Genomic DNA, 57,355 nt, shown 5'->3' on the forward strand with positions numbered 1-57,355 from the left:
ACGCGGTGGCGAAGGCGGCCGGCCTGCCCGCCGCAGCCGTGCGCCGGGCAGCCATGCTCGGTGGCGATTTGCCTGCGGTGGCGGCCTCAGCGCTGACCGGCGGGGCGGACGCGCTCGGCGACTTCACGCTCACGGTGGGCAGGCCGGTCGGTCCGATGCTGGCCCAGACCGCGACCGGTGTGGCGGACGCGCTCGAACGCCTCAGCGGCGACGCGATTTTCGAGGCCAAGCTCGACGGCGCTCGTGTGCAGATCCACCGCTCGGGCGACGACGTGACCGTCTACACCCGCAGCCTCGACGATGTGACGGCCCGGCTTCCCGAGGTGGTGGACGCCGCGCTGGCGCTGCCGGTGAGTTCCCTGATCGCCGACGGTGAGGCGATCGCTTTGCGTCCCGACAACCGCCCGCACCGGTTTCAGGTCACCGCATCCCGGTTCGGGAAGAGCACTGATGTGGCCGCAGCCCGGGCGGCACAGCCACTGTCGGTGTTCTTCTTCGACATACTGCACCTCGACGGCGTCGACCTGCTCGACGAACCGACCCATGCCCGGCTCGTCGCGCTGGATGCGATCGTGCCCGCCGATCAGCGCGTTGACCGGTTGGCGACCGCGGATGCCGCTGCGGCACAGCAGTTTTTGGATGTGACGCTGGCCGCCGGACACGAAGGCGTGATGGCCAAATCGCCTGCCTCCCCCTACGAGGCGGGCCGCCGTGGTGCGGGCTGGCTGAAGGTCAAGCCGGTGCACACCCTTGATCTGGTGGTGCTGGCGGTGGAATGGGGGTCGGGCCGACGGACCGGCAAGCTGTCCAATATTCACTTGGGCGCTCGCGATCCGGACAGCGGTGACTTCGTGATGTTGGGCAAGACATTCAAGGGCATGACCGACGCGATGTTGGAGTGGCAGACCGCGCGGTTCAGCGAGCTGGCGACCGGTCCACTCGACAAGTACGTGGTGCCGGTGCGGCCCGAGCAGGTCGTCGAGATCGCCTTCGACGGAGTACAGGGCTCCAGCCGATATCCCGCCGGAATGGCGCTGCGCTTCGCGCGGGTGCTGCGGTACCGCGACGACAAGAGCCCGGCCGAGGCCGACACCGTCGACACCGTGCGCGCCTTCTACGAGCGCGACTGATTCAGTGAGCCGCGTTCTGCGAGAAGGCCAGTAGCCAGCCGTCGCCGGTACGCACCGCGACACTGGTGTTGCGACGGGTCCGCCGCCGGATTGGTCCGGTGATCGCGGTGCGGGCTTGGATCAACGCCACGTCGGGCGTGAGATAACGCAGTCGGGTGATCTGGGTTGGCGCCCGGCAGCGATGTGCCTGACGGTCGACAAGCGCACGGATGGCCTGTTCATCGGTTCCGGTCAGCGACGAGTGCGACGCGGCCGGCGGGTCATACAGCGTCGCGCGTGGGTGGCGGAGGTTGGCGAGCAGGACTCGCGCGAGAAACTTTCGGTCCCGCAGCCTCGCGGGCGGATCGATGAGACCGCGGACCCGCAGAATCTGTTCGGCTACAGCGACGTCCGTGCCGGCAGCGCGCAGCACCGCACGCTGCATCCACCTCTGCGTGCGGTGCACCGAAGCGGGCCCGGGCTGGTCGATGGCCCGATTGACCGCCCACACCGGTCCGATGTGTTCGCCCGCGGCCCGATAGAACCGCCGGGGCAAGTCGGCGGCGCCTGTACGCAGGCAGTCGCGCAACGAAAGGGCCTGCAGGGCAGCCATTGTCATTCCTTGCCCATGGAGCGGGTTGAGGCTGCACAGCGCATCGCCGACGACGACCAGCCCCGGTGGTAGTTCCGGCATTTGCTCATAGCGTCGCCACACCGCGCCGGTGTTGCGTGAGATCGAGATCTCCCCACACAAGTCGCGTCGCGCAGTCCGGCTACCATCTCGGCGGGCAGCATCCGCTCGGCCGTTCGCATCATCTCCGCGAAACTGCCTGGCGGCGGGCCACATTCATCCGAACACGAAACCGCCAACATCCAGGTGTCGTGCTCGTACGCGACGAGCATTGCTCCCGGCGCCTGTCGGCCCTGATTGACGAATACCAGCCGCTGCCGGATGCGCCCCGGTGGAATATGCAACAGCTGACTGGAATATCCCCCCGTTGACGGGACCCTATTCTCGGGCACCACACCGAAGCCCTGGTTCACCAGCTGGCGCGCTGAGCATGCAGCGCGTCCCGTGGCGTCGACTACGAGGTCGCTCTTCAGGATCGACGCGCTGCCCGTCTCACGGTCGATAACCCGGACACCGACGACCGAACCACCCGCGAGCACCGGTCCGACAATGTTCTGCTGCCCGATGACCGTGACATTCGGCAGCTCGTTGACGCGTCGGCGCAGGTGGAACTCGAGGAGCGGCCGACTGGCTTGACAGGCCGCGACCGCTTGCGGATCTGCAAGGTGGCCAACGGGATTGAGCTCATGATTGCCGATCCGGACGTAAATCCGCGACAGGTCGTCACCGTCGTCGACGACGGCCCCATCCGCACCCATCTCGGTCAGGATTGCGGGGAACAGCTCACCGATCGCCTGCGTACCGCGGCTCAGGAGGCTGTGCAGATGACGCCCCTGCGGCACCCCGGTCCGCTGCGCCGCGCAATCGGGCAGAGCGTCACGTTCCACGACCGTTACGGACGCATAGAACTCCGACAGAACCCGCGCCGCGAGAAGTCCCGCCATGCCGGCACCCAGAACCACCGCGTGCGAACCCAATTCGGCCATGTGGTCGCCTCCATCCCGCTGCGCCGCACGGTGGCATCCGCAGCTCCGAGCAGTGACCCTACACCAACATTAAGAAAAATAAGGGACACTTATGGAAATTCTAAGGATGTCATAGGCAAGCGCGACTGACGCCGCTCCCACTCACCGCACTACGACTACACGCGAGGCCTAGACGCGAGCGAAATCGGTTTTGCCGCGCTCGAATTCGGCCAGCATGTCGGCGGTCAGCGTCGGCCTGACCTCACCGATCGCGGAAAGGTAGTCCTCGGTGGTGGCCGGCTGGCCCAGCCCGTGGCGCATCTCGCGTTCGAAGGCGGCCTGCGAACCCTTGCGCGCCGCGAACTCGATGTCGGCCGGGGTGAAGAACTCCGAGGCGCCGACCAGACGATCGACGTCGACATGGACCAGCGCCTTGCCGAGGTAGCGCTGCCACACCGCCCGGCGGGCCGGTTGATCCGGCGGCCCCACCGGAATCACGTAGTCGAAACGGCCCGGCCGCAGAAACGCCGAGTCCAGGGAGTGCACAGCGTTGGTGGCGCACACCAGCAGCCGGTTGTCCTTCTGCCGGAAAGCCGGAATCAGCTTCAGCAGTTCGTTGGTGACACCCAGCTCAGCGGTGGTCGCGCCGGACCGTGCGGTCGCGATCTCCTCCACCTCGTCGATGAACAACACCAGCTCGTCGAGCTCGGCCAGCTCGGCGAACGCCTCCCGCAGCGAGGCCGCCAGGCCACCGTTTCCGGTGGCCGCCAGCCGCGACGGGAAAAGCTCCACGAACGGCCAGCCGAGCCGCGACGAGATCGCCTTCGCGAAGCTCGTCTTCCCCGTTCCGGGCGGGCCGAACAGGATCACCGCTTTCGGCGGCTGCACCCCGTAGCGCTCGGCGACGTCGGGGTGCGCGAGCGGATCGACGATGCGGCGCTCGATGATCTGCTTCTCCTGCTCCATACCGGCCATCTCGTCGAACAGACCGGGCGGCAGGAACTGACCGCCGAGTTCGTCGAGCAAGTTCGCCTGGTCCAGCCCGAGATGCTCGACCATCTCGAAATAGACCAGACCCTCCCGGCGTGCGTAGCCGGAGTTCTCCATCGCCGCCGCCCCGGTGGCCCCGTCGGGCAGTACCGCGCAGATCCGCCGCACCCCCTGTGCGCGCAGCCGCCGCTCCAGGTCGCCGAGCAGCGCGCTCCCGATGCCGCGATAGCGCCACCGCGAGCCCAGCGCCACCAGCAGAATCCAGGCCCGTTCGCCCTGGGTCTGGGCCACGGCCATGGCGACCACCTCGTCGCCCACTTCGGCCACCACGGCAGGCTGCCCGGAACGGGCGGCGGCCATCACTTCGGCAACGGTGAACACCGGCTCACCCGACCCGGGCGCACGGCTCTGATCCCAGACCTGGATCGCCTGGTCGATGTCGTCATCGCGGTAGTCGCGCAAACGCCATGGCGGCATGGCCCACCTCCTCGGTTGCGATAGAGGGTGACGGCAGAAGCCGCCAGCGGCATCCCCCAAGCGGGTGGTCTTCGGGATGGGACGAACTGGTCAGGAGACCCGCCGAAATCCGCCCCAATTGGGGACCCGCCGAACCTGTGAATGAAAGGATCACCGCACGGCCCGACACTGCACATCTGGCGCAAGGGAGAAACACTGTGGCTGCACCGACCGGCGCGCCGTCGGAACACATGGAAGAGACCAGGGGCGACGTCACCTACATCCGCACCGATCCTGACCTGCCGCCGGTCGCCATCGTCGACCGGTCGCCGATCACGCTCCGGCACAAACTGATCTTCGGTGCCGTCGCGGTCCTGGGTGCGGTCGCGTGGGCGATCATCGCGTTCTTCCGCGGCGAGACCGTCAACGCGGTGTGGTTCGTCATCGCGGCGATCTGCACCTACGTCATCGGATACCGGTTCTACGCCCGGCTCATCGAGATGAAGATCGTGCGGCCGCGCGACGACCATGCCACTCCGGCCGAGATCTTCGAGAACGGCACCGATTACATGCCCACCGACCGGCGGGTGCTGTTCGGTCACCACTTCGCCGCGATCGCCGGGGCGGGCCCGCTCGTCGGACCGGTGCTGGCCATGCAGATGGGCTATCTGCCCGGCACGATCTGGATCATCATCGGCGCGGTGTTCGCCGGATGCGTCCAGGACTTCCTGGTCCTGTCGATCTCCACCCGGCGGCGCGGTCGCTCGCTGGGGCAGATGGCCCGCGACGAACTCGGCGCGGTCGGCGGCGTCGCGGCGATCGTCGCTGTGCTGGTCATCATGGTCATCCTGCTGGCGGTACTGGCCCTGGTCGTGGTCGGCGCCCTGGCCGAAAGCCCGTGGGGCGTCTTCTCCATCGCGATGACGATTCCGATCGCCATCTTCATGGGCCTGTATCTGCGTTTCCTGCGCCCGGGACGGGTCTCCGAAGTCTCGTTGATCGGTGTCGCCCTCCTGCTGCTTGCCGTGGTCAGTGGCGGTTGGGTGGCCGGAACCGATTGGGGCACGGACTGGTTCACGCTGTCCAAGGTCACCCTGTCGTGGTGCATCATCGTCTACGGCCTCGCCGCCTCGGTGCTGCCGGTGTGGTTCCTGTTGGCGCCCCGCGATTACCTGTCGACGTTCATGAAGGTCGGCACCATCGCGCTGTTGGCGGTCGGCATCCTGCTGGCCCGGCCGATCATGGAGGCACCGGCGGTCTCGAAGTTCGCCGAGAGCGGCTCCGGTCCGGTGTTCGCCGGCTCGCTGTTCCCGTTCTTGTTCATCACCATCGCCTGCGGCGCGCTGTCGGGCTTCCACTCACTTATCTCGTCGGGCACCACGCCCAAGCTGCTGGAGAAGGAAAGCCAGATGCGGCTGATCGGCTACGGCGGCATGCTCACCGAGTCGTTCGTCGCGATCATGGCTCTGGTCACCGCGGCAATCCTGAACCAGCACTTGTACTTCGCGATCAACGCGCCGTCGGCCCAGACCGGCGCCACCGCCGAGACGGCAGCCAAGTACGTCAACGGCCTTGGCCTGTCCGGTGCCCCGATCACCGGGGGCGAGATCACCGAGGCGGCAAAGAGTGTGGGTGAGGAGTCGATCGTCTCCCGCACCGGCGGGGCACCGACGTTGGCGTTCGGCATGTCCGAAGTACTGCATCAGGTCTTCGGTGGCGCCGCGCTGAAGGCGTTCTGGTACCACTTCGCGATCATGTTCGAGGCGCTGTTCATCCTCACCACCGTGGACGCCGGCACCCGGGTGGCCCGGTTCATGCTCTCCGACGCCCTGGCCAACCTCGGTGGCCCGCTCAAGAGGCTGCGCAACCCGAGCTGGCGCGTAGGGGCATGGATCTGCAGCCTGGTCGTGGTCGCCGGGTGGGGTTCGATCCTGCTGATGGGGGTCACCGACCCACTCGGCGGCATCAACACGCTTTTCCCGCTGTTCGGCATCGCCAACCAGCTGCTGGCCGCGATCGCGCTGACCGTCGTCACCGTCGTGGTGATCAAGAAGGGTCTGCTGAAGTGGGCGTGGATTCCCGGAATCCCGCTGCTGTGGGATCTAGTGGTCACCCTCACCGCATCGTGGCAGAAGATCTTCTCCGGCGATCCCAAGCTGGGCTACTGGACGCAGCACTTCCAGTACCGCGCCGCCGCGGAGGCCGGAAAGACCACGTTCGGCTCGGCCAAGAACGCCGATCAGCTGCACGCGGTCATCCGCAACACCTTCATCCAGGGCACGTTGTCGATCGTGTTCGCGGTCCTGGTGGTCATCGTGGTCCTCGCCGGGGTGATCATGGCGCTGCGGGCCATCCGCGGTGGCGGCCGTGAGCTGACCGAGGACACCCCGGTGGCATCGAAGATCTTCGGACCGTCCAGCCTGATCACCACCTCCGCCGAGAAGGAGGTGCAGAAACAATGGGACGCGCTACCCGCGCAGCACGCCAAATCCGTTGGTACGTCGGCGCATTGATGGGCGACAGTCACTACCGCCGTTACGTCGAGCACCACGCCCGCACCCACCCGGGTGAGCCTGTGCTCAGCGAGGCACAGTACTGGCGCAAGCGGCACAGCGACGCTGACGCCAACCCGAGCGCCCGCTGCTGCTAGCCGGTCACGTGGTTGCCGAGTGTGACGCCAGGGCGGCGTTCGGCACCGAAGGTCGCCCTGGCGTTACGTTCGGCGCGTCAGCAGCTGTCGACGACGAGATCGCAACGTGGAATGGCGGTCGCGATCAGCCGGGCGTTCGGTTCGTCGACGGAGTCGACCCAGGCCGCCGCGGCCCGCGGTGTGCGACCGCCCTCGACGTGCCGCCGGATCAGCCGCACCCGCCGCTCGGGCGCCGGGCAGTCGACGTAGTACAGCCGGGTCAGCAGCGGCCGCACCTGCGCCCACTCCCCATCAGGCAAACCCAGATAGTTGCCTTCGGTGAGCACCAGCCGACTGGCTGCGAGCACCACATGACCCGCGGCCACCGGTTCGTCAAGGCGGCGCTCGAAGGCAGGCACATAAACGTCTCCGCGGTCGTACTCCTCGGCGATGCGGCGCAGGATGGCCAGGTAGCCGGCGGCGTCGAAGGTGTCGAGCGCGCCTTTGCGGTCACGGCGGCCCAACGCGTCGAGGACGGCATTGGACAGATGGAAGCCGTCCATCGGGACGTAGGACGCCCCGTCGAAACGCTCCAAGAGGGCTTGCGCCACCGTCGACTTCCCCGCACCCGGCGGCCCGGTGATGCCCACCAGAACTCGGCCTGGCGCCGTGTCGAGCAGACCGGCGACTTCGGCGGCGAGTATTTCCACGGCGGACACGATGGACTGAAACCTACCTTGAGCAGACGAAAGGCCCGGTCCCTTGTACAGGGACCGAGCCTCTCAGTGTCACGTGTGTGGGGCCCGCCCGGCGGCGGCCTCCAGCACTGTTCCCCGGCTGTTGGATCCTCAAACCCGGCCGCGCAGAATGAGTGACACCCAGCGCACGCCCGCCACAGACGACGGGCTACGGTTACTTCTGAGAACGGCCGTGCGCAGATGGAGGGACAGCTGATGGACTTGTCGTGGTCGGCGAAAGATCTTGAGTTCCAAGCTGAGGTGCGGGCGTTCCTCGACCAGAAGCTCACCCCCGATCTGCGGCAGGCCGGCCGGCTGATGACCAGCGTCTACGCCGACCACGAGGCCAGCATGGCCTGGCAGGCGATCCTCCATGAGCGGGGCTGGGCCGCGCCGGCGTGGCCGGTCGAGTACGGCGGCTGCGACTGGACTCTGACCCAGCACTACATCTTCAGCCGCGAGTCGACTCTCGCCGGGGCTCCCGCGCTGTCGCCGATGGGGATCTCGATGGTCGCGCACGCCATCATCGCCTACGGCACGCCCGAGCAGAAGGACTACTTTCTGCCCCGCATCCTCACCGGCGAGGTGTTCTTCTGCCAGGGCTATTCCGAGCCCGAGGCCGGTTCGGACCTGGCCTCACTGTCGATGTCGGCCGTGCGGGACGGCGACGATCTCGTCTGCACCGGCAGCAAGATCTGGACCACCCATGCCGGCGAGGCCAATTGGATCTTCGCCCTGGTCCGTACCTCGCGTACGGGCCGCAAGCAGCAGGGCATCACCTTCGTGCTGATCGACATGAGCACGCCGGGCATCGAGATCCGGCCGCTGGTGATGACCTCCGGCGAGCAGGTGCAGAATCAGCTCTTCTTCGACGGGGTGCGAGTGCCCACGTCGAACGTGATCGGACAGATCGACGACGGCTGGACGGTGGCCAAGTATCTGCTGGAGTTCGAACGCGGCGGCGGCGCGACGGCACCCGGGCTGCAGGCGATGGCCCGGGCCATCGCCACGGCGGCCATCGAGCAGCCCGGACCCGATGGGGGCCGGCTGATCGACAACCCGGCGTTCGCCGCCAAACTCGCCGATGTCGGGATCCGCGCCGAGGTACTCGAGATTCTCGAATTCCGGGTGCTGACAACGGTTGCCGAGGGCGGCCACCCGGGTGCGGCGTCATCGATGCTGAAGATTCTGTCCACCGAGCTCTCGCAGGCGATCACCGAGTTGGCGATGGAGGCGTCCGGCCCACACGGCCGGGCATACCAGCCGCATGCCACCAAGCCGGGCGGTCCGGTCGCCGACTTCGAGCCGCCCGCAGACGGTTACGTCAGCGGCCAGCCGTGGCAGGCGGTGGCCCCGCTGCGGTACTTCAACGATCGGGCCGGCTCAATCTACGCGGGCAGCAACGAAATTCAACGCAATATTCTGGCCAAAGCGACATTGGGGCTGTAATGGACTTCAACCTGAACAAAGAACAAGAGCTCCTGCGCGACGGCCTGGGAAAGTTCCTGGCCACCCGCTATGACCTCGAGAAGAGCCGCACCGCGGCGAAGATCGGGCCGGGCTGGCAGCCCGAGATCTGGCGCGGCCTGGCCGACGACCTCGGCATCCTCGGCGCCGCCTTTCCGGAGTCGGTCGGTGGAATCGGCGGCGGCCCGGTCGAAATCATGGTGATCGCCGAGGAACTCGGCCGCGCACTGGTGATCGAGCCCTTCATCGACACCGTCGTGGTAGCCGGTGGCCTGCTGCAGCGCGCCGACAACCCATCCGCCGCAGCACTTTTGGAGCGCATCGCCGACGGCAGCGCGATCGTCGCCCTGGCCGGCACCGAGCCGGACAACGGTGACCACGCGGTATCCACCACCGCGGTCCGCGCCGGGGACGAGTGGGTCATCACCGGCGACAAGATCGTCGTCACCGCCGCCCCACTGGCCACCCATCTGCTTATCACCGCGCGGACCTCCGGTGAATCTGCTGACCCGCACGGGATTTCGCTGTTTCTCACCGAATTCGACCCCGCCAGCCCGCCGCCCGGTGTCGAAGTGCACGGGTACCGCACCATCGACGACCGGCGCGGAGCTGACCTCACGTTCGACGGCCTGCGCCTGCCCGCCGACGCACTTCTGGTCGAGGATGCGTCCCCGACGCTGGCCCGTGCTCGCGACGAGGGCGCGGCAGCGGTCTGCGCGGAGGCGGTCGGCAGCATGCGAAAGGTGTTGTCCGACACGGTCGAATACTGCAAGCAACGCCAGCAGTTCGGTCAGCCGATCGGCACCTTTCAGGTTCTGCAACATCGCATGGTCGACATGTACATGGAGCTCGAGCAGTCCGTCGCCGCGGTCTACCTTGCGGTGCTGAACCTGGAGGCCGAGCCGCAGGTTCGGGCCCGGGCGGTCTCGGCGGCCAAGGCCACCATCGGGCGAGCAGCGCGGTTCATCGGCCAGAACGCTGTCCAACTCCACGGCGGCATGGGGATGACCGAGGAGCTGGCGATCGGCCACTACTTCAAGCGGCTCACCGCGCTGCAGTACGAGTTCGGTTCCACCGATGAGCACCGAGCGCGGTACGCGAAACTAACCCGCCCTTAAGCGGTTTGGGCGGCCACCCGCGCCCGCTCCCGCATCGAGGCGATCACGCCGCCGTCGTTGAGGATGTCGGTTCCGGTCAGATAGGTGGCGCGGTCGCTGGCGCAGAAGGCGAACAGCTCGGCCATCTCCTCGGCCTTCCCCCAGCGGGGCACCGCGGCGTTGGCGACCATCGCCCCGGCGCCGGCCTCGGCTTCCAGCAGACCCATCTCGGTGTCCACGGATCCCGGCGACACCGAGACGATGCGCAGGCCCCGGCCGTTGAACCGCTCGGCCTGCGCGGCGCTATACCACCTGACGAAGGTCTTGCTGATGCTGTAGGCCAGCCCGGAACGCATCTCCTCCCCCGCGATGTCGCACGCCGCCAGCATCTCGGTCAGGAACCGCGGTTCATCGGTGAAGGCCAGATCGAAATGCTGGGCGGGGACGATTTCGTCGGGCAGCATGTGCGACGCCATCGACGCCACGTTGACGATCGCAGATCCCTCACCGGCCGAGGCGAAGAACGCCTCGTTGACCCTGAGGGTGCCGATGGCGTTGGTGGTCATCACGTAGTCGGCGTCGCCCATACTCGGACTGACACCCGCGGTGTGGATCACCGACGCGATCGGCCCGATGCCGGCCGCGGTCTCAAACAGTCGCGCGACGGCATCCCGGTCGGTGACATCGCAGTGAACCGGCGTCGCCGAGATCCCCAGGCTCTCCAGCTCCGCCACCGCGCCGTCGAGACGGTCCTGCCGGATGTCGCATAGCACCACCGTGTGGTCCTGGCCGACGATCTGGGCGGTGGCCCGACCCATGCCGCCCGCACCCCCGGTGATTACCGAAACCCGTGTCATGCCCGGACGATATCCGGCCGGCTCGCGCGGGCGGGCAGCAGGGCGGAAAGTGCGTCAGAAACCCGTAATCGACTTTCACCTGCCGGGAGGGTATGCCTGCAAGAGAACAAGGAGGCACTCGTGTTGAAGACTGTTGCGACAGCGGTGGTACAGGTCGCCGGGGGCGTGGGCAACATCGTGGGAATCCGGGTAGGCACCGAGGAGCCGGCCTTCACCGTCGAGCGCGTGGTCGACGGTGTCGAGATCCGCCGGTATGGACCCCGCGTCGCCGCCGAGACGGCGATCGATGCCGACGAGGAGTCGGCCCGCAATCAGGGTTTCCGGCTGCTCGCGCGCTACATCTTCGGCGGCAATTCCGGCAGTGCCAAAATCGCGATGACCGCGCCGGTGGCCCAACAGCCCAGCGAGAAGATCGCGATGACCGCGCCGGTCGCGACCCAACGCAACGCCTCGGGCGAATGGGTCATCCGCTTCTTCATGCCCTCGAAGTACACCCTCGAGACCTTGCCCACCCCGACTGACGACCGGGTGCGGCTCGTGGTGGTTCCCCCCGAGACCGTCGCGGTGCTGCGGTTCAACGGCAGCATCGGCCCGGGCGCGGTCGCCGAGCGCACCAACCAACTCATGAAAGCCTTGCACCGCAACGACATCGAAACCACTGGTGAGCCCCTGGCGTGGTTCTACGACCCGCCGTGGACGCTGCCGTGCCGACGCCGCAACGAGGTGGTGGTCGGCGTCGCCGAGTCCGCGTGATCGGCTGACCCGTTCCATAGCGCACACGAGACGCGCCCAGGTGCCACAATTCCGGGCGTGCCCACCACCGCGTCGCCGACCTGGCTGGCCCCGGCCATCCGGCCGTATCGTGCGCACTGGCTGAAGGCCGACCTGCTGGCCGGGCTGAGCACCGGCGCGGTGGTCATCCCGCTGGCGATGGCGTACGCGACGGTCGCCAACATGCCCGTCCAGATCGGGTTGTACACCTGCATGGTCCCGGTGGTGGTGTACGCCTTCATCGGTGGATCCCGAGTCACCAGCGTCACCACATCGTCCACGGTGTCGACACTGACCGCCTCGACCATGCTGGCCGGCGGGGTTCTCATCGGCAGCGACGACCAGCGGGGCGATCTGGTGACCCTGACGCTGCTGGTGGGGCTTTTCCTGTTGCTGGCCAGGGCGTTTCGACTGGGCATGCTGGTCGACAACATCAGCGACATGACGTTGGTGGGCATCAAGGTCGCCGTCGGACTCACTGTCATGGCCGCGCAGCTCCCCAAGCTGCTGGGGGTGCCTCCCCACCCACACACCACCGGGTTCTTCAGGGTGGCGTGGGCGGCGCTGTCCGATATCCCGCGGGCCAGTCCGCTGACGGTGGCGATCTCGGTCGTCTGTCTCGCCACGCTGCTCGTGCTGGCGAAGGTGGCGCCACGTGTTCCCGGCCCGCTCGTGCTGATCGCCGTCGGCATCGCGCTGAGCGCCGCGGTGGCGCTGCCCGCGTACGGCGTTGCTCTCGTTCCGACGGTGCCGTCCGGTTTCCCCATGCCGGACGTCCCCCACCTCGATCGCCACATCGTGCCGTTGGTCCCGGGCGCGTTGGCGATCGCCGTGATGGCGTTCCTCGAGACGATCGCGGTGGCGCGCACCTCGAGACGCGCCGAGGAGAACTCGACCGAACCGGACCGCGAACTGCTCGCACTGGGCACGGCCGCGGTCGCGGGCGCGTTCTTCCATTCGCTGCCCCCGGCCGGCGGTTTCGCCCAGACCTCGGTGAACCTGCGCGCCGGCGCCCGCAGCCAGATCAGCGGCCTGGTGCTGGCTGCGCTGGCCGTCCTCGTCGCGCTGTTCATCGCGCCGGTCCTCAGCCTGCTGCCTCAGGCGGTGCTCGGCGCGGTGGTGGTGGTCGCAGTCACCCGCCTGGTCGACGTGGGCGCCCTACGCCGGCTCTACGGCCTCAACCCGCGCGAATGCTTCGGCGCCATCGGGGTCGCGCTGATCGGCCTGGCGTTCGGACTCATTCCTGCGGTGGCCGTCGCGGTCGCGGTTACCCTGCTGTTGGTGCTGCACGTGGTCAACGCACCGCACGTCGTCCAGGTAATCCGTCATGACAAGGGCGCGTGGGTAGAGCAGCCCGAGAACGCGGTGCTGATACCGGCCGACCCGCTGGTCCTGCGCTGCCTGGTGCCGCTGTATGCCGCCAACGTGCGTCCCAACATCGCCGCGATCCGGGATGCCGCGCTGGACCTGCAGCCGCCTGCGCGGACGGTGGTACTCGACTTGGTTCGGCAGACGGTGCTGGAATCGACGGTGCTGCACATCCTCGTCGACCTTGACCTCGAGCTGTCCGGGGCGGGCATCCGGTTGATGATCACCGCGCTTCCCGCCCGGACACTGCAGATGCTGCAGCGCACCGAATGGTGGCACGAAGTCGAGGCCGACGGACGCTACCAACCCGACCTCGACGCGGCCGTCGAGGCAGTCGGTCGCTAGCTCGTCGGCGCACCCGCGTCAGCCGCGGGCGGCGCGGCCGACGTTCCGACGGGTCCGGTTGGAGTCGACGACATGCCAGCCGGCGGCGCCGCGTTGGCGTCGAGCGGTCGTTGGGTGAGCAACAGCAATGCGTCGCTGCCCGACACCTCCTGGGTGCGCATCGCATGCAGCAGGTCCCGCAGGTAGCTCAACCGGCCTTGCGGCGCCGTGTCGGTGCCGGTGGTGGTCGTGCCCGGCGGCGGGTTGTCCGGGCTGGACAGATGCTGGACCGGCACCGGCGCCGGCGCGGGGGCCGGTACATCGGCCGACGGGGTGCTCGTGTCGCCGGCCACGATCGTCGGTACGACGGGATCAGCGGGATCGGCCGGGTCGGCGGCCGCCGCGGGGGCCGACAGGATGGCCGCGGACACGCCCAGGGCGCCGATTCCCAGGCAGGCGCTACGGACCCAGACATGTGCGTTCGTCGTGAGCTTCACCGTCATATCCTCCGCGGCTCGCAGGGCGGCGTCCCCGTGCCGTGAACGCCCTGTACCGGTGTTGTCGGACCAGATCGCAATTTGTTACATCCGTCACTTGTGTCACCAGAGCCTCAGAACCCTCAGGTGTCCATGCAGAAAGTGGGTCCGCTTGAAAACGGACTGGCGGACGGTGTAGAAAAAAATGCCCGCAGAACCTGGGATGGCGATGGGTTCTGCCTACACGGCACTCGTCGGCGTCCGGGCCCCTGCGGAAAATCGTGGCGGGCGACAACCGAAGAGGTTGTCAGGCGAGGGGTGTCAATGGTTGCGGATCAGGATCCGGCAACAGAACGCGACGGCGACGACGGTCTGGCCGGTGTGCGTCCTCAGCAGGTGGGGCAGTTCCGGTTCTATTTCGCCGATGAGCGCTGGGAATGGTCGGACGAGGTGCAGATCATGCACGGCTACGAGCCGGGCACGGTCTCGCCCACCACCGAGCTGGTTCTGTCACACAAGCATCCGGACGACTACCAGCAGGTGGCGACCACCCTGGACGATGTCCGACAGCACCACCAGGCGTTCAGCACCCGACATCGGATCGTCGACACCGCCGGCAAAATCCATCACGTGATCGTGGTGGCCGACAAGCTGGTGGACGACAGCGGTGAGGTCATCGGCACCGAGGGCTTCTACGTCGACATCACGCCCACCGAAGACCGCAACCAGAAGCAGTTCAGCGAGGCCATCGCGGAGATCGCCGAGAACCGGGCGACCATCGAGCAGGCCAAAGGCATGCTGATGGTTGTGTACGGCATCGAGTCCAACGCGGCGTTCGACCTGCTGCGGTGGCGATCCCAGGAGGCCAACATCAAACTGCGGGTTCTGGCCGAGCAGGTGGTCGCCGATTTTGTCGCCCTCTCCCAGTCCGACACGTCACCGTCGCGGGCGGCCTACGACAACCTGTTGCTCACCGCCGACCGGCGGCTGGAGAGTCCGCCGCAGACTCAGTCGTCCTGATATGAGCGTGATTCGGACGCTGCCGGGCCTCGCAGCAGCCGTTGTGGTCGGCATCGGTGCGGCGGCGGCGGCCGGTGCCGCACCCGGCTCCGACGTTCCGCCGGTGAGCCCGCAGGCCGCGGCGGCCGGCTTCGTCGACGTGCGGACGGTGGTGCCTGACGCGGTCATCGATCTGCGCTACGCGACCCCGAACAACTTTGTCGGTGTGCCGCTCTACCCCGCTGACGCGCGGTGCCTGGTGCACAACTCGATGGCGCCGGGGCTGGCGACGGCGGCCGATGATCTTCGGGCCCAGGGGGATGTGCTGGTGTTCTGGGATTGCTACCGCCCGCACGACGTCCAGGTCCGGATGTTCGACGCAGTGCCCAACCCGGCGTGGGTGGCCAAACCCGGTCCGTATGCGCGCAGTCATGAGGCAGGACGTTCCGTCGACGTGACAATCGCCGAGCGCGACCGGCTCGTCGACATGGGCACGGACTTCGACGACTTCTCCGCCCGCGCACAGGCATACGCCACCGACGGGGTCAGCGCGGTGGCTCAGGCAAACCGCGCCCGGCTGCGTGCCGCGATGGCTGCCGGCGGCTTGGCGGTCTATTCCGGCGAGTGGTGGCATTTCGACGGGCCCGGCGCCGGCGTTCAGCGCCCGATTCTCGACGTGCCGGTCAACTAGCGCGCCGCGGTTCAGGCTGCCACGAGTCGCAACGGGAGCCGCTCGTAGCAGCGGATGATGTTGTTCACCGCCCACGTGGGCGGGCCGGCGAGTTCGATCCGGCTGACGCCGTCACACAACGCACGAAGCATCGCCTGCATCTCGAGCCGCGCCAGCGCCTGCCCCGCGCAGGCGTGAGCTCCGTGACCGAACCCGAGATGGCGGCCCGAATTGCGGCGGATGTCGAAAGTGTCGGGCTGCTCCCATTCGCGCTCGTCACGATTGGCCGAGGCGTACAGCACCAATACCCTTGCCCCTGAGGACAATTTGATGCCAGACACCTCAATGTCGTGGCGAACCTTGCGGCTGAACGCCCGCAGCGGCGATTCGTAACGCAGCACCTCGTTGACCGCGCTGGGCACCAGCGCCGGATCGGCACGGAGCAGATCCCACTGGTCGGGGTGCAGCGCGAACAACGCCAGCGCGTTGGCGATTCCGCTGATGGTGGTGTCCAACGACGGCACCAGGTAGTCCACCATCAGAGCGGAGCATTCCCGCGCGCTCATCGCCCCACCCTCTGCGGCTTCGAGGATTTCATGGCCCATGCTGCCCGGCAGCACAGAGCGGTCGCGAACCACGGCGCGGGCGAACCGCAACATCTGAAGGCTGGCCGGCACCGATCTGGCGGCATGCCGGTTCAACGGACCCAGCACATCGAAAGTCGCACCGCCCCAGCGCAACAGGTGCTGTCGCCGGTCCCGGGGCCACCCGACGAGGTCGGGCACCACCGAAACCGGAAGCGCCGTCGCGAGGTCAGCGACGCCGTCGACGCTGCGCCGGCGAACCGCACTCGCGACGAGATCTTTCGCCTGGCTGTCGACGACCTCGTCGAGCTCACGCAGGGCTCTGGGGAGCATCCGGTGGGCCAGCAGCTTGCGCCGCCGGTCGTGCTCCTCACCGTCGCTGTTGAGCGTTGTGCCCCGGGACAGCTTGTTGAACACCGCGGACAGGCCGACGCCGTCACCGGAGATGAACCCGTCGTCGTCGCGCAACACAGTTTTGCATTCGGCATAGCGCGCCAGGGCGTAGACCCGTTGTTTGGGCAACCAGACCACCGGGCCCAGCTGTCGCAGCCGCGCGTAGTGCGGGTATGGGTCGAGGATGGCCTGCGTCGAATACAGGTCCCGATCGTAGGTCGCAACGGCGACGGCCGGCCTAGACACGGGCGGCCTGGGCGTGCGGCGCGAAAGCGGGCACTGCATCAAGCACATTCGCCCCGCTCCGGCCGGCTGTCAGCACGGTTCGGTCCGGGCGGACCACCGCCACCTCAGCGCGCCCGGCGCGGAGCCATGACGCCAATTCCGTACCGGGGTGCGCCGCTATCACGATGGCACCACGCCGATCCATCTCGTCGCGTTGCGCCGTGGTGAGCGGCATCGCGGTCACCACGGCGAATCCGCGGCCCACGATCTCATCGAATCGCTTGCCGTCAGCCACAATCGGGTTCGGGCAGAGGCTGCCGGCAAGCTGTCGCCGCCCGCGTGACTTCATCACCAGGTCACTGGCGCGCAGTGCCGGAGTCGCACTGTCCACGGCCTTGTCTCGTGCACCGGGGAACAGATGCAACCGGGGCACGACGACCCTGCGCAACGCATCTCCGACGCGCCCCCCGGCGGTCATTGCCGCGCCGACAACCAGCGCGAACCGGATGAGATTGCGGGCATGCGGCTTTCGCTCGATCTCGTAGGTGGCGAGCACGGACTCCGGTAGCCAGCCGTTGATCACGCCGGCCAGCTTCCACGACAGATTCATCGCGTCGCGCAACCCCGCACACAATCCCTGCCCGATGAACGGCGGGGTCAGGTGCGCGGCGTCGCCGAGAATGAACATGTTCGACCGCCGCCAGCGCGTGGCGATCTGAGCCCGGAAGGTGTACTCCGCGACCCGAACGAGGTCCAGCTCTTCGGGGGCCACTCCGTCCACCCAGGGGCGGATCAGCGGATACAGCGCCGCAAGCGTGGAGTAGTCGTCGGCGGTTTCCTCGTCGAGCAACCGGAACTCCCAACGGTAGCGGGCGGTTCCGATGCGCATGTAGGTGGCGGCGCGGCCGGGGTCGCAGACTTGGTGCACGCCGTCCCACTGGCACAGGTCGGCGTCGGTCATCACGTCGGCGACGAGCCAGCGTTGCTGGAACTTCAGATCGTCCATGTGCGCACCGATCGCTTTGCGCACCAGACTGTTCGCGCCGTCGCACCCGAGCACATATCGTGTCTCGACACTGTGCTGCTCACCGCTGGACCGGTCGCTGACGGTGACGCGCGCACGGTCGGCGTCGATCTGTACGACGTCGACAACCTCGGCATTGCCGCGCAACACGACGTTCGGATACTTCTCGAGGTTGTCCCGCAGCAGCCTTTCCAGCTCCGGCTGATCAAACATGTTGGCCTGCGGATAGCCGTTGGCGCTGAGGGTGTCTTCGCGGCGGAACTCGGCCAGCACGCGCATGCTCGGATCGCGAAGCTGAAGCCCACGGGCCGGGCGCGAGATCGCCGCGAACTGCTCACCGACGCCCAATCCCGCCAAAAGCCGGAACACTTCGTCGTCGAGGTGGACCGCGCGCGGTTGAGGATAAACATCGGTCCAGCGGTCGAGCACCAGGCAATCGATCCCGTATTGGGCGAGTGCGGTCGCCGCCGAGACGCCTGTTGGGCCGGCACCGACGATCACCACAGGTATGAAGGCGGGCAGCGCGGTCATGCGAATCTGATGGGGTTGCGCTGAGTTCCGAGATCGATCTTGCCGTCGTCGGTTCCGACCGTTGCTTCGACGATTTCGCCGTCATGCAGATAGTTGGTGTTCTTGGCCTGGCCCGCGAAGAACAGTTTCCACTTCAGCTCGTCAGGCAGCAGGGAGGAGAGTTTCTGCACCACCTTCGGGGGTGCAGACAGTGCCGTACCGACCGGGGTGCCGGTCAGTATCAGGTCACCGGCGGACAGCGCCTGGAAGCGGGTCAGCGCCGCCAGCGCCTGGACCGGCTGGTAGATCATGTCGGCCTTGACCGTGCTGTCCTGCCGGAGTTGCCCGTTGACCTTGAGTCGTAGCCGCAGGTCGCCGAAGCGGGCCAGTTCGTCGCGATCCACCAGCACCAGAGCCGGTCCCACCGGCGTGAAACCCGGGTACGACTTGCCCTCGTAGAACTGGGTTTTGGTCAATTGGACATCGCGTGCGCTGACATCGTTGGTGACCACAATTCCGCAGATGTAGTCGGCGAGGTTGTCGGCGGTGACGGTGGTGCCGACGGGGACGTCGGTCCCGATCACCAAGCCGATCTCCACCTCGTAGTCGAGTAGTCGAACGTGTGCGGGCTTGACGATGTCGTCGAGGGGCCCGGTGATGGACCCGGATGCCTTCCGAAAGAAAGTCAGCGGCACCGACTTCGGGTCGCCTCCGGTGTCGACGACATGCGACGCGAAGTTCGTCATCTGCGCAACGACGCGACATGGGGCGGTGACCGGCGACAGCAGCTCGAGTGTCGCCGGCGCCACCGACTCGGTGTTGGCGACCGCGGCGTCGATGGCCGACCGGTCGGCGAGTAGCGCCGCGGTGGTGGTTGCCGTGGTGTCGACTCGGGCGACCGAGTCGGCTGTGCCGGCCCACCATCCGTCAGCGGTGCGATAGACCGAAATCGTCATGAGCGTGTCACTTTCAGTAGTCCGCGCAGGCGGGTGAGGTCGAATTCGTTGTCGTCGCGGACAGCGTTCAGGATCGAGCGCATCTCGCGTAGTGATTCCTTGCCGGGGGCGATGCCGAGGAAGTCCTTGGTCACCGGCGGCCCCCACTGGGCGAGCCCGGAGGCCGTCATCGGCGCCCAGCCAGGTTCCAGCGTGTTGTCGAACAAGTCGCCGTCGCTGAAGTGTTCGACCAGGAAGCCGTCCGGATCGCGCCAGTAGTCGAAGATCTGACTTCCCTGAATGTGCCGACCGATACCCCATGACCGGTGAAAGCCGCGCTCCCGCAGGTACTCTCCGCCGGCCGCGATCGCGTCGAGATCGCTTACCTGGTAAGCGGAGTGGACATAGCGGTCCGACGGACCGAGCACCATGGCCATGGTGTGATGGTCGGTGGGAGTCGCCCCCTGATCGCACCGGATGAAACTCATGGTCGGCCCCCGCTCGCGCTGGCCGGGGTAGTAGAGAAAATCGCTGACTATCAGACCGAAGTGCTCGAGATACCAGTCCAGCGACCGCCGGTAGGTCGTGCTCTGCAGCACCACGTGCCCCAGCCGCTGAATCCGCGCCGGCTCGCGCGCCGGCCGCTGAGTCGCGTTCGTACGCAGTATCTCTCGGCCGAAATTGAACGTATGGACTGTCTGGGCCGGCTGTTCCGGAAGGTCACGCATACCGGCCACGACCCGCACCGGCATTCCCCCCGGGTCCACGAGTTCGACGGTCACGCCGCCGATGCCGTCCGGCGACTGACGGGTCAGCGTCCCGGTGGCCGCCGCCAACCGCTCGACGTCAGCGACGTCGTGTGCGGCGAACGCGGGACCGACGAATCGTGAGCGTGGCCCGCGGCGGATGATCACGCACACCGTTCCGCTGTCTGCGCCGCGCAGATGCAACTCCCGATCGGTGTGCAGCTCGGTGGTGAAGCCGAATGCGTGCGCGAACGTCTCGGCTCTGGCCAGGTCCGGCTTCTCGAACTCCAACCACGCGAGGTCGCGCACTTTGATGATGGGATTCTTCGCCCGGCCCGGATGCTCGCCGCGCACAGCACCCTGGTCGCTGTGCAGATCCCGGTGGGTGTCGAGGTGCTGCGTCATAGCGCCCCCCTTCCTTTACTGACGAAATCATCACTTGCGAGGACATCATCAGTCAAGACTTCTGACGAAATCCTCAGAAATGACATCTGCTGCTAATATCTGCTGATGGCACGTGATTCCGCGGCGGGGAACCGCCTGGAACGACGCAAGATGCAGACCCGGGCTGCTCTCGTTCGCGCAGCTCAGAGCTTCATCGCCGCCGGAAAGCTCAATGCGCCGGTGCTGGAGATCACCCAGGCCGCCGACGTCGGAATGGGCTCGTTCTACAACCACTTCGACAGCAAGGAACAGCTGTTCGAGGCCGCGGTCAACGACATCCTGGACGCGCTGGGCGCTTTGTTGGACAAGCTCGCGGTGGACGGCGAGGACCCGGCACTGACCTTCGCCCGCAGCTTCCGGATCGTCGGGCGGTTGTTTCGCCAGCGACCCGACACCTCCCGAGTACTGCTCAACACCGGGCTGACCCTGATGTACTCAGACCGCGGGCTGGGTCCGCGGGCATTGCGCGACATCACGGTCGCAGCCGCCGCCGGACGATTCACCGTGGCCGATCCGGAGCTGGCCCTGTCGATGGCGGCCGGAGCGCTGATGGGGCTGGGCCACCTTCTGCGCGCTCAACCGGAGCGCGACGGAGCCGAGGCGTCCGACCGCGCCACTCGCGGCGTGTTGGTCATGCTGGGACTGCCCGCCGAGGAGGCCGACGAGCTCTGCCGGCAACCCTTACCCGACCTCGACGAGCTCATCGGGTCCGACTCCGCCGCATAGGCTTGGCGCCCAACGGTATTCGATCCTTCCGGCGGAAGCGCTATCGCGCCTCGTTCTCCTCGATCATCCGCATGGCGGTGTCATACAACGCTTGACCGTGGAGGGCGAACAAAGAGATGAGGTCCACGGCGTCGCCGCCGATCTCCTTGGCGATGAACAGCCCATCGGCACCGGCCACGGCATAGGTGGCGAGCTGACCCACCTGGGCCTCGGTGAGGCCGAAGCCCATCTCCCGGATGCTGTCGGAGAGCGCGGCGAACGCTTGCTGCCGCACCTGGATGAACATGGCCCGGGCCCGGGGCTCCTCCGGACGTCGCTCGAGGGCAAGCATCAAACCGAGGCGAAGGAAATCCGGCGAGTCGAGTAGCGCCTTGGCCGTCGCCGCCGCCACCTCCAGCAAGCGGTCCCGCGGCAGGCCGTCTTCGGGCAGCTGCCAGAGGGTGAGCCAGTTGGCGAAGCTTCGCTCGATGACCGCGGCGATCAGGTCGTCCTTGTCCGTGAAATGCCAGTAGATCGAGCTGGCCGGCAAGCCGCATTTGGCGCTGACCGCACCGATACTCGTTCCTTCGTAACCTCTTTCGGCGGCGATCTCGGTCGCGGCGTCGAGGATCTTTGTGCGCGACAACTCGCCGTCAACACGTCGCGTCCGGCGCCTCGACTTCTCCGTTGCGGCCATCGTCTCCCACCTCTTGACTCTGTAGTGATCGCTACATTACCGTAGCGATCACTACAGAACAAGTGCCGGTCGACGTGGACGGGCAGCCGGATCGGAGACAGCTATGAGCAGCGCCTCGACGTACGACGTAGCAATCGTCGGCTACGGTCCGGTGGGTGCGACCGCAGCCAATCTCCTAGGGCAGCTGGGCCTGAGAGTCGTTGTGGTGGAACGCGATCCCGATGTCTACTTCCGGGCCCGGGCCATCTCCACCGACGAAGAGGTGCTCAGGATCTGGCAGCAGGTCGGGTTGGCCGACCAGCTCAACGCCGACATGCTGCCCGGTGCCGGCGCCGACTTCGTCGACGCGCGCGGCGTCAGCATCGTCAAACTGCTCCCGGCGGATCGCGGCAACGGCCACCCGCCGCAGCAGTTCATCTACCAGCCGGCGGTGGAAGGCGTCCTGCGAAAGGGCGTGGCCCGTTTCCCGAACGTGTCGCTCCTTCTCGAACACGAGTGTCTGCGTCTGACCCAGCGGTCCGACTCGGTCGAGTTGATGCTCGCCGACCTCCCCCGAGACCAATTCACGCGAGTCCGGGCCAGGTTTGTGATTGCCGCAGATGGCGGCTCGAGCGCCATTCGCGGGCAGCTGGGCATCGGTTTCACCGGCCGTACATATTCGGAGCGCTGGATCGTCATCGATACCAAGGTGATCGAGAGCTGGCCGGGCCACGACCAACTGCGCTTTCACTGCAACCCCGAACGTCCGACGGTCGATTGCCCGACTCCGCTGGGACACCATCGATGGGAATTCCCAGTGCGCGAGCACGAGGACGAAGATGACCTCCTCACCGAGGACGCGATCTGGAAAGTACTGCACCGTCAGGGAATAACACGAGCGAACGTTCAGATCATCGGCTTCGCCTGCTACAACCACCACGTCCGATTCGCTGACCGGTGGCGGGTGGGCCGGGTCTTTCTCGCCGGCGATGCGGCGCATGCGATGCCACCATGGATCGGCCAAGGTATGTGCGCGGGTATCCGCGACGTCGCGAACCTGTGCTGGAAACTTCACGCCGTGCTGACCGACTGCCTACCCGATTCGGTGCTCGACACCTATCAGGAGGAACGGCTGCCGCACGTCAAGGAAGTCACCAGTCGTGCAGTGAAGGTCGGCAGTATCATCATCGAGCACAACACCATCCGAGCGGCCGTGCGCACTCGATTCTTCCGTTTCGCCGGCAAGCTTCCCGGCTTCACCGCGTGGTTGCGCAATCACCGATGGCTGCCCGACGCTCGCTACCGGACCGGCCTGCTTGCGCACAACGGCAACGCGGCCACCGGTTGGCTGATGCCTCAGCCGTGGGTCCTCGACGAACACGGTGCCACTGTTCGCCTCGATGATCTCATCGCAGGCAGGTGGACGATCGTGCGCACCGGCGCCGAACAGTCCTGGCTGCCTTGGCGATCGGCCGGTGTACCGGTTGTGAGGATCGTTGCGCCAGGTAGCGCTCCCTGCGCCGACTGCATCGTCGACCGCGACGGCAGGCTCATCGACTGGCTGGCGAAGAAGAAGGCAACGGTGCTCGCGGTGCGGCCCGACGGATTCGTCTACGCAGCCGGTGACGACGCCCACCCCCTGCCCGCTCCCCCGGCCGGGCTCACCGTACGAGCCACCCGAGTAAAGGACCACGCATGACCACTGTGCAATCCGAGTACCACGTCCGCGCCAACGGTGCCGACATCTTCGTGACGGACACCGGCGGCGACGGCCCGCCCGTCGTGCTGCTGCACGGCGGCGGTCCCGGGGCATCGGGGCTGTCGAATTTTTCGCGCAACATCGACGCACTGGCCCGCAGCCACCGTGTCGTGGTCCCCGACATGCCGGGCTACGGACGGTCGAGCAAGTTCGTCGATCATCGCGACCCGTTCGGCTATCTGGCCGACACGCTGCGCGGACTGCTCGACGAATTGGGTTTGGTCACAGCTCATCTGGTGGGCAACTCCTACGGCGGTGCGGCTGCGCTGCGCCTGGCCCTGGACACCCCGCACCGGGTGGACAAGCTGGTCCTCATGGGCCCCGGCGGGATCGGCACCACCCGCGGACTGCCCACCGAAGGGTTGAAAAGCCTGCTGTCGTATTACACAGGCGAGGGGCCCAGCCGTGCCAAGCTCGCCACATTCATCCGCGACTACCTGGTCTTCGACGGCGCGGCGGTACCCGACGACCTGATCGATCTGCGGTACCGGGCGTCGATCGATCCTGAGGTGGTCGCCAACCCGCCACTGCGCCGGCCGTCCGGGATACGCACCCTGTGGCGAATGGATCTGACCCGGGACAAACGGCTGCGCCGGCTCGGCACACCCACCCTGGTGTTGTGGGGGCGAGACGACAAGGTCAACCGGCCGTCGGGCGGGCCGATGCTGCTCACTAGGATGCCCAACGCCGAACTCGTCATGACCTCGCACACCGGGCACTGGATGCAGTGGGAGCGAGCCGAGCTGTTCAACGATCTGGTGGCCGAGTTCCTCTCTCCCGCATCGAAGCTGGCTCTCTCATGAACACCGACGTATTCGGGAGAGTGCATCTGGGCTACCTCGTCGTCGAGACCCAGAAGTTCTCCGACTGGGCCAGATTCGGCCGTGACGCCATCGGCATGCACCTCGACGACGCGCTGCCCGATGTGTTGCGGTTCCGCCTCGACGACAACGCCTGCCGCTTCCTGCTGCGGCGCGGACCTGCTGAAGACACCACCGCCCTGGGTTGGGAGGTCGACGACCACGGCTGCTTCGAGACCATCGAAGCGCGCGTGCGCGGCCACGGAGTGCCGGTGACCCAGGGCTCGGCGGAGGAATCCGCATTGCGCGGCGTCGAGCGTTTCATTCGCTTTCCGGGTCCCAACGGGCTGACCCAGGAGGTGTACGTCAGCTCTTCCCCCGCGCGGACACCGCTGCGACTCGGCACCAGCGGGTTCGTCACCGGCGCAAGCGGAATGGGCCATGTCGCGATCGCGACCAGCAAGCCGCACCAGATGCGCGGGTATTACAGCACGGTGTTCGATGCGCGTCTGTCCGACTACATCGATGAGACGATCAGCGGACTGAAGTTCAAGATCCGGTTCCTGCGGGTCAACGAACGCCATCACAGCGTCGCCATCGCGTCGGTGAACCGACTGCCGGTCAACCCCATTCGTACCCGGATCCAGCACTGCAATGTCCAAGTCGCCGAACTCGACGACATGACAAGGGCCTACCAGAGAGTCAAAGAACTCGGGTTCGACATGGCGCTCTCCATCGGGCAGCACACCAACGACAAAGAGCTGTCGTTCTACGCGGTGAGCCCGTCGGGCTTCGAATGGGAAGTGGGCTGGAACCCGATTGTCGTCGATGAATCCACCTGGGAACCCAGCACTCACGCAGGTATCAGCATCTGGGGTCACACTCCGGAGGGCAGCACAGTCGTGCAGCTGATGGAGAGATTCAAGACAGGTGCTCACTCCGTGCTGCACCGTGAAGCCACCATGCCGGCTCTGGCCGGAGCCGGCATCGCCGATGACTGACAGGAGACCCGCCATGAGCGATGAGCCCAACTCGTCCACCCACGGCCCGTCGCGGCGCCGATTCCTCGCCCTGGCCGCCGGTGGCGCAGCAGCCGTACCACTGCTGACCTCCTGCGGATCAGGTACCACGACCACTCCCGCCGCGTCGAGCCCGGCATTGACCAAACCGGCTGCTCCGCAACGTGGTTCACATCCGAACATCATGTTCGTGTTCACCGACCAGGAGCGCTACTTTTCGTCCTGGCCGACCGGCATGTCGTTGCCCGCCCGAGAACGCCTCGCCGCCAAGGGCGTCGCGTTCCACAATCACTACAGCTCGGCGGTGATGTGCACGAGCTCGCGGGCGGTGCTGCTGACCGGGCTGCAGACTCCTGACAACGGGATGTTCGAGAATGCCGACCTGCCCTATGTCAAGGCGATGAGCACCGGGGTGCCCACCATCGGGCATTTGCTGCGCAAAGCCGGCTATTACACCGCCTACCAAGGAAAGTGGCATCTCGACGCGGCCTTCGACCGGGAGCCTGTCCGGGAGGTGCTCACCGACCGCATGGATGCGTACGGCTTCTCGGACTTCGGACTACCAGTGGACTCGCTGGCCCACGACCTCGGCGGCTACACCACGGACTCGGTGATCGCCGCCGGTGCCCAGTCATGGCTGCGTAACACGGGACGACCGATGGCCGACGACGGCAAGCCGTGGGCGCTATTCGTGAGTCTGATCAATCCGCACGACATCATGTACTTCAACACCGACAAGCCCGGTGAGCGCGTTCAAGACACCGGCACGCTGCTGATGCACGCCGCGCGGGCACCCGAGCACGCCCTGTATCAGCAACATTGGGAGAGCGCCCTGCCCGCGAGCCTCACGCAGTCGATGCAGGAACCGGGCCGTCCCGCCGCCCATCGCGAATTCCTCAAAGCCTGGGGTTACACCCTGGGCGCCATTCCACCCGAACCGGACCGTTGGCAGCGCTTCACCGACTTTTACCTCAACAGCATCCGCTCGGTCGACCAGCAGATGTCGCTGCTGCTCAACGAACTCGACGATCTCGCCCTGACCGGCAACACCATCGTGGTCTTCACCTCTGATCACGGCGAGATGGCCGGGGCGCACGGGCTGCGCGGTAAGGGGCCTTTCGCCTACCAGGAGGCGATCCACCTGCCCATGCACGTCGTGCACCCGGACGTAACCGGCGGACAGGACCTGACCGCGCTCACCAGCCACATCGATCTGGTGCCGAGTCTGCTCGCGATGGCCGGTGTGGCCGCAGGCGATGTCGATGAGCTCGCCGGGCGGACGTTGCCCGGCAAGGACTTCAGCGCGGCGCTGTCCAACCCGGGCAGTGCTGACGTGCATGCGGTTCGGGACAGTGTGCTGTTCACCTACAGCGGGCTGGCGACCAACGACAGCGACGCGGTGAAGCTGTTCGCGGAGGCGAAAGCAGCCGGCCAGGATCCTCGACAACTGATGCAGACCAGTGGATTTCGGCCGGACCTCACCAAGCGCGGCAGTGTGCGCACAATGTTCGACGGACGGTACAAACTCAGCCGGTATTTTGCCCCTGCCCAGCGCAACGTACCGACGAATCTCGACGACCTGTACCGGTTCAACGACGTCGAGCTGTACGACCTGCAGTCCGATCCCGCGGAGATGACCAACCTTGCCGGGATCAAGGGTGAGCACGCCGACCTGGTGATGTCGGCCAGCGCCCGGCTCGAGGCAGTGATCAAGTCCGAAATCGGAGTCGACGACGGACGCGAGATGCCTCAGTTCGGCGACATCGACTGGCAGATCGACCGGATGGATCTCTAAACCGGCCGCGGCTGATCAGCTGGTGGCGCGCACCAAGAATGGCAGCAGCAGGTCGGCGAACCGCTTCGGGCATTCGAGCTGAGGCATGTGGCCGACGCGGTTGAGCAGATGGACCTCGGCGTGGGGGTATACCCGCATCGCCGTACGGATGTGGTGTGCGGGCAGGACGCGATCCCGGGTGCCCCAGACGATCAGCGTCGGACGCGGCGTCCGGGCCACGCCTGCGGCGAGGTCACGGCGCCACTCCGGGCGCACCCCGCGTGGCGTGCCGAGCGCGAGCGCGGTCTCACGCATCACCTCGCCGGCGCCGGGCACCGACCCGACGGCGAACGCGTGGTCGATGCGCTCCTTGGTGGCGGTTGCCTTGTCGCCGTGGATCAGCCGTTCCATCAGCACGGCACTCGCGCGGGTGGGTCGTCGGATGCTCATCGGGCCGAGTACCGGCATGGTGAGCATCCGCAGCAGCATGGTCACCTCGCTACCGAAACCGGCGCTGTTGATAAGAGCCAGGCTCGCGATCCGCTCCGGCTGATCGACGAGGATGTGCTGGGCGATGGCGCCGCCGAGCGAGTTACCCACCACATGGGCGGGTCTGGTCTCCCCCAACGCATCGAGGGCGGCGATGACCCCCGCCGCCAGCACCGGCAAGGTGATGGTTTGTCGCGGGCGCTCGGAGAAGCCGAAGCCCGGCACGTCGAGCGAGATCGTCCGGTAGGACTGGGCCAGCCGTTCGTGCTGCGGCGCCCAATCCTCCAGGCTTCGACCGATGCCGTGGATGAGCAGAACCGGCGGATTCCCGGGGTCACCGTCCACCCTGACCCGGGTGCGACGGCCCTCCACCTCGACGAAAGAGGTGCGACTCACGCTGTAATCGCTCCCGCCTCCAGGCCCGAAACCGCCTCTGTCCCAACGGCTGTGCTGAACCGCAAGGCCGGATCATCGACAGGGCCTTTACGCAGCCGGTTGTGATCCGCCCAGTAGTCCATCTCCACCGTCCAGGGACCGCTCGAGCCCTGCTGGGGGAACAGGTCGACCGAACGCTGCACGTAGCCGGCCGAGAAGTCGAGCATCGGGCGCTTGTCCATGTGCGGGTCATCGACGATGGGGACGACCGTCGTGTAGCCGTGCCGATCCATGTACGCCAGGAGCCGGCACAGATGTTCGCACACCAGCCCGACCTTCAGCGTCCACGACGAGTTCGTGTACCCGAACGCGAACGCAAGGTTGGGGATGTCGGAGATCATGAAGCTCTTGTACAGCAGCGAGTCGTTCGGATTCTTCACCTCGCCGTCGACGGACACCTGGATTCCGCCGAGCGGCAGCAGCTTCAAACCGGTTGCGGTCACGATGATGTCGGCGTCGAGCGTCTTCCCGGACTCCAGCAGGATCCCGGTCTTGGTGAACCGCGCGATGCGGTCGGTGACCACCGACGCCTTACCCCGCGCGATCGTGCGGAACAGGTCCGCGTCGGGCACCGCGCACAAGCGCTGATCCCACGGGTTGTAGGTGGGGTTGAAGTGGGTGTCGACCTCGAAGCCTTCGGGCAGCGCTTTGACGTTCAACGAGCGGATGATCCGGCGCGCCAGCTTGGGATGGCGCTGGCACAGGTTGTAGATGAACCTGCCCTTCCCGATGTTGAAACGGCGGGTCGCGGCGTAGGCGGCCTTGGGCGGCAGCACCTTCCGCAGCGAGTTGGCGATCGGGTCCTTGCGCGGCAGCGGCATCACGTAGGACGGCGAGCGCTGCAACATGGTGATGTGTTCGACGTCGCCGGCCATCGCGGGGATCAATGTGACCGCGGTGGCGCCACTGCCGATCACGACAACCTTCTTGCCCGTGTAGTCGAGATCTTCCGGCCAGGACTGCGGATGCACGATCCGTCCCTCGAAATCCTCTTCACCCTCGAAGTGCGGTCGATGTCCGCCGGCGTAGTCGTAGTAGCCGGTGGCCCCGAACAGCCAGTCGCAGGTCACCTCGAACTGCTCGCCGTCGCGCTCCAGCGCGACCGTCCACTGCGCGGTGTCCGAGGCGAAGTTGGCCCGTAACACCTTGTGGTGCAGATAGATTCGACGGCCTAGGTCGTCCTCGTCAATGACCTCGTGCAGGTAGTCGAGGATCTCGTGAGCGTCGGCGATCGCGTTGTCAGACGTCCACGGCTTGAACTCGTAGCCGAAGGTGTGCAGGTCGGAATCCGACCGGATGCCCGGATAGCGGAACAGGTCCCAGGTGCCCCCGATCGCATCGCGGCTGTCGACGATCGCAAAGCTCTTACCGGGCTGCATGGTGGCCAGATAGTGGCCCATTCCGAGGCCGGAGATTCCGGCACCGACGATCAGTACATCGACGTGGCCGCGCAGCGGCTGTGTCGGGCGGACCTGGTTGAGCGAGTTCACGGTCATTCGGGCACTCTCTGGCGTAGAAACTGTAACGTGAATAGTGTTATAGTTTCGCGGATCGGTGTCAAGAGTTCAAGGGAGTTGCGATGACGACGGTGTCGGTTCCGCGGCGGGCGCCGGTTCAGGCCCGCAGCCGCCAGACCGTCGCCCGGATTCTCGACGCGGCCGCCGCCATTGCCGATGAACAGGGCATTGATGCCGCAACCACCCGCACGATCGCCGACCGCGCCGGGGTGTCGTATCCCTCGCTGTACCGGTTCTTCGCCGACCGCGACGCGATTTTCGATGAGCTGATGGAGCGGCACTGCACCGAGATCGACGCCCGCTGCGTCGCCGCCGAGCAGACGTGGACGATCACCTCGATCGCGGATCTGCTCAACAACGAGATCAACCTGCACGTCGACTATTACCGCAGGCATCCGAGTGCGGCGGGGATGTGGCTGGGCGGGCGGACCTCGCCCACCGTCACCAAGCACGTACATGCCCGTATGCGCACCCTGGCCGATCGGCTGCACGGCATCCTCGTCGATATCGGCCTCATACCCACCGACACCGACCCGCGGGCGATGCTGGTGGCCGTGGAGATGGCAGATCGCGTGCTGGAACTCTCCTACCGCGACGACAGCGAATTCGACGAGGCGTTGCTCGACATCGGCCGGGCGGCACTGCTCGCGTTCGGTGAGTCGCTGGCAGCTCGCCTACGCGCCTGACGGTTACATATCCAGCTCAGCGGCGTTCGAAGTGTTGGTAGTCGATCGGATTGCGCCAATCGCCTCCCCAGGTCCACCCGCGATCGGTGAAGGCGCGCACTGCCGCGTCTGCGGCGTGCAGAATCCCCGGATCGGTGCGGCGACGATCGAGATAGCTTCCCGCGGTTGCCGGTTCGAGATCACCGGATCGATCGAGGTACGGATTGAACAGCGGGTTGAGGTCGATTGCGCGGCCGTAGGCGTGCAATGACCATGCGGTGCTGCCGGGCAGTGGACGGCAGTTGAAGGCGGAGGTGTTGTTGTCCTCCATGGACAGGTCGTCGACTGCCCCCGGATAGTGCTGAGGTGTTTGCATCTTCGCGATCGGATATCGCTGCCGGTGCAGGTCAGCGAAGATCGCGACCACATCGGCGACCACATCCCGGTGCACGATGAGCACGCCGCGATGGTCCAGCCCGTCCAGGCCGACGTAGTCCAGGTCGACGCGGCGCAACTCGTCAGGAGACACCGGACAGCCGGGACGCCAGGTGGCGCCGAGGTCCGCCGCGCTGACCGCCTGCACCACCGCGGGCGGCGTCGTGGCGGTTGCCGCCGACGACGGGGGCACAGCGGGCAGCTGCGGCGCCGGACTGCATTGCACGAGAAAGACGGCGGCGAGCGCCACCGACAAGGCTGCCCGCCGGTCTACGGAGCGACCTCCGGTACCGGCGTGCGACGTCGGGTAGCACCCCAGAGGCCGACGCCGATGCCCACCACCGCGCCGCCGAGCCCGATGATCTGCTGTCCGCGGGTGAGTTCACTGTGCACGCTGCTCCCGCCGAGGAGGTCGGCAGCGTCCGCTCCGCCCGAAGCCAGGAACCATCCCCGGGTATTGCGGCCGCGCAATCCTGCCGACAACAGGAGTCCGCCGATCAGCGCGTCGCGATAGCCCATCGACCGCAGCAGCAGCCGCGCCGACGGGCCCGGATCGTTCGGCTCACCCCACAGCTTGTTGGCGCCCATCGGGTCCGCCAGAAAGTGCACTCCGGAGGCCAGCCGGATACTGCCCGCGATCACCGCGGCCTTGTCGATCGACATGTGGTTCCTAGAGGGTCGCGGTGAACGGGCCGAGGAGCTGACAGTCCGGCGCAACGTTCTGCCCCATCCATACGGGGCAGCCCCGACCGGTCGCGATATAGGTGAAGCCGGGCTGGTACGGCACCGTGATCGTCGCGGGATCCGCGCCGCGCCCCTGCGTGCAATGCGTAACCCCGTCCGCGCCCAGCAGACAGGCGACCGCTTTATACGGACCGCCGCCCGGCCCGCATCCCGCGAGATCCGTGGTGGCGGTGACCCCGCCAGGGCCGACCACGGGCGGCGAGAGGGTGTACGTGCACGGCGGCAGCGGTCCGGCGCTCGCGATGGGGGCCGTCACGGCAGCACCGCCAAGGGCCACTGCGAACGCTGTCAAGACCACGTACGTCGGCCGAATCATGGCCGAATCCTAGATCAACTACGTGATTCGTCGACGTGGATTGCGTGGATCGTGAGCGGTTCCCGACCTGCGGCGATCAACTATGCGACACACTATGTCCATGCATCCCGCTGCACCCCGCCTGCTGATCGCGGGCAGCCTGGCCGCGTTGGGCGCCGTCGGAGTCCTGGCCACCGCGCAACCCGCCCACGCCGACAACATCGGCTACCTCGTCAACGTCACCGTGCGGCCCGGATACAACTTCCCCAACGCCGATGCCGCGCTGTCCTACGGCTACGGCGTGTGCGACCAGATCAACTCCGGAGTGAGCTACGGCCAGCTGGTCAACACCGTCAAGGCGGACTTCTCCACCGGCGACGAGTTCCAAGCCTCATACCTGATCAGCCAATCCGCCCAGGAGCTGTGCCCCGCCGCCATATGGCAGCTGCGCCAGTCTGCTGCCGGCTACGTGCCGTCCACCTAGTTAAGGAATGACCCGTGCTCCATCGAGTGATCCACGCCGGCACCGCAGTCGGCGCAGCCACGCTACTGGCCATGGTCGTCGCACCGGCCGCGCACGCCGACAACACCCGCCTCAACAACGGTGTGGTCGCCAACGTCTACACCGTCCAGCATCAGGCGGGTTGCTCCACCGACATCAAGAAGAACCCCGCACTGACTCAGGCCGCCGAGTGGCAAGCCAACGACGTCCTCAACAACCGCGCACTCGACGGCGATTTGGGATCTGACGGCTCCACACCTCAAAGCCGCGCTGCTGCAGCCGGTTTCACGGGAACGGTCGCCCAGACGGTGGCGATCAACCCCGCCCTGGCGATCAACAACCTCGACGTCATCAACCAGTGGTACAACGACCCGGCCGCTTTCGCGATCATGTCGAACTGTGCCAACACCGCGATCGGCGTCTGGTCCGTCAACAGCCTGGACCGGTCGGTCCTGGTGGCGGTGTACGGCCAGCCGGCCTGACTCACGGCAGAATCCGCAACCCCCACTGCCCCAGCAAGGGCTGCACGAGGGTGAAGTACGTGGTGTAGTCGTCGCCGTCGGGCGAGGACATCAAGATGCCGACGGCGCTGACGGTGCCGTCCGGATTCTTGACGAAGCCCGGACTGCCGCTGTCCCCTTCGAGGCTGTAGACGCTGGCTTCGACGACATCACCTTCGACGCCCTTGACCTCACCGCAGGTCTCCCCGGTGACCGCGCCGACCTTGCAGAACGGCATACCGGCGCGAATCTGGCTGGCGCCCAGCACGTCCCGCACCGGGTATCGGCCGCCGACGTCGCCATTGGGTGCGCCCACGCCGGGGTCTAGGCGAATGATGGCCGCGTCCCGCTTGTCGCCGTTCACCTCGCTCGCACTGATGGTCCCGAGCAGAGTGTCATCCTCGCCGTAGGTCCACGCCGAGCCGTCGTGCGCATCGCAGTGTCCGCTGGTCAGCAAGTAGTAGTTGCCGTCGTTGTCCTGCGCAGCGAAACCGGAAGTGCAGCGACCACTTTCGTCGTCGACCTCGATGCCCGGGGTGGGCGGCGGGGCCGCCATCGCAGGGCTTGCCAGCCCGACAGCAACGCTCAGAGCCACACTCGCCCGGCGCGCGATCCGCCACCCAACACCCATTTCGCCTCCCCTGCTCGGAATCGAGGCGATCGTACGATAGGACCGTGGCAGACTTCGCCGAATGACGGCGAACGTCGCGGTGATCGGTGCCGGCCCGGCCGGGCTGGTGGTGTCGCGGTGGCTGCTGTCGCAGGGTCTCGAACCGTCGATCTTCGAGCAGGGTCCCACCCTCGGCGGACAGTGGACCGCGCAACCCGGCCGAAGCGGCGTGTGGCCGGGCATGCACACCAACACCAGCCGCATTCTGACCGCGTTCAGTGACCTCCCGCTGGACGGAGATCTCGTATCGCTCGGGTTGAGAAAAACACGAATGAACCTGGCCGCCATCACCTTTGCCCGCGCCGCGGGTGTGGAGCCGCGGCTGGAGAGGTGGCCGGACCTGCGGCGCGCGCTCCTGTTCGGCCCGCTTGCGCCGAGTTGTTTCCGACTGGAGGGTCCCGACGCGCTGCCGGACTCCGCGGCCCGGTTCGCCCGGGAAGCGGCTGCCTTCGGCGCGATCACCGACAACGAACTGACTCTGCAGGAACACAGCTACTGGTCGAGCGTCGAGCAGGCCCGTACCCACGGACACCGTGAGGTTTCCGGGAAGTAACGGTCGAGCAGCGTTATCGCAAACCATGCGCGCTGCCACCCCTGAGCCGAACCGCAGGCCAGGCCGAAAATAATGGCGCTCTGGCAAATTTTCTTAGCGACGTATTACCGCTAAGAGCTTGCCACCTTAATTTTGACCCATACGTTGAACCTCATGTTGATCGACGTTCGCTGGCTTCAGTTCCTGCTGAAGCGCCCCGCGCACAAATAAGCCCGTCACCGGCGGCGATGCTGACCTGCCCATGGGTATGGTCGGCCGCCTCCGCACCACCGGCGCTCAGCCGGGGAATCGAACGGTGGTTCCCGGCGTGAGCGCCACGACGCGACCGTGGCATTCCACGTCGACCTGGCCGGTGTCGCGGGGATCCACGCTGATGATCACACCCTTGCCGCTGACCCGAAGGTGCAGATGCAGGCCACGATAGTGAATCGGGACTGCCAGCACGCCCAGTGATTCCGGCCAGTGCGGCGACAGGATGATGCGGCCGGAACGGGTCTCCAGCCCGGTGAAGCACCGCTGCATCAGGTCGACGCTGCCTGCCATCGCCGCGAGGTGAATGCCCTCGGACGTGGTGCCACCCTGGATGTCGGAAACGTCGGACGTCAGAACCTGTTGGAAGAACTCCATGGCGCGATCACGGTTCCCGCGGGCCAGCACCCAGCCGTGGACCACACCACTGAGCGTCGACCCGTGCGATGTGCGGGCGATGTAGTAGTCGACCGTCTTCGGGATCTGTTCGCGCGAGAAGCGGTACCCGAGCCGGTCGAGTATCTCCCGCAACTCGTCCGACGACATGAGGTAGAGCAGCATCAGCGCATCGGCCTGCTTGGACGCCTGGTAGCGATTGACGTCGTCGTCCTCGGCCTCCAGGATGCGGTCGAGGCGCTGGATGTTGCCGTACTTCTCGCGGTAGGCCTCCCAATCCAGTTCCTTGAGATCGCCGTAGCCTTCGAACTGACTGATGACATCCCCACCGGGCTCCGACCCGGTGCCCGGGGCAAAGTGGAACGGGACGAACATCCGGCGGCTCACCTGCTCCCACTTCGCCAGTTCGGCACTGTGCAGACCGAGCGTCTCCCGCAGGTCGAGGCGGCTCGGCAGGGGCAGCAGATTCAGAGCGTCGAAAGCCCGCATGATCACCCACACCGCCATCACGTTGGTGTACGCGTTGTTGTCGATGCCGTCGTACGGCGCGTTCGGGTAGCCGGAGTGGAATTCGTCCGGCCCGATCACGCCCCGGATGCTGTAGCGGTCCCGCTCCTCGTCGTAGCTTGCTCTGCTGACGAAGAAGCGTGCGATCTCCGCCAGCATCTCCGCTCCATAGTCGATCAGATACGCGAGATCGCCGGTGGCCTGATAGAACTTCCACACGTTGTAGGCAACGGCGATTCCGATGTGGTGCGCGCGGGCGCTCGAGTCGGGGTTCCACCGGCCGCTGCGCGGATTCAGGTGCAGCAGTGGGCTTTCCTCGCGTCCGTCGCTGCCGGACTGCCACGGAAACATCGCGCCGGCATAGCCGGCCGCCGCCGCGGCGTGCCGGGCTTCCGGCAGTCGCCGGTAGCGGTATCGCAACAGTGAACGGGTGATCATCGGCAGCCGCAGATTGAGCACGGGGAAGATGAACAGCTCGTCCCAGAAGATGTGGCCGCGATACGCCTCGCCGTGCAATCCGCGCGCCGGTACCCCGACGTCGAGATCGGCACTGTTCGGCGACACCGTCTGCAGTAGATGCAGCAGATGCAGTCGCAGGATGCGCAATTCGTCGGAGAAGTCATCGAACTCGATGGACAGTCGCTCCCATAGATGCACCCACTCGGTCAGGTGCCCGTCGAGTAGCTCCGCGAACCGGCCCATCTGGCTCAGCCGGCGTTGGGCGTCGACGCTGGGTTCGGATGTCGCGACGTCGCGCCCCGTGTAGAGAGTCACCACTTTCTCCACCGTCAACGCCTCACCGACAGAGAGCCGCACGGAGATGTCGTGGCCGATTTCTGCGTCCGCGTCGAATGGCTGATACGCAGCCGGCACGGGCTCGCCGTCGCGCCAGACGGTGCTACGCGCCGCCATCGCGATGGGAATGCGCGACTGGTTCGTCTGCACCGCCAAAAGCACCGAATTGCTCGAGATTTCGCGCTTCTCCAGCGTCTCGAGATGGGTGTCGGCCAAGTCGCGGTAACGCTCGACCAACGCGTTGCGGACATTGCCGTCCAGCGTCGAGCGAACCTCGATCACCCCTGACCAATTCTCGGCGACGATCGTCGTCGCGAGCGCACCCACGTGCGGCATGTGCATGGCGATAAACCGTTGTTGGCTCAGCGAGCTCGTGCGGCCTGCGTCATCGGTGAAGCGGACCTCGCGGGTCAGCACCGCGCCGCGAAGATCCAGGGTCTGCCGGTAGGACAGCACCGTGACCGCGTCGATGTCGAACCAACTGCCGTCGTCGATCCGGAAGGTCAATGCCAGCCAGTTGGGCAGGTTCACCAGACTCTCGTTGTCGATCGTCTCGCCCGATATGTCGTCGACGAGACGGTTGTACACCCCGGCGGCATAGGTGCCCGGATAGTGCACCTGGCCGGCTTTCGACTCGGGCGCAGCGCCCCGGGTGGCGAAATAGCCGTTCCCTACTGTGCACAACGCCTCCCGGAGCTTCTCGCTCTGCGGGTCATATCCCTCGAAGGTGAAGTCCCAGGCCTCGCTCGACGCGTGAAGCTTGTAGGCCAGCCACCGAGAGCCGCGTTCGATGAACGCCCGCACCTGATCGGGACCGGCCAGGGTGAAATGCGCGGCGGTCTTGCGGTCGCCGTCCTCGTCGTGCCGCACGACGATCCCGATGCCGTCGAATTGCACTGCGTCGAAAGCATCTTCGTCGGTCAGATCGTCGCCGATATAGATCGGCAGCAGCGAATCGGACCCATCGATTCGCTCGAGGATCCAGGCCAGCGTGGTTCCTTTGTCCCAGTCGATGTCCGGTCGCAGCTCGACGAGCATGCGCCCGCTGGTCACCCGTAGATCATCGTGCTGTCCGAGCCGGTGCGTCGCGGCGACGATCTCGCCGACGTACTCGGGCGCGACCTCGCGGTAGTGCACCGCCACGGCGAAGCGCTTGTGCTCCACTCGTACGCCCGGAATGTGCGCCAGGGTTCCTCGTAGCTCATCGGCTGCGTCCTGCAGGGCGGCCACGGCCGCAGCAGCCGCGTCGTTCTGGTGATATGTGCCGTCGGGCGCGATCAGCTCGAACCCGTGGCTGCCGGCATACCAGATGCCGGGTATGCCCACCCGGTCCCGGATATCGGCGAGGTCCCGGCCGCTCAAGACCGCCACGGGGCATACCGCGGAGACGAGTTTCAGCGCCTCGGCACCTCCATCGACAAGCTCGGCCGCGGCGGGATCGGACACGATCGGGGCCAATGTTCCGTCGTAATCGAGAAACAACACCGACTGTCGGGCACTGGTGACACCGATGAGCTGACCATAGGCTTCCAGCGCGTTCGGGAGGTCGGAGATGCGCTTGTCCCCTACCCGAACCGCGACGTCGGCCAGGTCGGCCAGCACGACGTCGGCTCCGCACCGCACCAGTGTGTCGGGGTCCCCGGTTCCGTCGAGGCCGATGACGAGAGCGAATCCGCCATCGTGAGCCGCACTGACCCCGGCGTCGGTGTCCTCGACGACAGCTGCACGTTGCGGACTGACCCCGAGTCGGCGCGTGGCGCCCTCCAGACTGTCGATGCAGACATCGAACAGATCGTCTACCCCGGCGGCTTTCAACACGTCCTGAAAGCGCGGGTTGGACCCGTGGGCCGCGGTTGCGACGCCGCCGCCGCGTAGCTTGCGCGCCAGTTCGACCATCGCCTCGAACAGTCGCGGGTCGTCGATCAGCGCACCATCGAGATCGAAGATCACCGCGTCGTGGTAGCGGGGGTCGACAGTGACCGGCAACTTCACCGCACAGCTCCTCGGCAACGAATTGACAGTGGGACGCAATGGAATTCGGCGTCGTTCATGAAGAGTGCGCAAGCTGTTGCTCGAGTTGCAGCAACTGGCCGGTGGTCCTCACCACCGTGTCAGGATTGAGGCTGATCGAATCGATACCGAGGCGGACCAGAAACTCGGCCATGTCGGGATAGTCCGACGGTGCCTGACCACACAGACCCGAGTGGATCCCGTTGCGGCGGCAGCCCTCCACAGCCAGGCGGATCATCTCCTTGACTCCTTCGTCGCGTTCGTCGTAGTCGAACGCCACGATCTCGCTGTCCCGGTCGACACCGAGAGTGAGCTGAGTCAGATCGTTGGAACCGATGGAGAACCCGTCGAAGCGTTTGGCGAACTCGTCGATCAGGATCACGTTGTTGGGGATCTCGCACATCGCGTACACCTTGAGCCCGTTCTCGCCGCGGCGCAGACCGAGCTCGGCCATCGTCGCCAGGACCAGGTCCGCCTCGGCGACCCTGCGGACGAACGGCAGCATGAGCACGACGTTGGTCAGGCCCATCTCCTCACGGACCCGCCGCATCGCGCGGCACTCCAGCGCGAAGCCCTCGGCATACGCGGGATGGGCGTAGCGCGAGGCGCCACGGAAACCCAGCATCGGATTGCTTTCGGAGGGTTCGAATCCCGCGCCGCCGACCAGGCTGGCGTACTCGTTGGTCTTGAAGTCCGACATCCGTACCACGACGGGCTTCGGCCAGAAGGCGGCCGCAATGGTGCCGATCCCTTCGGAGAGGCGCTCGGCAAAGAACGCGGCCCCGTCGGGATAACCCTGGGTGAGCCGGTCGATGGTGCGACGAGCCTCGGGGTCGTCGACCTTCTCCGGGTGCAGCAGGGCCATCGGGTGGACCCTGATGTATTCGCTGATGATGAATTCCATCCGAGCCAGTCCCACACCGTCATTGGGCAGGAATGACGTCTTGAAGGCGAGGTCGGGGTTCCCCAGGTTGATCATGATCTCGGTGCGTGGCCGCGGCATGTCCCCCACTTCCGTGCTGTCCACACGGAAGGCCAACGCACCGCGGTACACGCGTCCCGAGTCACCCTCGGCGCACGACACCGTCACAACGGTGCCGTCGGGGACCGACGTGGTCGCGTCGCCTGCGCCCACCACGGCCGGTATGCCGAGTTCCCGGGCGATGATCGAAGCGTGGCAGGTGCGCCCGCCCCGGTTGGTGACGATCGCGGCGGCGGTCTTCATCACCGGCTCCCAGTCGGGAGTGGTGGTGTCGGCGATCAGGACCTCGCCCGGCTGGAACTGCGCCAGGTGCGTGACGTTCTCGATCCGCCTGGCGGTGCCGGTGGCGATCCTCTCCCCGACGGAGCGGCCCTCGGCGAGGATCTCGCCCCGGCCCTCAAGCACGTAGCTCTCCAGCGCCGTCATGCTGCGCTGGGAGGCGACCGTCTCCGGCCGGGCCTGCACGATGTAGAGCTTTCCGTCCAGGCCGTCCTTGGCCCACTCCATGTCCATGGGGTGGCCGTAGTGCCCCTCGATGGTGCATGCGTAGCCGGCCAGCTCCAGGACGTCGTCATCGGAGAGACAGAATCGGGCGCGGTCGGCTTTGGGCGTGGGAATGTTGCGCGTGGTGTACTTCGTCTGCCCCTCGACGAAGATCATCTTCACCGCCTTGTCGCCGAGCAGGCGACGCAACACCGCGCGATGCCCGGCCAGGTAGGTCGGCTTGTGGACGTAGAACTCGTCGGGGTCGACCGCGCCCTGAACCACGTTCTCGCCGAGGCCGTATGCGCCAGTCACGAACACCACGTCGCGAAAGCCCGATTCGGTGTCCAGGGAGAACATCACCCCGAGGAGGCAAGGTCGGAGCGCACCATCTTCATCACGCCGATCGACAGCGAGACCTTGAACTGGTCGAAACCCTGGTCGAGGCGGTAGTGAATGGCGCGATCGGTGAACAGGCTCGCGAAACACCGGCGGCACGCATCCAGGAGGCTTTCTGCGCCTTTGACGTTGAGATAGGTGTCCTGCTGGCCGGCGAAGCTCGCGGTCGGCAGGTCCTCGGCGGTCGCCGAGGACCGCACCGCCAGGCTGACCTCTTCGCCGTACTCGTCTTGGAGCCTGCGGTAGGCGTCGACTATCTCGGCGGCCAGGTCATCGGGCAGTCCGGCGCCGTAGACGATCTCCCGGGCACGTTTGGCCTTGCGCGCCAGCGCGGTGACGTCGGTCGGGTCGAGCTCATCGAGTTCGGCATGCAGCGGTTCCCAGGCGCCGGCGGCATCCAGCATGTAGCGATACGCCTCGGCGGTGATGGCAAAACCGTTCGGGATGCGCACGCCCTGCCCGGCCAGCTTTTGGTACATCTCGCCCAGCGAGGCGTTCTTGCCGCCCACCAACGGCACATCGGCGATGCCGAACTCCTCGAAGAAGCGGACGTACTTGGGCATGCTCATGATCCATCCCTTCGCGATGCGCACATGCGGTCGGATCGCCGCTCCCGCATACGGTGGGGCCTAGACCGTCGAGTGCCGTTGCCAGACAACACCTTTTCCACACCTGTCAACTTCGCACGGGGGGACACCCGCAGACAGGGCCGAAGGTCACCACATCGACAACACGGCCGCAGGTCCCGGCGGCGAATGGCGTGGCACGTGTGCTGGTTCGCGTGGCGGGGGACGTCCGCAGCGGGGCTTGCGATTGATCGCTCCTTATACTGCTGTGCCACATAGGTTTTCAGCGGAGCAGTTGATGCCGGACCACTCGGTCGCGAAGTGTTTCCGGACAAGGTCGAGGGCCTCGGCTGTGACGACGCCTGCCGGCTGAGCCGTCTTTCCTGCCCACGACTCGGTGACCTTGGACCCTTATCCACGCGAATTCGTCACGATCGAGGTGATCGCCCGTCCGCGCATTACCGACCACGTAGCGCCCGATCCTGCTTGTACGATGCACATCATTTCCCAAGCGCGATAGAAAACCGGTCAGTGTCAGAACCAACGATTCAATTCCGCCGCCTCGCCGAGCAGGTTGCTGATCAACTGCGGCGGCGAATTCTGTTGGGTGAGCTGGCCGACGGCAGCATCCTGCCCAAAGAGGACGAACTGCTGCGCGAGTTCCCGGTGAGCAAGCCGTCGCTGCGCGAGGCGATGCGCATTTTGGAAGCCGAAGGACTGCTGCGGGTGCGGCGCGGCAAGCTCGGCGGCGCGGTGGTGCGCCGCCCCAACGCCGCGAACGTCGCCTACACGGTCGGACTGGTGCTCGGCTCGCAGGACGTGAGCCTGTCGGATGTGGGTGGGGCGTTGCGGCAGATGGAGCCGGCGTGCGCTGCGTTGTGCGCCGAACGGGCCGACCGCGATCACACCGTCGTTCCGGCACTGCGTGAACTGCACGCCGAAGCGGTCGAGGCCGCCGACGATTTTCAGCGTGCGATTTCGGCGAGCCGTCGCTTCCACGAAGCGCTGGTCGCCCTGTGCGGGAACCAGACCATGATCATGCTGGCCGGAGCGCTCGAGACGCTGTGGTCGGCGCACGAGCAGCGCTGGTCGACCCGGGTGAGCGACGACGGCATCGTCCCCGTCGACGAGCGGCTGGCGGTCCTCGAGGAGCACCGGCAGGTGATCGACGCGATCGAGGCCGGCGACGCTCGCCGGGCTCATGACCTCGCCGCCGCGCATCTGATCACGGCCCAGCACTACCCCGGTTCGGCGGGAATGGTCGACCCCGCGATGGTGCGGCACTGGGATCATTGACGCCGGTCCTTATTTTCATATGATTTGGTAATGGCTGACGACCCCGCCGCGGCGACCAGCGTCGAAGCGGCGCAATACCGGGCCGCCGGTTGGTGGACGGACACGACACTGTCCGACTGCGTACGCCGCAACGCCGCGGGCTCCCCTGCCAAAACGGCGTACATCGACTTCACCCTCGACCCCCCGGAACGGGCGCTGACCTGGTCGGAGTTCGACAACGCCGCGACTAACCTGGCCGTGCGGCTCCATCGCGTGGGCGTGACCCCGGGCGACCGAGTGGCAGTCTGGCACGGCGACAGCATCGCCATCCACGTCCTGCTGGTGGCGATCGAGCGCTGCGGCGCGGTGAGCGTCGGTCTCGGGGCGCGCGCCGGCGTCCGCGAGGCCGCGCAGATCATGCGGACCGCGCAGCCGTCGCTTCTGGTCAGCGACCAGGCGCGTGCCGCTCAGGCCGAGCAGGCTGCCGCCGACGTGTCGGTGCCGATCGTGGTGATCGGGGCCGGCGAACTCACCATCGACACCGCTCCGAATTCGACGGCCGAGCTCGCACCAGTAGGCCCTGACGACCCCTTCCTGATCAACTCCACCTCGGGCACCACCGGGCTGCCCAAATGTGTTGTGCACACGCAGAATCGGTGGCACTACTTTCATCAGAAAGCGGTCGCCAACGGTGAACTGACCGCCGACGACATCTTCCTCCCGGTCATCCCCACCCCGTTCGGCTTCGGGATCTGGACCTCCCACACGACACCCATCTACCTCGGGGCGACCACCGTGCGCATCGAGCGCTTCGACGCCGCGGCGACATGCGCCGCCATTGAACGCCACCGAGCGACCGTGTTGTGCTGTGTGAGTACGCAACTGATGATGATCCTGGCCAACGACGCCTCACGCGAGCATGACCTGTCCAGCCTGCGGGTGGTGTTCACCGGCGGCGAGCCACTGCCGTACACCCAGGCCGCGCGGTTCGAGGAACTGACCGGCGTCACGATCCTGCAGTTCTACGGTTCCAACGAGACCGGCATGCTCAGCGCCACCACCGTCGACGACTCACTGCACCATCGGCTGCGGACCGCCGGACGTATCGTCCCCGAGATGCAGGTCCGGCTGTTCGACGGTGACGACGACGTCACGAAATCCGGTCGGGGGCAGCCTGCTTGCCGCGGGCCTGCGCTCAGCCTCGGCTATCTGGGCGGCACCGATCATGACAAGCTGTACACCAAGGACGGCTGGATGCGGATGGGCGACATCTGCGAGCTGGACGACGACGGCTACCTGGTGCTGGCGGGACGAACCTCGGACTTCATCCTGCGCGGCGGCAAAAACATCAGCGCCGTCGCGGTGGAGGAGGTCGTGGCCAGCCACCCCGCCATCGCGGTGGCCGCCGCCGTGGCCATGCCTGATCCTCTGTTCGGGGAGCGGGTGTGCGTGTTCGCCGAACTCAAGAGTCCCGGTGACACGCTCGTGCTTGCCGACCTCGTCGAACACCTGCTGCGACAGGGAGTTTCCAAAGAGCTGCTGCCTGAACGGCTCGAGGTACTCGACGAGTTGCCGCGGTCCTCCGGCGGCAAGATCGCCAAAGGCCAACTCCGCGAGAATATTCGATCGATACTGGAGCAATCATGAGCACACCGGAAGTGCGCCGAGGCGGCCTGGGAGTATGGGCACCCTCGATAGTGCCGCCCATCGGTGTCGACCTCACCGACGAGCAGAAGATGGCGATCGCGTTTCGCCACCTCGCCGACATCGGCTTCGCGGAGAACATGGCCGGCCACATCACCTGGCAACCTGACGGGCAGACCGGGCCGGATGGCCGCTCGGACAAGCCTCACTCCGAGATGTACGTCAACCCGTGGGGGTTGTGGTGGCAGGAGCTCACCGCATCCGACATCTGCGTCGTCGACGAGGACGGGCACGTGGTCCGCGGCCGCTGGGATGTCACCCCGGCCATCCACCTCCACACCGAGATCCACCGGCAGCGACCCGACGCACGGGTGGTGATTCACAACCACCCGTATTACGTCAGCCTGATCGCCGCGCTGGGAATGCTGCCCGAACTCGTCCACCAGACCGGGGCGCTGTTCCTCGACGACATGTATCTGGTGGAGAAGTACGACGGTGAGATCGACGCTCCCTGGCGCGCAGCCGAACTCGCCGGCCAGATCGGGTCGGCCAACCTGGTGATCCTGGCCAACCACGGCGTGATCGCCACCGGGCACGATCTGGCCGCGGCGGTCTACCGGGCGGTGTCCATCGAACGGGTGTGCCGACTGGCCTACGACGTGCTGGTCAGCGGGCGCGAGCCGTCGAAGATGAATCACGGCGACCTGGTCGGCATGCAAGCGTCGCTGATCGAACGTGCCGCCGACGTGTACTGGGCCGGCGCGGCGCGCATGACCATCAAGGCCGACCGCGGCGTGCTGGACTGAAAGGGACTCTGCCATGGCTTCTATCGAAGATCTGCAGTCGAATCTGAGCTTCACCACCGCCAAAACCGGTGCCGACCGGACCGTGACGTTCCTGCCCGAACCTGAACGTGCCGAACGGTTTTACACGGTCATCTCGGTCGACGATCACATCGTCGAACCACCGGACACCTTCGAGGGCCGGGTGCCGAGGAAGTTCGCCGACCGGGCGCCGCGGGTGGTCGACACCGAGGACGGCGGCCAGACCTGGATGTACGACGGGAAGTCGCTGCCCAATGTCGGATTCAATGCGGTGGTCGGCCGGCCGGTGTCGGAGTACGGCTTCGAGCCTGCCCGGTTCGACGAAATGCGCCGCGGCGCTTGGGACATCCATGCCCGGGTCAAGGATATGGATGTCAACGGCGTGTACGCGTCGCTGAACTTTCCGTCGTTCCTTCCCGGCTTCGCCGGTCAACGGCTGCAGCAGGTGACCACCGATCGGGACTTGGCGATGGCGTCGGTGCGGGCTTGGAACGACTGGCACATCGAGGCGTGGGCCGGGGCCTACCCCGACCGGATCATCCCCTGCCAGCTGCCCTGGCTGCTCGACCCCGACCTCGGCGCACAGATGATCTACGAGAACGCCGAGCGTGGATTTCATGCGGTGACGTTCAGCGAGAACCCGGCGCTGCTGGGGCTGCCGACCATCCACTCGGGCTACTGGGAGCCGATGATGGCGGCCTGCGCGGAGACGCAGACCGTGGTGAATCTGCACATCGGGTCATCGGGTACCTCGCCGTCGACCACCGATGACGCCCCGCCCGACGTGCCGGGAGTGCTGTTCTTCGCCTATGCGATCAGCGCGGCGGTCGACTGGCTGTACTCGGGGGTCTGCACCCGATATCCGGACCTTCGAATCTGCTTGTCGGAAGGCGGAATCGGCTGGGTGGCGGGTCTGCTGGACCGCCTGGACCACATGCTGAGCTACCACGAGATGTACGGAACGTGGAAGCGCCTCGGTGAGACGCTGACGCCGGCGGAAGTGTTCACCCGCAACTTCCGATTCTGCGCGGTGGAAGACCAGTCGTCGTTCGTCCAGTACGACCGGATCGGCGCGGACAACATCATGCTCGAGGCGGACTACCCGCACTGCGACTCGACGTGGCCGCACACCCAGCGCACCACCCGCGAACAGATCAACGGGCTGCCCGACGAGATCATTCGCAAAGTGACATGGGAGAACGCGTCGCGGCTCTACCAGCATCCGGTACCGCCGGCCGTTCAGCAGGATCCGAACGCCTACTGATCAGCGCGGTCGAGCCACTCCCCGATGGCGGCAACGGCATCGCGAAAGAAAATGCGGTACGGGCGGTCGGCGACGTAGCCGATGTGCGGGGTGGCGATGACGTTGTCGAGGGTGCGCAGCGGATGCCCGTCCGGAAGCGGCTCGATGTCGAAGACGTCGAGGGCGGCCTTGATGGTGGTGGATTTCAGCGCGTGGACCAGTGCCGCCTCGTCCACGATGGGACCGCGAGAAGTGTTGACCAGCAATGACGTTGGCTTCATCTGCGCCAGCTGGTCCGCACCGACCAGGCCGGTGGAACGCTCGCTGAGCTTCATGTGGATGGTCAGCACGTCGGATCGGCTGAACAGCTCGTCCTTGACCACGTAGGTCGCCCCGGCCTCGGCGGCCTCCTCCGGGGTGAGGTTCTCACTCCAGGCGATCACCTCCATGCCGAACGCCTCGCCGATGCGGGCGACGCGGGCACCGATGCGGCCCAACCCGAGGATGCCGAGAACCCGGCCGGACAGTTCGCGGCCCACCCCGGTCTGCCATCCGCCGTCCCGCACCGACCGCGCTTCGGTCACCAGATCCCGGGCGCCGGCCAGAATGAGAGCCCAGGTCAGCTCCACCGTCGAGGCCACCGTGCCGCCGGTGGTGCCGACATGGATGCCGTGGTCCTCGGCTGCCGCCATGTCGATGGACGCGTTGAACGGGCCCGTCGAGGCGATCATCTTCAGATTCGGCAGGCGCTCGATGACGCTGCGCGGCAACGGGGTTCGCTCCCGCATCACGAACACGACATCGAAGGGCGCCAGGCGCGCGACGAGTGCGTCAGGATCGGACACGTGGTCGTTGAAGACGGTGATGTCGGCACGGCCGGAGACCGGGGACCAGTCGGTCATGGTCAACGCCACGTTCTGATAGTCGTCGAGGACTGCGACTTGCACGCGCCCGGTGTCAACGGTCATGCCCGCAGGCTAATCCGATCGGGACTAGAGTCAACGACCAGTGACCCTGTTCAGCTACTCGGCCTCTACTGCGCTGCTTGCCGACGGCAGGCCATTTCTGCTTATCGGCGAATTGATGGGAACGTTGCTGTTCCCCGCTGTCGGAGTGCTGCTGCTGGTACTCGGTCTGCGTGATCGCTCGAAAGCCCGCCGTGCGCAGCCGCCCTACCCTGTCGGCTACCCGCCGCCGGGTTACCCGCCGCCGGGCTATCCACCACCGGCCTACCCACCACCGGGCTACCCACCACCGGGCTACCCACCACCGGGCTACCCACCGGTGCCGCCGCAGCGACCGACCGCCGGGCGTGGCTTGATCACTGCGGGGGCCATCCTGATCGCCGTCGGTCTCGTGGGCGCAGTAGTGCGGGTGGCCGACTCCGCCAGCGAGCCCACAGCAGCCGAAAAGTTCGCTCCCCCAGTCACAATCGGGCAGTGCATCACCGGTGAAGCCTTGGGATCGGGAGCGATCGGCGCCAAGGACATCACCAGCTGCACCGACCCGCAGGGCGTTTTCGAGGTCGTGAGCGCCGGCGTGCAGGATGCGAAATGCCCGGACGGCAAGCGGGACGACACCGATTTCGCACGCTGGACCAATGACGCGTACGCCGTCTGCTTCCTGCCCAACCTCCAGACCGGCCAGTGTTACGTGGCGATCCACGGCACGCCATCGCCCGGCCACCCCAACCGCGGCAACACGCTGAAACCGGTCGCCTGCACCGACACCTCCGCCGACTTCAAAGTGGTCAAGCGCGTGGACGCGGCCGATTTCGATCTCTGCCCACCCGGCACGAAACAACGCATCTGGACCATGCCGCCGCGGACTTATTGCACCGGGCCGCCGTCGTGATCCGGCGCGGTTTCCGGCGCACAGCCACGGTTATCGCGCGCAAGATGAGGGAATAGTCCACACACGAGAGGAGTTGAGCGGTCCATGACTGAGAATGCGGAGTTGAGTCCCACTGATTGGGTGCGGGAGCAGACCGAACAGATTCTGAAGCAAGGCACCACCGAGGGCGTCCACATCATGGACCGCCCGGTCGTCCTGTACACCACCACCGGCGCGAAGTCCGGCAAGAAGCGCTACGTACCGCTGATGCGCGTCGAGGAGAACGGCAAGTACGCCATGGTCGCCTCCAAGGGCGGTGACCCGGCACATCCGTCGTGGTACTTCAACGTCAAGACCAATCCCACGGTGACCGCCCAGGATGGCGAGACGACCGTGACACTGACCGCCCGCGAGGTGTCCGGCGAGGAACGCGAGCACTGGTGGAAGCTGGCCGTCGAGGCCTACCCGCCCTACGCCGAATATCAGACCAAGACCGATCGTCTGATCCCGGTTTTCGTACTGGAGTAGCACTAGCATTGCGCCTGTGTCGGGGCAGGTGTCCCGCCAGGCTTTCCTCCGGCGGGCAGTGGGTGGGCTGGCGGGCGCAGTTCTGCTGAGCGCCTGCCGCACCGTCACTCCGCGCGCGGTGTCGAGTCCCGGCCCGCCGGACTGGGCGGATCTGCGCGACCGACTCGACGGCATGCTGTTCCTGCCCGCCGACGCGCAGTACGCGGCGGCGAAGAGAGTCTTCAATTCACGCTTCGACGGCTCCGTTCCGGTCGCGGTCCTGGCGGCCGCCTCCGTCGCGGACGTGCAGAAGGCAATGGAGTTCGCGTCGAGTAGTCGCATCGGAGTGAGTGTGCGCAGCGGCGGGCACTCCTACATCGGCGCGTCATCGCTCGATGCCACGCTGGTGATCGATCTGCGTCGGCTGCCCGGCGGCGTCAACGCCAGCAGCGATGTGGTCACGGTGTCCCCCGCGACCGACCTGGACTCCGTACAGACCGCACTCGCGGCCTGCGGCCGGTCGATTCCCTCCGGCAGCTGTCCGACGGTCGGCGTCGCGGGACTGACATTGGGCGGCGGTCTGGGTTCGGACGCCCGCCTGCATGGGCTGACCTGCGACACGCTGGAGTCGGCGTCACTGGTACTGCCCAACGGCGACATGCTGTCGGCGTCCGCCGACGATCATCCCGAGGTGTTCTGGGCGCTGCGTGGTGGCGGGGGCGGCAACCTGGGCGTGGTGACGTCGATGACGTTTCGCACCTTCCCCGTCACCGACCGCGATGTGGCGACCGTCGTCTTCCCGATGGACGCCGCCGCTGCGGTGATCGCCGGCTGGCAGCAGTGGCAGCGGGCGGCCGACCGGGACATCTGGGGAATGGTCAACATCACCGTCGGGGATGGTCCCGGCCGCTGCACGGTCGTCTTGGCGACCCCGCCGGGCCGCGGGCCGCGAGCCGCGGCCGACATGGTCGCCGCGGCTGGAGTGTCGGCGTCATCGACCGGGACCCGGACGCTCAGCCGGATGGATTTCGTGCACTACTTCGAAGGCGGCGACGCGGCCCGAGTGCCGCGCGCGTTTGTCGCGGGATCCGACATCATTGGCGAAATGACCTCGGCGGCAGCGGAATCCATCGTCGCCGCGATGGCCGCATGGCCGGCCGGCGCGGGTTCCGCGACGGCGGTGGTGGAGTCGTTGTCCGGCGCGGTCGGCGATGTGGATCCGGCGGCAAGTGCTTTCCCGTGGCGCCGGCAGGCGGCCTCCGTGCAGTGGTACACCGAGGTGAGCTCCGATGCGGCAACCGGCTGGCTCACCGCGGCACACCAGGCGTTGGGGTCGGCGTCGGTGGGCGGCTACATCAACTACCCCGAAGCCGGAGAGCCCCTTGGGCGGTACCTCGGGCCGAATCTGCAGCGATTCAACGACATCCGCCACCGGCACGATCCGGCCGGGGTGATGCTGTCCGGTATCGGCGGATGACGCGGGCCGCTCAGGAAGCGGGGCTCACCACGACGCTGACGGTGGTCGCACCGGAATCGGAGGCGACGACCAGTTGTGCGGCGTTGGCGGCCGAGACGACGTGGCCGCCGGTGACAGTCACCTGGTAGCCGTTCGGGAACTCCACGACCGGCACCGAGATCGTGGTCAGGGAACCGTCGGCGAACGCGCCGGAACCATCGACCTTCGCGGTGGAATAGCCAAAGGCGAAGGTGCCGTTGGTGAACGACCAGGACTTCGGCGTGCCCGACACCAACTGCGGGTAGGGCGACGCGAGGGTCAGCAGATTGCCGGTGTTCACGTTGTCGCCGACCGGCGGCTTGGTCGGGTCGTACACCAACCCCTCGACATCCGGTGACCCGGTGATGTCACCGGCTCCGGTGTACGCCCATTCGGCCCAACTCATGAAGTACCGGTCGCCGGACTTCATCTCCTTGGTGAGCGTAGCGATGTCGTTGGTGGCGCCGAACTCGTTCATCATCGCCGGGACGTTGTGCCGCTTGGAGTAGTTCTCCGCCTGTACCGCAAGCGTATCGGCGATCTTGGTGCACAATGCACCACCGATCGGCCCACAGTAGTTGTGGAAGGCCAAGACGTAGTTCGGGTCAGCGACCCGGCCGAGCAGCGCGACGGGGATGCCGAGCAGGGTCGGGACTTCGGTGACCGCGGGGTTGGGCGGTTCCAGGTAGAGCGGTGTGGTGGCATCGACCGAGCGGATGGCGGCCGCAACCTGGTTGTACATCGGGGTCAGTTGTTGGGTCACGAAGAACGAACCGCCCAACAGGGCGACCGGATAGTTCGAGCCGGGAAACGGCTCGTTCATGATGTCGTAGCCGATGACCGCGGAATTGCCTGCGAAATAACTGGCGACGTGCTGCCAGCTCAGCGCGTAATTGTCCAGCAGCCCAATATTGTTCGGCGCATCGGCGTTACCCCAGAACGCATCCCAGGCATGCCCGAGGGCGCCGTTGACGTAGTAGTTGCCGGGGAATCCGGAATTCTGGTTGGGCCGTCCCCCACCGTCGGATGCCCATTCGGGTGCGCCCTCGCCGTAGAAGGTGCCGCTGTAGAGGTCTTGGTGCATGTCGATCACGGTGTAGATACCGTGGTCGGCCAGCATCTGCACCGTGGCCTTGATCGAGTCGAGGTAGGCGGTGTCGATCACTCCCGGCTGCGGCTCCACACCGGCCCAGATGACGCCCAGCCGCACGACATTGAATCCGTTGTCGGCCAGGAACTGTGCGTCCTGCTCATCGAAGCCGCTGGCGGATGGTTCGTAGGGCGCGAGCTTGTAGACCTCGTTGACGCCGTGCAGGATGACGGCCTGCCCGGCACCGTTGGTGAGCCAGGTACCGATCTGCGACAGCGGCGGTACCGATCCGGTGGTGGGCGCGACTGCGGCTTGGGCACCCGACTTGCCGACGGCGCCATGGTTTCCGAGCCACCCCGCAGAGCCGCCGGCGCCGCCGAGCGCCGGTAACCCTACCGACGCTCCGCCCACCCCGCTCTTACCCGCGTTGCCGCCGTCGCCGCCGCTGCCCAGGAACACCGCGCCGTTGCCGCCGTTACCGCCTCGTCCGCCGGCCGTCCCGTCACCGCCGACGCCGCCGTGGCCGCCGACGCCGAAGATCACGCCCGTTGCATCGCCGCCGGCGCCCCCGCTTCCACCAGCGGTGCCGACTACAGCGGCGCCGGCATTACCGCCTGCCCCGCCGATCCCCATGAGCTGCCCACCGGCGCCGCCCGCGCCGCCGTCAGCCCCGGCACCGCCGGTTCCACCGGCTCCGCCGTTGCCCACTGCGCCGGCTCGACCACCTGCGCCGCCCGACACCCCGGCTTCGGTGCTGTTCCATCCGGCGCCGCCGTCGCCGAGAAGCCACCCGCCGGCGCCGCCGTTGTGGTTGGCCTCGGTGCCGTCGGCGCCGTTGCCGATCACGTAGGACCCGGCAGCGGAGTTGATGAAGTCATCGACCTGCCGGCCGATCTCACTGGCGATCCAGGCCTGCACGACGACGTGAAGCGGGGTGTAGACCAGCTGCCGGAATACCGCTGTCAGGTTCGGTGGCGCCGAGATGGTTGCCACCGCTGAGGCATTCGCCGTCGTCGAGGCGGCTGCTGTGGATTCCGCGGCTGCAGCCCTTGCGGACCTGCTTTGGGCGGAGGAGGTTTCCAACGCCCCAACCACGGTCGCCAGGGCGAGTTCCGCGGTGTTGACCGGCTCCTTGGGATCGGCAGCGGCGACCCGGGCGGTCGACTTCACCGACGATGCCGTCACCTTCTGCGTCAGAGTCGGCCGTTTGGGCGACGAGTTGGCGGCGGGCTTGGTAGCTCGCGGCGCACTCGGACCGGCCGAGTGACCAGGCGCAGAGGACGCTGCCGGGCGCGTGCTGCCGGAGTCCTCGGAGTCCGCCCATGCGACGGCCGTCGACGAAGCCAGTGCCGCACCGATACCCAGCGCGATCGCCAGACCTCCGACTCGACCGATGTGAGCAGACGCTTTCATGCATCTGTGTATACGGGACCTGGCGCAACAGCGGAGTCAATTTGCCGCCACCGTCTCATTCCGCGGCGTTCAGCAACCCCTCCGCGAAGTCAGCCGGCCGAACGAACGGGGACATGTGAGCCCACGCGTCGACGATTTGAAGGCGGGCATCGGGCAGGTCAGCCGCCAATGTCGACATCACCTCGGGGGTGCACCCGAGATCCAGTCGGCCGCAGAGCAGGGCGGCCGGCGACTGAATCTGCGTAAGCTTCGCCCTGCGGTCGTAGGTTGCCAGCGCCTTCAGTGTGGCGGCGTAGGCCGACGGTGACACCGTTGTCAGGCGCCGGCGGACGTCCCGGATCACCGGGCCCTCGTCGGCGATCTCGGATGAGGTGAACCAGCGCGCGATCGTCGCCTCGATGTCGAGCGCCGCTCCTGCACGCAATGCTCGTGCCGCATCGTCAAATCCGGGCACCGGAGTATCGCGTGTGCACACCAGGATCAATCGGCGAATACGGTGCGGCGCAAGCAAAGCCATTTCCATGGCCACCTGACCGCCCAGGGAGTGACCGACCACGATCAGCGGCGTGTCAGGCTCGTCGTCCAACACCGCGGCGGCGAGGCGCTGCTGGAGGAGACCGCCGGCCTGCGGTCGGTTGAGGTCGGGGGCGACCGAATCAGCAGGCAAGTGGGCACGGACCGCATCCCAGACGGTGGGGTCGAGCGGTGTGCCGTGGAGAAGCATCCATCGCGCTGCGGGTTTCGACATGATCCTCAACGGCATTATCTACGAGCGCATGCCACCGGTTGGTCTGATGAGCGCTCGACATCACCACACGGCCGTTTCAGCGGCATCAATTTGGGGTGCCGTCGTCCATTCGTTCGGTGACTTTCGTCCCTGGTCGGTCCCGGTATCGGAGCGCAAGGCTCAGGCGTGGGCGGCATCGACTGCCGAGGTGACGCCTGCACACGATTGGAGACCCTTCGTGATCGACTGCGACCGTGATGTAGCGCCCGCCAATGCCCGGATGTGGAGCCGGCCATGACCGCTGAAGCACCGCCGCTGGGAACGCTCGATGCCGGCCGTCCGTTTCCCGCCCGCACAGGCCCCAAGGGCAACCTGATCTACAAGTTGGTCACGACGACCGATCACAAGCTGATCGGCATCATGTACTGCGTCGCCTGCTTCAGCTTCTTCTTCATCGGCGGTCTGATGGCGCTGTTCATCCGCGCCGAGCTCGCGGTACCGGGCCTGCAGTTCCTCTCCAACGAGCAGTACAACCAGCTGTTCACCATGCACGGCACGGCGATGCTGCTGTTCTACGCCACTCCGATCGTGTTCGGGTTCGCCAACCTGGTGCTGCCACTGCAGATCGGCGCCCCCGACGTCGCGTTCCCACGTTTGAACGCATTGTCGTTCTGGCTCTTCGTGTTCGGGGCTCTGATCGCCCTTGGCGGATTCATCACCCCGGGCGGAGCCGCCGACTTCGGCTGGACCGCGTACGTCCCGTTGTCGGACGCGGTGCACAGCCCGGGCGCCGGCGCCGACCTGTGGATCCTGGGGGTCGCGGTCGGTGGTCTGGGCACCATCCTCGGGGCGGTCAACATGATCACGACCGTGGTCTGCATGCGTGCCCCGGGCATGACGATGTTCCGGATGCCGATCTTCACCTGGAACATCTTCGTCACGTCGATCCTGGTGCTGATCATCTTTCCGCTGCTGACCGCTGCGCTGTTCGGCCTGGCTGCCGACCGTCGCCTCGGTGCACACATCTACGATCCGGCCAACGGCGGGATGATCCTGTTCCAGCATCTGTTCTGGTTCTTCGGGCACCCCGAGGTGTACGTGCTGGCGTTGCCGTTCTTCGGCATCGTCTCGGAGATCTTGCCGGTGTTCTCCCGCAAGCCGATCTTCGGTTACACCACCCTGGTCTACGCGACGATCAGCATCGCGGCGCTGTCGGTGGCGGTGTGGGCACACCATTTGTATGTGACCGGGGCCGTTCTGCTGCCGTTCTTTTCGTTCATGACGTTCCTGATCGCGGTACCCACCGGCATCAAGTTCTTCAACTGGATCGGCACGATGTGGAAAGGCCGGCTGACGTTCGAGACGCCGATGCTGTTCTCGCTGGGCTTCCTGATCACGTTCCTGCTCGGTGGCCTGTCCGGTGTGCTGCTGGCCAGCCCGCCGCTGGACTTCCACGTCAGTGACACGTATTTCGTTGTCGCACACTTCCATTACGTGCTCTTCGGCGTGATCGTGTTCGCGACGTTCGCCGGGATCTATTTCTGGTTCCCGAAGATGACCGGTCGACTGCTCGACGAACGGCTGGGCAAGCTGCACTTCTGGCTGACCTTCATCGGCTTCCACACCACGTTCCTGGTGCAGCACTGGCTGGGCAACGCGGGCATGCCGCGCCGCTATGCCGACTACCTGCCGACCGACGGGTTCACCACGCTGAACATCATCTCCACTATCGGCGCCTTCACTCTCGGCATCTCGATGCTGCCGTTCGTGTGGAACGTGTTTCGCAGTTGGCGCTACGGCGAGGTCGTCACGGTCGACGATCCATGGGGCTACGGCAACTCGCTGGAGTGGGCCACCTCGTGCCCGCCGCCGCGGCACAACTTCACCGAGCTGCCCCGGATCCGTTCGGAGCGGCCCGCATTCGAGCTGCACTACCCGCACATGATCGAGCGGATGCGTGCCGAGGCGCACGTCGGACGAGCACACGGTCCCGCGGGCGACGCCCTGGCCCGGGCCGACGAGAACGCCCGCACCTGATCGGTGCTCAGCGCAGCGATGGCACTTGACTTCCCGATCGGAGCCAGCGCCGCGCGTCACTGTCTCAGGATGTCTCGGTCAATGCCACCATCAGAGCGGTAACCCGCGGCGACAGCCTCGTCTGCGGGAGAATGGACAGAGTGCAGCTGTCGCAACACATCGTGGGTCCGGCCCTATTCGTCATATGTGCGGTGATGGTGTTCGCCGCCGCAGCCGTGTACTGGTCGACGGCGCTGGGCTCGGTGTGGACAGTGCCACGCGCCGCGGTCCGCGCAGTATTGCAGCTGGCCGCCGTAGCAGCGATTCTCACAGCTGCGCTACGCAATCTAGGTACATCGCTGGCCGTACTGGGGGTCATGTTCGTCGCCGCGGTAATAACCGCAGCCCGTCGCAGCCAATCCAACCGTTCGTGGCTCCTCGGGGTCGCGCTCACGACGGGCATGGTCTCCGTGCTGCCGCTGCTGCTTGCATCGGGGCTTGTGCCTCTGACCGGAGTGGCGTTGGTACCCATCGTCGGAATTCTCCTGGGAAGCACCATGACTGCGGTCTCGGTGGCTGCACGCCGGGCACTCGACACCCTGAATACACGCGCTGGTGAGGTGGAAGCACTACTCAGCCTGGGCTTTACCGACCGGGTTGCCCGAATGGAGATGATTGGCCCCACCGCCGTGGACGCGCTGCTGCCGAACCTCGATCAGACCAGGACGGTAGGTTTGGTCACACTTCCCGGCGCCTTCGTCGGCGTGCTCCTGAGCACCGGGTCGGCGGCCCAGGCCGGCGCGGTCCAGATACTGATCCTGCTGTCCATCCTGCTCTCGCAGACGTGTGCCGTCGCCGTCACCCTTGAGCTGATCGCCAGGGGCGCTATCGCTCGCACGGGCCGCGCCCCTGGGGTGTCACGGTGATGGCTTTCAGTAAGGTGTTGCGAAAGCTCGAGTCACCCCAGCGAATTCGCGAGTGCGGTCAGACTGTCGACCTCGGTCGCAACATCGGGATTGCCCGCCCTCACAGCGTGTATGGCCTTGTCGATCTGGCCGTCAAGATTGCGCCATGCGGTCTCGTCCATCGGCCGCAACGTCGATTCGTCGGTGTCCCAGGCGGTTTCGAGCTCAGTGATAGCGCTTTTCGCCCCAGCCTGGTCCCCGGCTCGGACTTTGGCGAGGGTGGCGTCCACGATCGAGCGCAGTCGTACAATCTCGGGTTTCGGGAAATTGGCGCTGGCGAGTCCCGCGTTCCCCGGCAGAGCCTGCGCGGTCACCGCGGGGGCGTCTGGCTCTTCGTCACCATTGGGGGCCGCGTGAGGTCGCGCGCCGGCCCAGGCGAGCACTGCAACTGTCACCGCCGCGACGACCACGTAGAAGCCGAGTAGGGCACGTTCCCGGCGGGGAGTGGTGGTGACGATTGGCGTATGGCTGCAGTCGTAGCTTTCCAGAACGTCGGCGCGAGTGAAGGTCAGATAGCCAACCGTCGCAAGGATGGCAGCCAGGAAGGCGGCACTGGTGACGGCAGTCCCGATACCGAGGCCACCCTGCGACCATGGCAACCCAAGCCAGTCGCCGAGATTCGCGCCCAGTGGGCGAGTAAGGATGTAGGCCAGCCAGAAGGAGAGCACCGCGTTGGCGCCCAGGCGCCAACCGATGGCGATCGCGATGATCAGACTTGCGGGCAGAAGTACCGAGATTCCAGGGGTCCAGCCGGTGAGCTCTAGTGTCCAGTCGCCTGCGGCCGTCCCGAGGGCGAAGGTGATCAGAACCGCCAGCCAATAGAAGACCTCTCTGGGCCGCGTAACGATGCTGTGGATCGAGAGTGTCCGTTCCCGCGAATACCAGACAGCGAACACGACCCCCAGCGCCACAGCGAAGGCACCGGTGCTCAGCGCAAGTGGGACACCGAGCTGGTCGGTCAGGATGTCTGTGTAGAGCGTGCCGGTCACCGACAGCACGACGACCGTCAGCCAATACGCGAATGCCACGTAACGACGCAGGCTGAGCTGACACACCAGCACGACGGCGAGCACTGCGGTGAAGATCATGGCGGTGGCTATCAATCCGACGCCGAGTGTCATGTTGATCCAGTCGGCGAAGCTTTCGCCGACGGTGGTGCACAGGATCTTGATCACCCAGAACCACACAGTGACTTCGGGGACTTTGCTGAGCAGGTCCCGCCCGATCATCGGTCTGTCGGTCTTCGCGGTCTCCGTCACGCCACGAACCGTAGGTAGCGGTCGCTGAGAACTCGCTGAGAGGCGGTGGCCCGGCCGCAGTCCATATGTTTAGGTGAGCCTCACCATCTTTACGGATTCATCAGTCGAAGACGATCGTTCGAAGCGAGAAGCAATGTCGTCCAGCCAGGTCGCCCTCCTCGGCGCCTTCGCCGGGTTCACCATCTTCCTTGGACTGCCGATCGGACGGTTGCCCGCACCGATGCCGAGGCTGAAGAGCGCACTCAATGCTGTCGCGATCGGGATTCTCGTCTTCCTGCTGTGGGACGTGCTGGCCCATGCTTGGGAGCCTGTTGACCAAGCGCTGGTAATGAGCCGGGTCACCGAAGCACTTGTCATGGGCGCACTTCTGGCAACAACTTTCGGCAGTGGCCTTCTGGGACTGGTATGGGTCGATGGCGTCCGGAGTCGAAAGCTTGACGTTTCCCAGCAGACTCAGTCGACCACCGCAGATGCCGCCGACGTGATGGTTGCGACGCACACACGCCGACTGGCGCTGATGATTGCCAGCGGCATCGGGTTACACAATTTCGCCGAAGGCTTGGCAATCGGCAACTCCGCGGCAACGGGCGAGTTGTCCTTGGCAGTAGTGCTCGTCCTCGGCTTCGCGCTGCACAACGCGACCGAAGGATTCGGAATTGTCGCTCCCCTGACTGGCCAACGCCCGTCATGGGGATTGTTGGCACTGTTGGGCCTTATCGGTGGTGGCCCGAC

Annotated in this window: 50 protein-coding genes and 1 pseudogene (2 of these 51 cut by a window edge); 28 read left to right on the top strand and 23 right to left on the bottom strand. The window is 66.3% G+C overall.

The window, feature by feature from the left end; genetic code table 11:
* Window positions 1–1,130 carry the 3' portion of an ATP-dependent DNA ligase gene (locus D3H54_RS20085; protein WP_149380563.1) on the top strand. The gene continues 406 nt to the left of window position 1, outside the view, so only the last 1,130 of its 1,536 coding nucleotides appear in the window; the start codon falls outside the window, past its left edge; the stop codon is at window positions 1,128–1,130.
* Window position 1,131: 1 nt separating this feature from the next.
* Here the strand turns inward: D3H54_RS20085 and D3H54_RS31845 are convergent, their stop codons facing one another.
* The 3 genes from D3H54_RS31845 to D3H54_RS20095 form a co-directional block, all read right to left on the bottom strand.
* A complete protein-coding gene (locus D3H54_RS31845; protein WP_286198943.1) occupies window positions 1,132–1,722 on the bottom strand; it encodes a hypothetical protein in 591 nt (196 codons plus the stop codon).
* A 2-nt stretch (window positions 1,723–1,724) separates the two neighbouring features.
* Complete coding sequence (locus tag D3H54_RS31850) at window positions 1,725–2,726, bottom strand: NAD(P)/FAD-dependent oxidoreductase (RefSeq protein ID WP_286198944.1); 1,002 nt, start codon at window positions 2,724–2,726, stop codon at window positions 1,725–1,727.
* Between the two features lie 168 nt (window positions 2,727–2,894).
* Complete coding sequence (locus tag D3H54_RS20095) at window positions 2,895–4,172, bottom strand: ATP-binding protein (RefSeq protein ID WP_149380566.1); 1,278 nt, start codon at window positions 4,170–4,172, stop codon at window positions 2,895–2,897.
* A 197-nt stretch (window positions 4,173–4,369) separates the two neighbouring features.
* Between D3H54_RS20095 and D3H54_RS20100 the strand changes: the two genes are divergently transcribed.
* A complete protein-coding gene (locus tag D3H54_RS20100) occupies window positions 4,370–6,664 on the top strand; it encodes a carbon starvation CstA family protein (protein WP_168214922.1) in 2,295 nt (764 codons plus the stop codon).
* On the top strand, window positions 6,664–6,801 hold the full coding sequence (locus D3H54_RS20105) for a CstA-like transporter-associated (seleno)protein (RefSeq protein ID WP_420329737.1): 138 nt from the start codon (window positions 6,664–6,666) through the stop codon (window positions 6,799–6,801). Before D3H54_RS20100 ends, D3H54_RS20105 begins: the two co-directional genes overlap by 1 nt.
* A gap of 77 nt (window positions 6,802–6,878) precedes the next feature.
* Here D3H54_RS20105 and D3H54_RS20110 read toward each other — a convergent pair whose 3' ends face one another.
* On the bottom strand, window positions 6,879–7,490 hold the full coding sequence (locus D3H54_RS20110; RefSeq protein WP_353620031.1) for a nucleoside/nucleotide kinase family protein: 612 nt from the start codon (window positions 7,488–7,490) through the stop codon (window positions 6,879–6,881).
* A 243-nt stretch (window positions 7,491–7,733) separates the two neighbouring features.
* Here D3H54_RS20110 and D3H54_RS20115 point away from each other — a divergent pair, with 243 nt between their 5' ends.
* Window positions 7,734–8,966, top strand: a complete 1,233-nt coding sequence (locus D3H54_RS20115) for an acyl-CoA dehydrogenase family protein (protein WP_149383643.1) — start codon at window positions 7,734–7,736, stop codon at window positions 8,964–8,966.
* Window positions 8,966–10,102: an acyl-CoA dehydrogenase family protein gene (locus D3H54_RS20120; protein WP_149380569.1), complete on the top strand. Its 1,137-nt coding sequence runs from the start codon at window positions 8,966–8,968 to the stop codon at window positions 10,100–10,102. The genes D3H54_RS20115 and D3H54_RS20120 overlap by 1 nt, the downstream gene beginning before the upstream one ends.
* On the opposite strand, the gene D3H54_RS20125 is transcribed toward D3H54_RS20120, so the two are convergent.
* Window positions 10,099–10,938, bottom strand: a complete 840-nt coding sequence (locus D3H54_RS20125; RefSeq protein ID WP_149380571.1) for an SDR family oxidoreductase — start codon at window positions 10,936–10,938, stop codon at window positions 10,099–10,101. The genes D3H54_RS20120 and D3H54_RS20125 overlap by 4 nt on opposite strands.
* 120 nt (window positions 10,939–11,058) lie before the next feature.
* Here D3H54_RS20125 and D3H54_RS20130 point away from each other — a divergent pair, with 120 nt between their 5' ends.
* Window positions 11,059–11,691 (top strand): SOUL family heme-binding protein, encoded by a 633-nt coding sequence (locus D3H54_RS20130; protein ID WP_149380573.1) that lies wholly within the window; start codon window positions 11,059–11,061, stop codon window positions 11,689–11,691.
* 57 nt (window positions 11,692–11,748) lie between these two features.
* A complete protein-coding gene (locus tag D3H54_RS20135; RefSeq protein ID WP_149380575.1) occupies window positions 11,749–13,422 on the top strand; it encodes a SulP family inorganic anion transporter in 1,674 nt (557 codons plus the stop codon).
* On the opposite strand, the gene D3H54_RS20140 is transcribed toward D3H54_RS20135, so the two are convergent.
* Window positions 13,419–13,898 (bottom strand): hypothetical protein, encoded by a 480-nt coding sequence (locus D3H54_RS20140; RefSeq protein ID WP_149380578.1) that lies wholly within the window; start codon window positions 13,896–13,898, stop codon window positions 13,419–13,421. The genes D3H54_RS20135 and D3H54_RS20140 overlap by 4 nt on opposite strands.
* A gap of 303 nt (window positions 13,899–14,201) precedes the next feature.
* Between D3H54_RS20140 and D3H54_RS20145 the strand changes: the two genes are divergently transcribed.
* Window positions 14,202–14,897: a PAS and ANTAR domain-containing protein gene (locus D3H54_RS20145; RefSeq protein ID WP_149380580.1), complete on the top strand. Its 696-nt coding sequence runs from the start codon at window positions 14,202–14,204 to the stop codon at window positions 14,895–14,897.
* 1 nt (window position 14,898) lies between these two features.
* A complete protein-coding gene (locus D3H54_RS20150; RefSeq protein WP_149380582.1) occupies window positions 14,899–15,567 on the top strand; it encodes a M15 family metallopeptidase in 669 nt (222 codons plus the stop codon).
* Between the two features lie 11 nt (window positions 15,568–15,578).
* On the opposite strand, the gene D3H54_RS20155 is transcribed toward D3H54_RS20150, so the two are convergent.
* From D3H54_RS20155 to D3H54_RS20170, 4 genes are read right to left on the bottom strand one after another with little or no spacing between them, the layout of a single operon-like run.
* Window positions 15,579–16,769: a cytochrome P450 gene (locus D3H54_RS20155; RefSeq protein WP_286198945.1), complete on the bottom strand. Its 1,191-nt coding sequence runs from the start codon at window positions 16,767–16,769 to the stop codon at window positions 15,579–15,581.
* Complete coding sequence (gene mhpA, locus D3H54_RS20160) at window positions 16,762–18,303, bottom strand: bifunctional 3-(3-hydroxy-phenyl)propionate/3-hydroxycinnamic acid hydroxylase MhpA (RefSeq protein WP_168214923.1); 1,542 nt, start codon at window positions 18,301–18,303, stop codon at window positions 16,762–16,764. Before mhpA ends, D3H54_RS20155 begins: the two co-directional genes overlap by 8 nt.
* The gene (locus D3H54_RS20165; RefSeq protein WP_149380586.1) at window positions 18,300–19,238 is read right to left on the bottom strand and encodes a fumarylacetoacetate hydrolase family protein; all 939 of its coding nucleotides are present in this window, start codon (window positions 19,236–19,238) and stop codon (window positions 18,300–18,302) included. The genes mhpA and D3H54_RS20165 overlap by 4 nt, the downstream gene beginning before the upstream one ends.
* Entirely contained in the window at window positions 19,235–20,368 is a 1,134-nt protein-coding gene (locus D3H54_RS20170) for a VOC family protein (protein WP_149380589.1), read from the bottom strand. The genes D3H54_RS20165 and D3H54_RS20170 overlap by 4 nt, the downstream gene beginning before the upstream one ends.
* Before the next feature lie 105 nt (window positions 20,369–20,473).
* On the opposite strand from D3H54_RS20170, the gene D3H54_RS20175 reads away from it, so the two are divergent.
* The gene (locus D3H54_RS20175; protein ID WP_149380591.1) at window positions 20,474–21,133 is read left to right on the top strand and encodes a TetR/AcrR family transcriptional regulator; all 660 of its coding nucleotides are present in this window, start codon (window positions 20,474–20,476) and stop codon (window positions 21,131–21,133) included.
* A 40-nt stretch (window positions 21,134–21,173) separates the two neighbouring features.
* Here the strand turns inward: D3H54_RS20175 and D3H54_RS20180 are convergent, their stop codons facing one another.
* Window positions 21,174–21,809: a TetR/AcrR family transcriptional regulator gene (locus tag D3H54_RS20180; protein ID WP_149380593.1), complete on the bottom strand. Its 636-nt coding sequence runs from the start codon at window positions 21,807–21,809 to the stop codon at window positions 21,174–21,176.
* 103 nt (window positions 21,810–21,912) lie between these two features.
* Here D3H54_RS20180 and D3H54_RS20185 point away from each other — a divergent pair, with 103 nt between their 5' ends.
* Genes D3H54_RS20185 through D3H54_RS20200 form a run of 4 tightly spaced genes read left to right on the top strand, consistent with a single transcriptional unit; the run spans window position 21,913 to window position 27,161 of the window.
* Window positions 21,913–23,487 carry a bifunctional 3-(3-hydroxy-phenyl)propionate/3-hydroxycinnamic acid hydroxylase gene (locus tag D3H54_RS20185; RefSeq protein WP_149380595.1) on the top strand — a complete coding sequence of 525 codons (1,575 nt, stop codon included), beginning with the start codon at window positions 21,913–21,915 and terminating at the stop codon, window positions 23,485–23,487.
* Complete coding sequence (locus D3H54_RS20190) at window positions 23,484–24,350, top strand: alpha/beta fold hydrolase (RefSeq protein WP_149380597.1); 867 nt, start codon at window positions 23,484–23,486, stop codon at window positions 24,348–24,350. Before D3H54_RS20185 ends, D3H54_RS20190 begins: the two co-directional genes overlap by 4 nt.
* Complete coding sequence (locus D3H54_RS20195) at window positions 24,347–25,348, top strand: VOC family protein (RefSeq protein ID WP_149380599.1); 1,002 nt, start codon at window positions 24,347–24,349, stop codon at window positions 25,346–25,348. Before D3H54_RS20190 ends, D3H54_RS20195 begins: the two co-directional genes overlap by 4 nt.
* Window positions 25,349–25,361: 13 nt before the next feature.
* The gene (locus tag D3H54_RS20200; protein WP_149380602.1) at window positions 25,362–27,161 is read left to right on the top strand and encodes a sulfatase family protein; all 1,800 of its coding nucleotides are present in this window, start codon (window positions 25,362–25,364) and stop codon (window positions 27,159–27,161) included.
* 15 nt (window positions 27,162–27,176) lie between these two features.
* On the opposite strand, the gene D3H54_RS20205 is transcribed toward D3H54_RS20200, so the two are convergent.
* On the bottom strand, window positions 27,177–28,025 hold the full coding sequence (locus D3H54_RS20205) for an alpha/beta fold hydrolase (RefSeq protein ID WP_149380604.1): 849 nt from the start codon (window positions 28,023–28,025) through the stop codon (window positions 27,177–27,179).
* The gene (locus D3H54_RS20210) at window positions 28,022–29,560 is read right to left on the bottom strand and encodes a flavin-containing monooxygenase (protein ID WP_149380606.1); all 1,539 of its coding nucleotides are present in this window, start codon (window positions 29,558–29,560) and stop codon (window positions 28,022–28,024) included. Before D3H54_RS20210 ends, D3H54_RS20205 begins: the two co-directional genes overlap by 4 nt.
* Before the next feature lie 83 nt (window positions 29,561–29,643).
* Here D3H54_RS20210 and D3H54_RS20215 point away from each other — a divergent pair, with 83 nt between their 5' ends.
* Window positions 29,644–30,267, top strand: coding sequence for a TetR/AcrR family transcriptional regulator (locus tag D3H54_RS20215; RefSeq protein WP_149380608.1), 624 nt, complete (start codon window positions 29,644–29,646; stop codon window positions 30,265–30,267).
* Window positions 30,268–30,283: 16 nt separating this feature from the next.
* On the opposite strand, the gene D3H54_RS20220 is transcribed toward D3H54_RS20215, so the two are convergent.
* Genes D3H54_RS20220 through D3H54_RS20230 form a run of 3 tightly spaced genes read right to left on the bottom strand, consistent with a single transcriptional unit; the run spans window position 30,284 to window position 31,741 of the window.
* Window positions 30,284–30,931 carry a M15 family metallopeptidase gene (locus tag D3H54_RS20220; RefSeq protein WP_432246360.1) on the bottom strand — a complete coding sequence of 216 codons (648 nt, stop codon included), beginning with the start codon at window positions 30,929–30,931 and terminating at the stop codon, window positions 30,284–30,286.
* 20 nt (window positions 30,932–30,951) lie between these two features.
* Window positions 30,952–31,344 (bottom strand): DUF4267 domain-containing protein, encoded by a 393-nt coding sequence (locus D3H54_RS20225; RefSeq protein ID WP_149380612.1) that lies wholly within the window; start codon window positions 31,342–31,344, stop codon window positions 30,952–30,954.
* A 7-nt stretch (window positions 31,345–31,351) separates the two neighbouring features.
* The gene (locus tag D3H54_RS20230) at window positions 31,352–31,741 is read right to left on the bottom strand and encodes a hypothetical protein (protein ID WP_149380614.1); all 390 of its coding nucleotides are present in this window, start codon (window positions 31,739–31,741) and stop codon (window positions 31,352–31,354) included.
* A gap of 100 nt (window positions 31,742–31,841) precedes the next feature.
* Here D3H54_RS20230 and D3H54_RS20235 point away from each other — a divergent pair, with 100 nt between their 5' ends.
* Together D3H54_RS20235 and D3H54_RS20240 are read left to right on the top strand one after the other, a co-directional pair.
* A complete protein-coding gene (locus D3H54_RS20235; protein ID WP_149380617.1) occupies window positions 31,842–32,204 on the top strand; it encodes a DUF732 domain-containing protein in 363 nt (120 codons plus the stop codon).
* Between the two features lie 71 nt (window positions 32,205–32,275).
* On the top strand, window positions 32,276–32,704 hold the full coding sequence (locus D3H54_RS20240) for a CAP domain-containing protein (RefSeq protein WP_149383645.1): 429 nt from the start codon (window positions 32,276–32,278) through the stop codon (window positions 32,702–32,704).
* 1 nt (window position 32,705) lies between these two features.
* Here D3H54_RS20240 and D3H54_RS20245 read toward each other — a convergent pair whose 3' ends face one another.
* Complete coding sequence (locus D3H54_RS20245) at window positions 32,706–33,278, bottom strand: S1 family peptidase (RefSeq protein WP_286199306.1); 573 nt, start codon at window positions 33,276–33,278, stop codon at window positions 32,706–32,708.
* Window positions 33,279–33,414: 136 nt separating this feature from the next.
* On the opposite strand from D3H54_RS20245, the gene D3H54_RS31520 reads away from it, so the two are divergent.
* On the top strand, window positions 33,415–33,945 hold the full coding sequence (locus tag D3H54_RS31520; protein WP_210419578.1) for an NAD(P)-binding protein: 531 nt from the start codon (window positions 33,415–33,417) through the stop codon (window positions 33,943–33,945).
* Between the two features lie 276 nt (window positions 33,946–34,221).
* Here the strand turns inward: D3H54_RS31520 and otsB are convergent, their stop codons facing one another.
* Window positions 34,222–37,884 (bottom strand): trehalose-phosphatase, encoded by a 3,663-nt coding sequence (gene otsB, locus D3H54_RS20260; RefSeq protein ID WP_149380621.1) that lies wholly within the window; start codon window positions 37,882–37,884, stop codon window positions 34,222–34,224.
* A 55-nt stretch (window positions 37,885–37,939) separates the two neighbouring features.
* Window positions 37,940–40,335 (bottom strand): annotated as a pseudogene (ppsA, locus tag D3H54_RS20265) (phosphoenolpyruvate synthase).
* A gap of 528 nt (window positions 40,336–40,863) precedes the next feature.
* On the opposite strand from ppsA, the gene D3H54_RS20270 reads away from it, so the two are divergent.
* Genes D3H54_RS20270 through D3H54_RS20285 form a run of 4 tightly spaced genes read left to right on the top strand, consistent with a single transcriptional unit; the run spans window position 40,864 to window position 45,339 of the window.
* Window positions 40,864–41,628, top strand: a complete 765-nt coding sequence (locus tag D3H54_RS20270; protein ID WP_149380623.1) for a FadR/GntR family transcriptional regulator — start codon at window positions 40,864–40,866, stop codon at window positions 41,626–41,628.
* 30 nt (window positions 41,629–41,658) lie between these two features.
* Window positions 41,659–43,254: a class I adenylate-forming enzyme family protein gene (locus D3H54_RS20275; RefSeq protein WP_149380625.1), complete on the top strand. Its 1,596-nt coding sequence runs from the start codon at window positions 41,659–41,661 to the stop codon at window positions 43,252–43,254.
* On the top strand, window positions 43,251–44,057 hold the full coding sequence (locus tag D3H54_RS20280; protein WP_149380627.1) for a class II aldolase/adducin family protein: 807 nt from the start codon (window positions 43,251–43,253) through the stop codon (window positions 44,055–44,057). The genes D3H54_RS20275 and D3H54_RS20280 overlap by 4 nt, the downstream gene beginning before the upstream one ends.
* A 13-nt stretch (window positions 44,058–44,070) precedes the next feature.
* The gene (locus tag D3H54_RS20285; protein ID WP_149380629.1) at window positions 44,071–45,339 is read left to right on the top strand and encodes an amidohydrolase family protein; all 1,269 of its coding nucleotides are present in this window, start codon (window positions 44,071–44,073) and stop codon (window positions 45,337–45,339) included.
* On the opposite strand, the gene D3H54_RS20290 is transcribed toward D3H54_RS20285, so the two are convergent.
* On the bottom strand, window positions 45,333–46,286 hold the full coding sequence (locus D3H54_RS20290) for a D-2-hydroxyacid dehydrogenase family protein (RefSeq protein ID WP_149380632.1): 954 nt from the start codon (window positions 46,284–46,286) through the stop codon (window positions 45,333–45,335). The two genes, D3H54_RS20285 and D3H54_RS20290, sit on opposite strands and share 7 nt — an antisense overlap.
* A gap of 40 nt (window positions 46,287–46,326) precedes the next feature.
* On the opposite strand from D3H54_RS20290, the gene D3H54_RS20295 reads away from it, so the two are divergent.
* From D3H54_RS20295 to D3H54_RS20305, 3 genes are all read left to right on the top strand, one after another.
* Window positions 46,327–47,172 carry an LppU/SCO3897 family protein gene (locus D3H54_RS20295; protein WP_149380635.1) on the top strand — a complete coding sequence of 282 codons (846 nt, stop codon included), beginning with the start codon at window positions 46,327–46,329 and terminating at the stop codon, window positions 47,170–47,172.
* An 84-nt stretch (window positions 47,173–47,256) separates the two neighbouring features.
* Window positions 47,257–47,679: a nitroreductase family deazaflavin-dependent oxidoreductase gene (locus D3H54_RS20300; RefSeq protein WP_149380637.1), complete on the top strand. Its 423-nt coding sequence runs from the start codon at window positions 47,257–47,259 to the stop codon at window positions 47,677–47,679.
* A 16-nt stretch (window positions 47,680–47,695) separates the two neighbouring features.
* Window positions 47,696–49,135 (top strand): FAD-binding oxidoreductase, encoded by a 1,440-nt coding sequence (locus D3H54_RS20305; protein ID WP_149380639.1) that lies wholly within the window; start codon window positions 47,696–47,698, stop codon window positions 49,133–49,135.
* Between the two features lie 10 nt (window positions 49,136–49,145).
* Here the strand turns inward: D3H54_RS20305 and D3H54_RS20310 are convergent, their stop codons facing one another.
* Together D3H54_RS20310 and D3H54_RS20315 are read right to left on the bottom strand one after the other, a co-directional pair.
* The gene (locus D3H54_RS20310) at window positions 49,146–51,656 is read right to left on the bottom strand and encodes a cellulase family glycosylhydrolase (RefSeq protein ID WP_149380641.1); all 2,511 of its coding nucleotides are present in this window, start codon (window positions 51,654–51,656) and stop codon (window positions 49,146–49,148) included.
* A 55-nt stretch (window positions 51,657–51,711) separates the two neighbouring features.
* Window positions 51,712–52,404 carry an alpha/beta fold hydrolase gene (locus D3H54_RS20315; protein ID WP_168214924.1) on the bottom strand — a complete coding sequence of 231 codons (693 nt, stop codon included), beginning with the start codon at window positions 52,402–52,404 and terminating at the stop codon, window positions 51,712–51,714.
* Between the two features lie 273 nt (window positions 52,405–52,677).
* Between D3H54_RS20315 and ctaD the strand changes: the two genes are divergently transcribed.
* Both ctaD and D3H54_RS20325 read left to right on the top strand, forming a co-directional pair.
* Entirely contained in the window at window positions 52,678–54,420 is a 1,743-nt protein-coding gene (gene ctaD, locus D3H54_RS20320; RefSeq protein WP_149380646.1) for an aa3-type cytochrome oxidase subunit I, read from the top strand.
* Between the two features lie 140 nt (window positions 54,421–54,560).
* Window positions 54,561–55,325: an ABC transporter permease gene (locus D3H54_RS20325; protein ID WP_168214925.1), complete on the top strand. Its 765-nt coding sequence runs from the start codon at window positions 54,561–54,563 to the stop codon at window positions 55,323–55,325.
* A gap of 32 nt (window positions 55,326–55,357) precedes the next feature.
* On the opposite strand, the gene D3H54_RS20330 is transcribed toward D3H54_RS20325, so the two are convergent.
* Window positions 55,358–56,623, bottom strand: coding sequence for a COG4705 family protein (locus D3H54_RS20330; protein ID WP_432246362.1), 1,266 nt, complete (start codon window positions 56,621–56,623; stop codon window positions 55,358–55,360).
* Window positions 56,624–56,696: 73 nt separating this feature from the next.
* Here D3H54_RS20330 and D3H54_RS20335 point away from each other — a divergent pair, with 73 nt between their 5' ends.
* A protein-coding gene (locus D3H54_RS20335; RefSeq protein ID WP_286198946.1) for a ZIP family metal transporter crosses the window boundary here: on the top strand, window positions 56,697–57,355 show its 5' portion. It continues 214 nt past the right edge of the window; only the first 659 of its 873 coding nucleotides appear in the window; the start codon lies at window positions 56,697–56,699; its stop codon lies beyond the right edge, outside the window.

This window comes from Mycobacterium sp. ELW1 (genome assembly GCF_008329905.1).
In the GTDB taxonomy this organism is placed as follows: domain Bacteria; phylum Actinomycetota; class Actinomycetes; order Mycobacteriales; family Mycobacteriaceae; genus Mycobacterium.

Coding starts and splice junctions, on each gene's coding strand:
- D3H54_RS20225 (WP_149380612.1), bottom strand. CDS start 31,344: ATGTCGATCGACAAGGCCGCGGTGATCGCGGGCAGTATCCGGCTGGCC.
- D3H54_RS20180 (WP_149380593.1), bottom strand. CDS start 21,809: ATGGCCGCAACGGAGAAGTCGAGGCGCCGGACGCGACGTGTTGACGGC.
- D3H54_RS20310 (WP_149380641.1), bottom strand. CDS start 51,656: ATGAAAGCGTCTGCTCACATCGGTCGAGTCGGAGGTCTGGCGATCGCG.
- D3H54_RS31520 (WP_210419578.1), top strand. CDS start 33,415: ATGACGGCGAACGTCGCGGTGATCGGTGCCGGCCCGGCCGGGCTGGTG.
- D3H54_RS20105 (WP_420329737.1), top strand. CDS start 6,664: ATGGGCGACAGTCACTACCGCCGTTACGTCGAGCACCACGCCCGCACC.
- D3H54_RS20230 (WP_149380614.1), bottom strand. CDS start 31,741: ATGATTCGGCCGACGTACGTGGTCTTGACAGCGTTCGCAGTGGCCCTT.
- D3H54_RS20285 (WP_149380629.1), top strand. CDS start 44,071: ATGGCTTCTATCGAAGATCTGCAGTCGAATCTGAGCTTCACCACCGCC.
- D3H54_RS20215 (WP_149380608.1), top strand. CDS start 29,644: ATGACGACGGTGTCGGTTCCGCGGCGGGCGCCGGTTCAGGCCCGCAGC.
- D3H54_RS20120 (WP_149380569.1), top strand. CDS start 8,966: ATGGACTTCAACCTGAACAAAGAACAAGAGCTCCTGCGCGACGGCCTG.
- D3H54_RS20175 (WP_149380591.1), top strand. CDS start 20,474: ATGGCACGTGATTCCGCGGCGGGGAACCGCCTGGAACGACGCAAGATG.
- D3H54_RS20185 (WP_149380595.1), top strand. CDS start 21,913: ATGAGCAGCGCCTCGACGTACGACGTAGCAATCGTCGGCTACGGTCCG.
- D3H54_RS20200 (WP_149380602.1), top strand. CDS start 25,362: ATGAGCGATGAGCCCAACTCGTCCACCCACGGCCCGTCGCGGCGCCGA.
- D3H54_RS20280 (WP_149380627.1), top strand. CDS start 43,251: ATGAGCACACCGGAAGTGCGCCGAGGCGGCCTGGGAGTATGGGCACCC.
- D3H54_RS20245 (WP_286199306.1), bottom strand. CDS start 33,278: ATGGCGGCCCCGCCGCCCACCCCGGGCATCGAGGTCGACGACGAAAGT.
- D3H54_RS20150 (WP_149380582.1), top strand. CDS start 14,899: ATGAGCGTGATTCGGACGCTGCCGGGCCTCGCAGCAGCCGTTGTGGTC.
- D3H54_RS20210 (WP_149380606.1), bottom strand. CDS start 29,560: ATGACCGTGAACTCGCTCAACCAGGTCCGCCCGACACAGCCGCTGCGC.
- D3H54_RS20095 (WP_149380566.1), bottom strand. CDS start 4,172: ATGCCGCCATGGCGTTTGCGCGACTACCGCGATGACGACATCGACCAG.
- mhpA (WP_168214923.1), bottom strand. CDS start 18,303: ATGACCGCGCTGCCCGCCTTCATACCTGTGGTGATCGTCGGTGCCGGC.
- D3H54_RS20195 (WP_149380599.1), top strand. CDS start 24,347: ATGAACACCGACGTATTCGGGAGAGTGCATCTGGGCTACCTCGTCGTC.
- ctaD (WP_149380646.1), top strand. CDS start 52,678: ATGACCGCTGAAGCACCGCCGCTGGGAACGCTCGATGCCGGCCGTCCG.
- D3H54_RS20125 (WP_149380571.1), bottom strand. CDS start 10,938: ATGACACGGGTTTCGGTAATCACCGGGGGTGCGGGCGGCATGGGTCGG.
- D3H54_RS20145 (WP_149380580.1), top strand. CDS start 14,202: ATGGTTGCGGATCAGGATCCGGCAACAGAACGCGACGGCGACGACGGT.
- D3H54_RS20315 (WP_168214924.1), bottom strand. CDS start 52,404: ATGTCGAAACCCGCAGCGCGATGGATGCTTCTCCACGGCACACCGCTC.
- D3H54_RS20300 (WP_149380637.1), top strand. CDS start 47,257: ATGACTGAGAATGCGGAGTTGAGTCCCACTGATTGGGTGCGGGAGCAG.
- D3H54_RS20290 (WP_149380632.1), bottom strand. CDS start 46,286: ATGACCGTTGACACCGGGCGCGTGCAAGTCGCAGTCCTCGACGACTAT.
- D3H54_RS20240 (WP_149383645.1), top strand. CDS start 32,276: ATGGTCGTCGCACCGGCCGCGCACGCCGACAACACCCGCCTCAACAAC.
- D3H54_RS20275 (WP_149380625.1), top strand. CDS start 41,659: ATGGCTGACGACCCCGCCGCGGCGACCAGCGTCGAAGCGGCGCAATAC.
- D3H54_RS31845 (WP_286198943.1), bottom strand. CDS start 1,722: ATGGCTGCCCTGCAGGCCCTTTCGTTGCGCGACTGCCTGCGTACAGGC.
- D3H54_RS20170 (WP_149380589.1), bottom strand. CDS start 20,368: ATGACGCAGCACCTCGACACCCACCGGGATCTGCACAGCGACCAGGGT.
- D3H54_RS20190 (WP_149380597.1), top strand. CDS start 23,484: ATGACCACTGTGCAATCCGAGTACCACGTCCGCGCCAACGGTGCCGAC.
- D3H54_RS31850 (WP_286198944.1), bottom strand. CDS start 2,726: ATGGCCGAATTGGGTTCGCACGCGGTGGTTCTGGGTGCCGGCATGGCG.
- D3H54_RS20115 (WP_149383643.1), top strand. CDS start 7,734: ATGGACTTGTCGTGGTCGGCGAAAGATCTTGAGTTCCAAGCTGAGGTG.
- D3H54_RS20165 (WP_149380586.1), bottom strand. CDS start 19,238: ATGACGATTTCGGTCTATCGCACCGCTGACGGATGGTGGGCCGGCACA.
- D3H54_RS20235 (WP_149380617.1), top strand. CDS start 31,842: ATGCATCCCGCTGCACCCCGCCTGCTGATCGCGGGCAGCCTGGCCGCG.